This window comes from Echinicola shivajiensis, from assembly GCF_018642165.1.
Classification (GTDB): domain Bacteria; phylum Bacteroidota; class Bacteroidia; order Cytophagales; family Cyclobacteriaceae; genus Echinicola; species Echinicola shivajiensis.
Genome location: NZ_JAHHZM010000003.1, coordinates 346,028 through 403,698, shown reverse-complemented (window position 1 = coordinate 403,698; position 57,671 = coordinate 346,028). Strand labels below are relative to the sequence as shown.

Here is a 57,671-nt window from a genome sequence, read left to right as displayed (position 1 = left end):
CTTAGGGCATTTAAAATAGCTTTTGTACCTAACAAGCCCACATCAAGGTGAAAATCATCTTTTTCAACTTGCTTGGCCAAGTTTTCAGCTACTTTTCCCCTCAGATCATCTGGTACGATACCCCATTGCAGGGCAACACTCATTTCAGTCTGAATACCTGAACCATAAATACCTGATGTTCTATTTAAATATTTATCATTGATGGATTTCCTTATTTTTTGTGACAAGGCAGCATATTTTTCTTCATCCTCTTTATGCCCCAATAAACCCGCTACTTTAGATAAAATCCGAGCATCCACATAATAATAAGCTGATGAGGTATATTCTACAGGTGACTTTGATTTTACAGGAACCCAATCTCCCAGTCCCCAAGTGGTAAGTCCATCATTGCTGATATCAGTAATATGGTCCACATACTTTTTCATCGCTTCAAAATTCTCCTCCAAAATCCGCTGATCTCCATAAAAGAGGTAAACGTTCCATGGAATCAGACATATGGTGCTGGTCCAATCCGGCCCATTTCCCCATTCATAGCCCCAACCTGAAGTGGGAATGATCGAAGGCAAAACACCATTGGGCTGTTGTTCATCCCGGTGATCATCCATCCACTTTTCATAAACTTTGATCCCATCATAACTGTAAAGCCCTGTCTCAATTGCTATATGTGCATCTCCTGTCCATCCATTTTTTTCCCTCTGGGGACAATCCGTAGGATAGCCAAAAAGATTGGATAAATAGGAGCTGTTAGTGGCCGATAAAAGTAAGTCCAAGGTATTATTGCTGGACTTGATTCCTCCTACCTCAGGAACATCACTGTACATGAAATAACCTGTTAGATTTTCCTTTCCTAGTTCTATGGGTCTATCTGCGGTGACCTCTACATACTGGAAGCCTTTATAATTAAATTTAGGAACAAATGTTTCTCGCCCCTTTCCACTCAAAATAAAAATATCCGTTTGGAAGGGATCTGTATCATCTGTAGGTCTATAATGGACATCAATATTTGACATATCGATTTGACCATTCTTTTTAAGCCTTTCTCCATGTTTCAATCTTAAGATAGTTCCTTCCTGACCTGCATAAGTGATTTCACTTACTCCAGAAATATTCCTTCCCAAATCGAAAACATAAGTGCTATCATTAATTTTATTGACACTTTTGGCTGGCAAAGTCACATTATGCCTAATAGGTGGCATCACTTGGGCAACAATTTTTTTACTAGGAGCAGAACGATAATAGACATTTTTCCATTCTCCATCATCATATCCTGCTTGATTCCAGCCAGGCAATTCCAATCTTGCATCATAATGCTCCGCAGTATAGATACTGTTAAAAATAACAGGGCTCAAATGGGTCTTCCAATCCTTTCCAGTCCCAATGGTCTCTATTGTTCCATCTTCATAGGTAATCCTCAGATCCATGCAAAATGAGGGTCTATTTCTCCATGGGGCATTATGAAAATCCCAGACAGCCGTGGACTGGTGATTATACCATCCATTACCCAACAAAACACCTATCGCATTTTCTCCACTTCGAAGAGCTTCGGTGACATCGTGCGTAACATATAATAGTCTGCGATCAAATCGCGTATAGGCAGGATCCAATTGGTGATTGCCGATCCGCTTTCCGTTTATGCTCAATTCATACAAGCCCCCAACGGCAATATACGCCCTGGCACTTTTTACTTTTTTCTCGGCATTAAACTCCTTTCTAAAATAAGGTGCTGGTTTTAATTCCCTTGTCTGCCCATCTCCGATCCAAGCTCCCTGCCAATTTTCCACTGAAATCATTCCCGTCTCAAAGCTAGCTGGAGCAGACTTTCCTGAACTAACTCCATCTTTATCCCATACCTCAACTGTCCAAAAATATGCTGTAAATGGCTTTAGCGGCTCCCCTGAATACGTGATTAATTGCTGATCTCCAGATTGTTTCCCTGTGTCCCAAACTACCCCACTTTGATTTGACAAACCGTCTTTTGAATGGGCCACAATAATTCTGAAAGCGGTTTGCTCGGCACCAGATCTATCGTCTTTCATTTGCCAGGTTAACCGGGGCTGTGTAGCGTCAATACCCAAAGGGTTTTTGAGGTATTCACATTTCAGGCTGACTTGGGACCATGAAGGCCGAAAGAGAATGAAAAAAGCAAAGACCAAAAAAGTCAGTCTAATTTTTAAATTCATTGATTGCTATGGTTTATTATTAAAATTTGATTCTGAAATTTTCAGCCTAGGCCTATTAATTAAACTGATTTCCGCTTGCAAACTAATAAAGCGCTGCCTTATACCAAGCACTACCTGCTCCAATCAACGCTGATTGTTCTCCCAACACACTTTTCACTAGGGCTACATCATTGTATTTTTCCTTTAAGTTGTTTTTTATTGCAGGAAAAAACAGATCAGAAGACCGTGAAATACTTCCCCCAATTATAACTACCTCAGGGTTTTCTTCATCTATAAACCTGTTTAAATACTGGCCCAATAGGCTGCCAAACTCTTCAAAAACTTCCTTAACCCATACCTTGTCTTCTAAACTTAGCATTTCTTTTACCCCTGGCAATTGGTTTCCAGTTTTCTCCAGATACTTTTTCGCAAACCAGCGGGTTGAAAAATATTCTTCCACTATACTATCCCCAAATTTATCTCCCCAACGTGCCGAATCATGCGCCTCTGTACCATAATAATAGGCTGTGCCAGCACCGGTACCCAAGGTCATCCCAATGGCTCTTTTATAACCTTTGCCTACTCCTGCAAAGATTTCCCCTTGAAGAAAGCAAGCAGCATCGTTTTTAAACTTAATCTGTGCAGATCCAATACCCAAGTAATCAGCTAGAAGCTGCTTTACATTCTTCCCATACAAGACTTCATACTTGTCTTGAGTACTACCTATCCAAGAAACTCCTTCCTCATAATCAAAAGGCCCAGGCATTGCTATTCCAATCTTTACGGAAGAAGGTTCTTCCTCCATAAGTGGTGTAATGGCCTTAGACCAAGAGGTAAGAATTTCTTCCGCACTCCCTTTAGAATTGACATGCTGTCTTACCAATCTATCTTCAACAACCCTACGGGCCTCTAAATCTACCTGTCCAACGGTAATGTGAGAACCACCGACATCAACACCTATTACCTTATTTGAATACATTGTCCTTTAGATTTACTATTCTGTAACCAACTCTATTTCTCCACCAGTTTCGAAAAGCTCATGAGGTATAAAATATCCTTCCAATGCTTGTCCATTCACCTTAATTCCTTTTAGTTTTCGGCCCTTGCTGGGGTGCTGAATAGTGATTGATTTTCCCTCTCCTACCTTCCAGCTTACTTCATCAAATACAGGAACTGTCACCAAATACTCCGTATCTGCCGGGCTTAAAGGATAAAGTCCCATAGCTGTCCAGGTATACCATGATGACATTTCACCCGCATCATCCATTCCGGACAAAGCCAGTCCATATTCACCAATGCCAAAGTAATCAGCTAAAAGCTTATCCAATACCGCTTGGGATTTTTCTGGCTTATTGACAAAATAATAAGAAAAAGGAGCTTCATGGTCAGGCTGGTTGCCCTGGCAATATTGCCCCATAAAACCAGAAACATTTCTGGCTATATATTCAGGATTCCAAGGTTTTGTAAATAAAGTATCCAATTTTTCTTCAAATGCCTCTTTGCCTCCATACAATTTTACCAGACCAGGCATATCATGCGGGACATAAAAGGAAAGTTGCCAAGCATTGGCTTCCCTGTACATGTATTCATAATAAGGATATTCTGGATTAAAAGGACTGATCCAGTCACCATTTTCCAATCTTCCCCGCATAAAATTCACTGAAGGATCAAATACATTTCGGTAATTCTGTCCTCTTTTCATCAAGTCCTGATAATGCTCATCGTCGCCCATTTCCTTGGCAAACTGTGCCAATGCATAGTCATCATAGGCAAACTCCAATGTCTTGGACACACCTGCTTTGGCCTTGGTCTCCACATGGGGATGCTCCACGTGCGGGTCAGAGATATAGCCCTTTTCAATATACTCTTTGATATACGGTCTTGTACCTCCTTCTTTATAGGCATTGTTCAATAGGTACTCATAGGCTTTTTTTACATCAAAATCTTTGATCCCCCTTCGATATGATCCTGTAATAAAGGATGCTGCATGATCACCATGGAAGAATGTTGGTATAAAGCCTGTTCGATGCCCCTTATCCACCAATGACTGAATCACATCGGCAGTTACCTCTGGCTGAACAATACTTAGCAGTACCACCTTGTTACGGTAAGTATCCCAAAGTGATGGCAAGGTATAATACCTAAAATCCTCTTTGCGTGTTTTACCAGTCTCATCACTGAATTCACCATTTACATCACTTCTCAATGCTGGCCATAGGAAAGACCTGTAAAAAGAGGAATAAAACATCTCCTTCTCTTTCGGTGTGCCTCCTTTAACAGTGATATGGGAGAGCAATTGGTTCCAAGTATTCACACCTTCCTCATGTACTTGTTCAAATGACTTGCTCGCTACTTCCTTTTCCAAATTCTCCTTGGCATTGGCCTCACTTACGTAAGACAATCCAATTTGCAATACAACAGGACTGTCTCCACCGTCTTTTAAATCCACCGTGGCATAACCATCCCGCTTTCCTTCCTCAATGATATTGACGGTTTCTATTTCATGGCTCAACTTCACATAAAAATGCACCTTATCTCCTCCCACTCGTTGGAAACCCTTCAACACTTTACTGGAAGGGTTAGAAATTTGCCAATCGGATACGCCATTATTAGCTTTTCCTAGATCAAAAAGAATAGCCCTATCATTAGGTGATTCAAAATCATATTCATGTATCCCCGCTCTCAAGGTACTTGTCAGCCTAACTTTTACACCATAATCCTTTAAGAATACCTCATAATAACCCGGAGAAGCTTTTTCCTGCTCATGGGTAAATGTTGATTTAAAAGGCTTCATAGAAGATTTTTGAATGGGAAGGATGGGAATATTGCAAAGATTCCAGTGGCCTTTGTTAGTGTGGGTAAAACCAATAATCTCTGTATCCTCATATTCATAGCCAGCTCCAGATCCAAATTGTGTAATCGGGCTAAGCTGAACCATAGCATTGGGCAAAGAACTTCCCGGATAAGTCAAGCCTGCCCAAACTCTCCAACCCTCAGGAGGTGTATATCCGATCTGCGAAGGATCGGTAAGGGGAGCAGTACCTATAAAGGGATTGACAAATTGAGTGAGATCAGCATTGTTTTCTTGGGCATTGGCACAGCCTAAAAGGTGAAGTAAAACAATAAAGGTCATTATAAGGGTCAGTGAACGCATAGGATTATTTCTATAGGTTATAGGTTTGATAGTATTTTTTAGTATCTAGTATAAGGTATTAAGTAAATAGATATCTAAACTGGCTATAATTCTGGAATCATAAGGAAGTTCCTCACAAAGGTGTTAGGAATATTAAAAACCTTTGAACCTCTATGGAAACTTCCTTCTATGAACATCAAGTTAGCAAATGGGGCTTTTCTTTGTATAGCGTATAAATCAGCTCTCCGAAAAGGGTGTTTGACCAAGCAAACCAGCTACGGGTAAAGTTGTTAGGATCATCCTTGTGGAATCCTTCATGCATAAACCCTGTACCGGCATGGGTAGTTTTCAACCATTCCAAGCACTGTTTGATTTCATCATCCTTGGTTGCTGTCATGGCTTGTAAGGTGATGCTCATATGCCAGATATAATCCATCCCCACATGTGGCCCACCTATTCCCTTGGCCGCTTTACCGGAAAAGAAATAAGGATTGTCTTCGCTCAAAACAAAGTTCCTTGTGTTTTGATAGATAGGATCATCAATATCCAAGCAACCCAAATAGCCCATACTTAACAATGAAGGCACATTGGAATCATCCATGAATAGTTTGTTGCCATATCCATCCACCTCAAAAGCATAGATTTTTCCATGATCCAGGTGCTCAGCTACAGCATATTTTTGAATGGCCGCTTCCACCTCATTGGCCATGTCCTCACATTCGTTCGCTGAATCGGAATCACTTTTCACCTCTTTATAGATATTGGCCAGTTGCCTCAATGATTGTACAGCAAAAAGGTTGGAAGGAATCAGAAAAGGATAAATAGTCGCATCATCGGAAGGTCTAAAGGCGGAACAAATCAAGCCTACAGGTTTTACTGGATTACCATAACCTCCTCCTGAAAGCGTGTCTGTAGCACGGGAAGTGGTTCGCTGAAAATGATACGGACCATTGCCATCTTTACGCTGCTGTTCCTTGAAAGTTTTCAATACCAGCTTCATGGCTTTTTCCCAGCGATCATCAAAAATGCTGGCATCCCCTGTTTCTTTCCAATAGCCATTGGCCAATCGAACGGCATAGCATAAAGAATCAATTTCCCATTTGCGTTCGTGCAACTCCGGCTTCATATCCGTATGGTCACTTTGCCACTCCCCTCCTTCTGCTCCTTTATTAAATGCATTGGCATAAGGATCTATGATGATGCATTCGTTCTGCCTATTAATCACTCCTTGGATTAGCTTTTTAAGTTGCTTATCCTTATTTACCAAAGCAACATAAGGCCAAACTTGGGCAGAAGAATCACGCAACCACATGGCATGAATATCCCCAGTAATGACAAAAGTATCTGGCTTACCATTTTTCTCAGTATACTCCACTGTAGTATCCAATGTATTTGGAAAGCAGTTCTCAAATAACCAAGCCAATTCCTGATCTTTGATATTCTTTTTGATTTCCTTAATCGTCTTTTCTACTGCCTTACTTGTAAAATTCCTCTCCGCCATCCTTGGACGGTTTGTTTCTTTTATGGCCATGCTTCCTGCAAAGGAAACGGCCGGTCCCATAGCCATGCCTAAAGTGGCCGCTGCGCTGGTTTTAATAAAATCCCTTCTGATCATATGAAATTACTTGTTAATTCTGTTATTCTCCCTTAAGAAAGAGCTGGCAAACACCGTTTCTTTTTTATTACTAGTGTTGTGTTAACTCCGAAATGACCTTTTGACTTCGTAACTCCCGTTACTCAGGTGCTCAAGGTGACGCGGGATTGTCAGGTCGAGTGAAGCCGAGACCCTGCTCAAATGACAAATTACACTTAACATAACACTAGTTGTAATCAATGAGCAAGTTAATCGATTTAGCGATACTATACAAAAGAATTTACAAAAGCGGTATTTCAAGAAAAGCCGTTAAGCCGGCTAAGATGTTCTTTTAGCAGCTCAACGGCTATAACCTTTTAACAAACTTTTCTTGAATTAATATTTTTGGTTCTAATTATTCCAAAATACCGTCTTTTTGTAATAATGCCGCAGCCTCCATCAGCATCATCCCAGAAAGTTGCGTGGAAAGATCTACTTGATCACCAGGAAGCTCCCTCCAATAAGGACCACAAAGCATATCTGGACGTCGAAGTCCTTTTGTATAGAAAGTTTCTATATTGAATTTAAAGAAATTCACCAAGTCTCCCCTATCACCATCAGAAACCGATGGCTCCTGGATCAACTCAGTAAAATAACGAACAAAAACACCTTTGAACAGACCTCCATCACCTTGACCTTCATTTTTCAAAATACCATCTGTAGAAAGCTCAGATCTGTTCATGGCTGATTTGGCTGTTTGCAGTGCATCTGTCAGATAGCCACTTTCCCCTGTTATTTGGAACAAGCGGAGTCCTGAACCGATCCACGTTCCCGCATTATAGGTAAATATCCAATCCTTTTTGACAGTAGGCGTTCCCTGCAGTAGTTCGATATGGTCCCAAACCAAACCAGTCTGTGGATCCACTAAATTAGCTTTTTGCCATTCGTACAGGTCCTTCGCCCAAGTCAGGTATTTTTCGTCCTGGGTCACATTATATAATCTTGTGGCCAAGACGATTGTAGGACCATTGGATACGGCATTCTTAAGATTTGGCGTGTCCTTTTTCCAGGTAATACCGCCACCAAAAACCTCACTGTAGCTCTCCAATATATCATCCCAAAGAAATTCAGCCACCTCCAAATATTCAGCATCGTCGGTCGCATTGTACGCTCGGACACAGGCATTTCCTAGCCAAAGCATATCATCATTAAATACGTTTGAGTAGGTACCCCCATTTCTAGCTTTGATGCCGAGAAGCAATTTCTTCATTTTGTCCAAATATGCTCCATTTCCTGTTCGGGTATAGGCATCTACATACACATGCAGTGCATGGGCATTGGGCCAATAATTTCCATAGGCACCTCCTGGGTTAAAATTAAAGGTGCCATCCTGAGCAATATAGAGCGAATAGGTGCTATTTTGCATAGAATCAGCTGTTGCGGCATAATCATAATGTACTTCCACATTCTTATCAAAATCCTTCCTTAAAGGCCCAAGGTCACTGTCCACGCAGGATGAAAGTGCTCCGCTCATTGCCAGTATCGATAATGCAATTTTATATATTTTCATCTTTTGCTTTTATCTAATCAATAATAATCTTTTGTGCCTTCTCTACATCCAATCAACACTGTTCATCATTATGAACAGAACAACAGTAAGTTGAAGCAATCCCTCGTGCTAAAAGGGGATTACCTCGTCATACTTCCTCGTAAAGAAGGCTTATTGAGCTCATCTAAACTTATTCCACTGAAACTGAATGGGTATAATTGGATACTTCAGCATTGAAAATGATTTGAATATCTGCGGAAGCATTGTCTACTTCAGTGGCAAACTTAAAGCAGTTATTCCAACGATCATTTGTGACAGGTACCATATACCAATAAGCCTGTCCAGTAGATTCATTCGGACGTTGGTTGTCGCCATTGGTGCTGCCAAACCACTCTTCTGAGCTATTGCCTTCTGAATCAGTTACCATGAAACGGAACTTATACCTTTCATCTCGTCCCCAGCTTTCTTGCCTAAACTCAACAGGAAAATCATCTACGGCCCAAATGCCATTGGAAGTATAAGGTAAGCCAGTTATAAATTCTCCATTAGGCGCAAACCAAAGTTCAACATTCCCTATTTCATGGATTTCAGTTGTCCCATTCGAGAAATCAACCCTAATACGGTATACTTTTTCCTCTCCTGAATATTCAGTTTCTCCATCTGCTCTCAATTTTTCCCCTTCGATAAAGTAAGTACCTGGCTCTCCAGAATTTCTTTCAGCAAAGAAGTATGATCCAGACTTCAATGATGTATAAGCTTCAAATGTATTGGCGCTGGTCTTCTTCATCAAAATGGCATTGGAAAGGTCTTCTCCGGCCTCGGTAGCAGAACCAGTTAGGTATAATTCATCAGGAGCAGGAAAACCAGCTGGTCTTTCCACTTCAACGGTTCTGATATCCATAATTCCCTGTACATTGATCCCCTTGGAGGACTGAACGGACCATTGCAGCCTACCCACTCCCTCAGGCTGAATCCCTGCCATTTCGGCGATTCTGTTCAGCTCAGAAAATGGTAATGTCAGGGTTCTTTGCATCCCCCTGCCATCAGATGGCATCACAAAAAGTGGTTCAGAAAAATCTCCCCCTTCTTCATCAAAAACCACATCGTAAAGTACCACACCATTATCAGCAGCTTTTGCTGCTTCCCACTCAAAAATGGCTGAGCTCTGGGCTCCTAAGTTCATGTAAGCATTGTTCTCAGGTGAATACAAATTCTGGACAGGTGTCACCTCAGAGTGCATTTCTGCATCTTCCTGACAGCCCCATGTGGCCATCAATGCTATTATTAAGGAAAGAAGTTTATAACTTATATTTTTCATTGTTCTTATTATTTTCAGATTATTGTTAAGGTTTATTCCCATCCAGGGTTTTGGGTCAAATTAGGATTGAGGTTACGCTCATCACGAGGAATTGGCCATAAGTAATGCTTTGACGGATCAAAAGATCTCAAGTTGACACGCAGATAGCCATTGTCTTCTGATGGTGGCCCAAATTTCGCTCCATGGGCCCAACCATTGAGAACATCCTCGGCTATGCCCCATCTTCGAATATCAAATACTCGCAATCCTTCCATTGCCAGTTCCACTCTCCTTTCATTTCTTATCACTTCCCTCAAGCCATTTTGTCCAAGGTCAGTATCAAAGTCAAGAGCAGTGGCTGCCTCAAAACCAGCTCTTTCTCGAATAGCTCGAATCGTCTGATCCCAAACAGTTTGATCCATTTGATTGAGTTCATTTTTAGCCTCTGCATACATCAGCAATACATCAGCATATCGAAACAGCATCAGATTTAGCCCAGAAGCAAATTGGGTTTGACGTGAAGGGTCAAAATACTTGCGGGTATAATAGCCTGTTGTTGTGGATGATGATCCAGGGACATATTCGTTTGGTGCAGATGCACCAGGGTCTGTACCCGGTTTGATATATATCGTTTGGCTCGCTCCATTATCTTCCCAATTGTATAAGTGATAGACAATCGTGGCTTTGAGTCTAGGATCACGACGAACATAAGGATTGTCTTCATTATAGCCTGAATTTGGGTCTTCTATAGAACTTCCATCTTCCATCAAATAACTATCCACCAGTTCCTGCGTGGGAGCCAAGGCATTAAGCCGTGCCCCTGCAGACAGAGGAGCCATATCAAAGAACTCTCCCCAAGTCCGAAACTGAGGCACATATTGAAGGCTAAGGATATCTTCTTGACTGTATTCATTTTCAGGCATAAACAAGCCTTCATAAGAAGGGAACAGTTCATAACTGCCGTATTCATCCCCAAAGATCAATGGTTCTGTCGCTTCCACGACCTGCTGCCATTCTCCATCATATAGGTGTACTCTTGCCATGAGCGCCATAGCTGCTCCACTGGTAATTCTACCTCTTTCCGCCTCTGACAACTCCTGTTGACCTGGAAGGATCTCACTTACTTCAGACAGCTCATTAATGATAAAATCCAACACTTGACTTTTGGGAGTTCTGCTGACAGACTGGGCTTCCTCTATGGTAATATCACTTACCAATAAGGGCACATCTCCAAACCAGGTCATCAATTGAAAATGTTGAAAAGCTCGAATAAAGCGTGCTTCCGCCTTCATTCGCTCCCGTACATCCTCATCCATTTCCTCGACCTTGTCTATGTTTTCCAACAAAATATTACAGGTTTTGATCGCGCTGTAATTATTATCCCATTGGCTTTGCAAACGGCCAAGTGAAGGATCATAGGTTCCTGCAGCCAGTGAAGCCGCCCCAGCATTGTCCCCGCGTCCGTTATAGGCATTGTCTGATGCACCTTCATTGTAAAAAAAACGGTTGCTGTCAAACATCTGCGAATATGCGGTATTGAGCATGCTTTGCGCTTTGGCTTCTGAAGTCCAATAAGTCAGGTCTGTAAAGGTATTTTCTGGAGCCAAGTCCAGCTCCTTACACCCTGTCCAGAGCATGGCACAACATGTCGATATAATGATTGTATAGTTACTTAGTTTTTTCATTTTTTGAGGTCATTAAAAGGTGATATCCAATCCAAACCCATAGTACACCATTGTAGGATAAGCCCGTGCACTATTGGCTCCTCCACTTCTCATACTATTGTCAAATTCCGACAATTCCGGATCCACAAAATCCACCTTGGAAAGGGTAAATAAGTTTTGGCCAGATAGGTAGGCCCTGCAGTTTTGCATACCTAGCTTTTCTGCCAATCCTTTTGGCAAAGTGTAGCCCAACTGCACATTTTTCAAGCGGAGATAGGCCCCGTCAAAAAGATACATATCAGACCCTCTTCGGAAATTGTTGGTATTGGACTGACTGCCATTGTCGGCCAATCTTGGATAGCGTGCCTCAGGATTTAATGGTGTCCAATAATCCAACTGGTGCTCATACATGGTCATGCCATAATTGTAATGAAACGGTTCAACCATTTCGCCACGGATCATCATGGTTCTTCTTCCGACACCTTGGGCAAAAACATTCAGGTCAAAGCCTTTTACTCGAACATTATAAGTAAGGCCAAAAGTCATCCTAGGGAAAGGATTGCCAAAGACATATTTATCATCATCATTGATGACACCGTTGCCATCCACATCGACATAGCGGTTATCACCGGGCTGTACATTTAATCCTTCAGGCTTAGGACCATTTTCCACTTCATCTATGTTTTGGAAATAACCATCCCTTTTGAGACCAACATAGGAATTAAAGGGATATCCTTCCTTTAGCAGTACTTGTAGTTCTTCGATTCCTGTCAGTCTTTCTTCTCCCTGGAAGTCCAAAACCTTGTTCTTGGAATCGGCCAGATTGAATGAGAAAGTATGCTCAAACAAATCTCCCCGGTGTCTATAGGTGGTGGTAACTTCCCAACCTTTGTTGCCTACTTTTCCACTGTTAAAATCCGGTAAGGAAGTCCCAAATACTCCTGGTACGGCTGGTGGCACCAAAATATCAGATGTTACTTTATCAAAATAATCCAAACTCAAGGTCAATGCCCCATCTAAGAAGTCTAGGTCAGCACCAATATTGAAAGTGGCTGCTCTCTCCCACTGGATATTTGGGTTGGCATAATTAAAACCTGTACCACCTACAGCATTATTATTAAAACCATAGGCATTTTGGAAAGTAAAGAAGGTGGTCTGATATTGATAATTGCCGACATTCTGATTTCCTAAGACACCATAAGAAGTTCTGATCTTTAAATCTCCGAAACGATCACGGTAGTTGCTCATAAAAGCTTCTTCAGAAAGTCGGTACCCTAAAGAGGCAGATGGGAAAAAGCCCCATCTCTTTCCTTCCCGGAATTTCGAAGAACCGTCATAACGGAAACTGAACTCCGCAAAGTATTTCTTGTCATAATCATAAGAAAACCTTCCGAAAAGTGAATTCAGACTGTTTTCGGAAGAACTTTGATTCGAATTATAAGAATCCGGATTGATGATAGTCTCTGTAACCGGGGTTCCCAATTCTGGGTCTGTAAACCTCTTGTATATGGCTATACCACGATCACTGTGATTTTCGTTTGATACTCCCACCAAAGCGCTTACCTCGTGAAGGTCAGAAAGCACCTTATTATATTCCATCATTAGCTGGGTGTTGAGATCAAGGCCTTTCCGGTTAATATCATTCGTATTTCTATCCCCTCCATATACGCCTCGTGGATAAAAATCCACTTGCATTGTTCTGGCGTACTGGTTATTGGAATACATATTAAAACCAAACACCCCGCGCATTTTCAGGTCATTGGTCAGTTTAAGTTCACCACTGATATTACCAAAAACATTGTCATCAATATGTTCTCTGAAACCGCCTTTTTCCAAAATTCCCAAAGGGTTGAATTCCTGAAGTATGTCATTGGTCAAATACCTTCCCAGAGAATCCTTTTGTGTGTAGTAAAGAGGAACCCTGTTTGCATCAGCCATCAATGTCCCACTGGAATAAGAGTGATCTTTGATTAACCTTCTAGTATATGCAAGTCTGGAACTCATTTTAAACCTTCCAAATTCATTGGTAAGATTCATGCGAAAATTATATCGAGTATAGCCTTTTTCTGGTCCAACAAAATTGCTTTGCTGGTCAGTGTATCCAGCGGACACAAGGTAGGTTGTGCTTTCGCTACCTCCTGATACTGATAAGTTATGGTTTTGCTGAATTGCATTTTTGAATATCTCTTTAGCAAACCATTCCGTGTCGCCATTTTCCCTGATTTGGCGAATTTCTTCAGGACTAAACACTGCCTCACTCCTCCCTGCATTAAAGGCAGATTCATTTCGAAGCATGGCATTCTGATAACCATGAACAGGACTGGTAAAAAATTGAGGAGTATTGACCCCCACCAAACCATTATAAGTCACCTTAGGTTTGGAATTCTTCTTTCCTTGCTTGGTAGTGATCAACACCACACCATTATTGGCTCTAGATCCATATATGGCAGCACTTCCGGCATCTTTCAGTACTGATACACTTTCAATATCTGATGGATTCAACAGGTTAATATCCCCTCCCATCACACCATCTATAACGATCAAAGGACTATTATCTCCCAAAGTGCTTATTCCACGGATGTTAAGGTTAATCCCCGCTCCGGGCTCTGAATTACGTTGTTGTACAATCAGGTTCGCCGACACACCTTGTAATGCTTGGCTCATGGTAGCTACTGGCCTACCTTCCAGTTTCTCCTGCCCTACTTGGTCTACGGCTCCTACTACGCTGAGCTTTTTCTGCGTACCATAGCCGACTACCACTACTTCTTCTAGGGATGAAGTGCTCACATTCAAGGTAATATTGATGACATTCATATTACCTACCACCACTTTTTTGGACTCAAATCCAATAAAAGAAAATACCAAAGTGGCACCTTCAGCAACTTCAATGGTATAATTTCCATCAAGGTCTGTTACAGTACCTGAAGCTGATTCTCCCTCCACTATCACTGTAGCACCAGGTAAAGGCTCGCCACTTTCATCAACTACCTTACCAATAACTTCTACCAGGTCAAGCTTAGAAGGACTGTTGTTTTTCTTTACAACACCTTTGTCTTTCAAAATATGAATCGTGTTGTTGATCTGCTTAAAAGTCAATTGTGTTTTCAAAGAAATTTCTTCCAATACAGAAAGTAATGATTGCTGTTTGGCATTTAGACTGATCATCGGCGTATTCCTAACCTGATCTAAATCGTATGCAAATTTGAAATCTGTCTGTTGTTGAAGGTTTCTTAATAATTTTTCGACCGGAACATCCTCCATGCTTATGGAAACAATAACACTCTCCAGGTCTTTTTGCTGGTTGGCGAAAGCTTGCATGACGCCAGTTCCTCCTCCAGCAAAATATGCCAGACAAAGAAAACAGCGTAACAGCAACTTCCTCTTGAACACGAGTAGTTTTTCTTTCATTATTTTGGGATTATTTAATTTAAATATGTCGGCCGCTAAGCCATTTTATTTTTGATTGATTTTTACTTTTCCATCCTTGATTTCATAATCAAAACCCAAAGAATACTGCATACCTTTCAGTACATTCTCAAGGCTCTCATTTCTAAACTCACCGCTGTATTTTCCAGGAAAAATGGCTTCATCCGAAAAATCAAAGCTTACATTATACCATCTGGATAGCCGATCAAAAACACGCGAATAGGGTTCTTCCTGAAATTTGAGGATGCGTTCTTTCCAGCCGATCAAATGATTATAATCGTAGGAACCTTTGGTAAGAGATTGCTTCTGGGTATCGTAATAAGTAGCTTCCTCTGGAGTTATCATGGTAGAAACACCATTTTCCGTATCGACTTTTACCTTACCTGTCACCACTGCCACATGAAATTCCTGGTCTTCGGGATAGGCGCTAACATCAAAAGAAGTTCCTAAGACGGTGGTCTTTAAATCACCACTATGGACACTAAAAGGCAGATCTGGGTTTTTGACTACCTCAAAAAATGCCTGTCCCTTCAATTCCACCGTACGCTCCTTTTCAAAACTAGAGGGGTATCTTATCTCACTATCAGAATTTAGGGTTATTGCAGAACCATCAGGTAAATGGACGATTTTCTTGATTCCTTTTGCAGCTGTTTTTGTAATCCAAATGGATTCTTGTTGATGGTTTTTCGAACCTTCTCCAAATTCAAAATAACTCAAAGTCAAAAAGCCCAGTAACAATATAGAGGCAGCAGTAGCCAACCACCATTTTAGCTGACTTGAATCCTTTGTACTATTTAATTGCTTTATTTTTTGCTCATGCTCCCATTTGGAATTAAACAGTATAAGATTATCAAGCATCTTCTCGTGACGCTCCTGCTTCATGGAATATTTATTCTTCCACATCAAGGATTTTGAAAGTTCCTTTGCCCTCAGCATCATTGACTGTTTTTCAGGATGCTTCTTGCTCCAAGCATTCCAAAACCTATCCAACTCTGCATTGGGGGCTTTTATCCACTTTAGAAAAAGTGGGTGTTTCAAAAAGTCTGATTCATTATTAGGGTCAAATTTCATTGACAGATCAGGTTATTTTAAGTCTATTTTTTCTCTTTCATTCTTTAAGAGACATGCACTAAAAAAGTAACCCCAGTCAAATACAATTTTTTTTTAAACTTTTTTCACATTCGTAATATTGCTTTACGCTCATCGATGATAACGCATGATGTAAGCCGGCTATTTTTCTTATAAAACTAAAAGCTTAACGAAATGATCATTTTGATGAAGACATCGATTACCCAAGTCTTCTTTTCACATAAACAATTGATTTGGGACCGCATCCTTGGGTATAAATGGAAAAATTATTCATTAGCTTACAAACACAAACAGTATCCTTAAAATATCTTTGTGCTTATGTAATCTAACATTAAGATTTTCAAGGGCCCTATATAACAGCTTTCTTGCTGATTTTACTTGGGAAAAATCCATTACACTTGCAATTTCCTTATAGGATAGACCTTCAAAAAAATACAGGGATAGCACCTCTCTTTGTCGTAATGGAAGTTGGTTACAGGCTTCCTCAAGGATTTTTTTCTGATCCACGGTAAACATGGTTTGGATAGAATGATAGTCAGGATCTATACTTATCAAAAACTGCCCTTCTTTTTCAAGGTTATCCTCACAAATCATTTTTCTTTTCTGCTTTAAAAGGCGCATAAGCCTTCTCCTAAAACTACTATACAAATAGTATTTGATTGAATTTGCAGCAGAAATCTTATGCTTGCTCTTGATCAATTGATAAAACACATCTTGTATTGCGTCATTTACCAAATCTTCATGACCAGTTAGTTGTCTACCATAATTATACAAATTATGGGCATACGCATTAAAAATCTTGGCCAGAGCCAACTCGCTTCCTTGCTGGAATTCCCTCCAAACATCAGATTCCCTTTCATTCATGGAACTGGAATTTCCCTCATCCACATAATTGTCATTGGAAATTGAAAAGTCCTCTAATGCTTTGCTAGGTATCATTTGGTTTATAAGGTTATTGTTAAGAGTCGTATTATTCAAAAAGACAACACTTAATGACTTTTTGTTTATTTCAATCTCATAAAGACATTATTGGAATAAACTGCCTTAAACATAATAAGTTAACATTTCATTACCAAATGCTAAACCATTTTAGTTAACCGATTATAGTGACAAATATCATAGTCCAATTAGCTTAGAAAAAAGAGCTATTACCATATACAAGCCTCACTTTATATCTAAATTAAAAATTTTGATATCCACCTCATTTTCATTAGTTTAATAATAGAACTTTATTTTTCATATACGACCATAACAAACCACACATGGATTTAAGCAATTACGACTGTGCCGGTCTTTTTGATGAGATGTTCGATGAAAATGGTTCCTGTAGGGAACATTATAAAACCTTCGAAAAACTGCTAAAAAAGACAGGACCTAAAAAACTGAAACAACTCCAATTCTCTGCCAATAAAACCCAATTGGCCATGGGGATGACTTTCAATGTCTACCATAATGAACAGGGATTGGAAAAAATACTCCATTTGGATATTATCCCAAGGATAATTGCCAATAAGGAGTGGTTACAATTAGAGGCAGGCCTGAAACAACGAATCAAGGCGCTCAATCTTTTCATCCAAGACATTTATAATCAACAGGAAATCTTAAATGATGGGATAGTGCCTAGGGACCTAATTGAAAACAGTAAGGATTTTTTAAAACCTTGTATGGGCATTACTCCTCCAAAAGGTATTTGGTGTCATATTACAGGCACAGACCTTATCCGAGATAACAGCGGGGAATATTTTGTTCTTGAGGACAATCTCCGCTGTCCATCAGGGGTCTCCTACATGCTTGAAAGCCGCGAAATCATCAAACGGGCTTTCCCCGATTTAATCAACAAAGCCGGTGTAATGCCTGTTTCCAACTATCCTACCCGTCTTTTACAAATGCTCCAGCATCTTTCTAACAAGGAAAAACCAGTGGTAGGGGTACTCACCCCCGGCATTTTTAATTCAGCCTATTTTGAACATTCTTATTTAGCCCTTCAAATGGGGGCTGAATTGGTTACAGGCGAGGATCTTATTGTTAAGGACAAAAAAGTCTATATGCAAACCACAAATGGCTTTGAACCTATAGATGTTCTTTACAGACGGATTGATGACACCTTTTTAGATCCGCTTGTTTTTAATCCGGATTCCATGCTTGGCATTCCGGGAATTTTCGAAGCCTACAAAGCAGGGAATATTGCACTGGCCAATGCCCCTGGAACGGGAGTGGCTGATGATAAGGCTGTTTATGCTTATGTACCAGACATCATTAAATTCTACCTTAATGAAACGCCTATCTTAAATAATGTCCCCACATATCTATGCCGTAAACCTGATGAGAGGCAATATGTATTGGACCATATTGAGGAATTGGTAGTGAAGGAAACCAATGCCGCTGGAGGTTATGGCATGTTGATCGGTCCTAAATCAGGCCCTGAAGAACATGAAAAATTCAGGCAGCTCATAAAGAATAATCCTAATAATTATATCGCCCAACCCACCCTATCATTATCTACCGTTCCTACACTTACAGAAGATGGACTGGAATGTAGACATGTGGACTTGAGGCCTTACGTACTTTATGGTGAGGAAATAGAAGCCGTTCCGGGCGCATTAAGTCGTGTCGCATTGAAAAAGGGATCCCTTGTGGTCAATAGTTCACAAGGCGGTGGAAGTAAGGATACATGGGTATTATATTAAACTAAATTCAATTTATGCTAAGTCGCGTTGCAAACTCAATATATTGGCTAGGAAGATACCTAGAAAGGGCGGAAAACTATGCCCGGTTTATAGATGTAAACTTCAACCTTATGTTGGATCTACCACCAGGACTGAAGGCCCAATGGGAACCGCTCGTCTTTGCCACAGGTGACCAGGATAATTATATGGTAAAGAATGAAGGTTTTGACAAAAAGCAAGTAATCTATTTCCTAACCTTGGACAAGGAAAACCCCAACTCCATTTTATCCTCCATTACTTATGCTAGGGAAAATTCAAGAATAGTCAGAGAAAACCTCAGCAAAGAAACTTGGGAAAAGATCAATGAGCTTTATCATTATGTCAACAATGCCTCAGAGAGAAAAATATGGGACAAAAAGGATCCACGAAGCTTTTTTGACAATATCAAAAATCAAATACAATTGTTATATGGACTTACAGATAGCACTGTCGCAAGAACCGAAGGTTGGTATTTCAGGCAATTGGGCATGTACTTGGAAAGGGCTGATAAAACCAGCAGGATACTGGACGTCAAATACCATATGCTACTCCCCTCCCCTCAGGAGGTGGGCAGCCCTTTGGACTTCCTTCACTGGATGGCGCTGCTAAAATCCGTTACAGCATTCAACACCTACCGAAGGATGTATGGGACCATCAGCTCCACCAAAGTTCTGGAATTTCTCATCTTTAACCGAAGATTTCCACGATCAATATATTTCTGCCTTAAAGAAGCGGAGGATTGCCTTCATATGATTACTGAGTCCAACACCAATGAATTCAAAAATTCTGCAGAGAAGGAAATTGGTGCCCTCAGGTCCAAACTGGGCTTTAGCGATATCAGTGACATAATCCAACAAGGGCTACATGAATCCATTGATGATTTACAGCAAAAAATAAATATTATTTCTAGGGAAATTGAGTTAAATTTCTTTCAACTAAAACCTAGTACAAGCCCTCAAAACCAAGAACAAGAATGACCTTTTGTTTAGGCATCAAAACCAAACACGGTATCGTAGGCCTCTCTGATACCCGTATCACTTCTGGAAATGAAACCACGACAGCGAAGAAAGTCTATGTGGTAAACAAGCGGAAGCATTCCTACTTTGTCATGACTTCAGGTCTCAGATCTGTTCGTGATAAGGCCATAACTTATTTTACAGAGGTCATCAAGCATCAGGATGACCAGTTTAACAAACTCTATCAGGCTGTCAATGAACTTGGTAATCAAATCAAAAGAGTGGCCAAAGAGGACAAGGAAGACCTGGAAGCTTCTGGACTGAACTTCAACCTTCACGCTATCATCGGCGGACAATTGCAGGATGATACAGAACCCAAACTCTACCTGCTCTATCCACAGGGAAACTGGATAGAGATTATAAAGGGAACCCCCTTTGTTATTATTGGAAACACAGGATTTGGAAATCCCGTACTTAGAAGATCGCTCACCTATGATGAAACCCTGGATTTCGCCTTAAAAAGTGCCTTTTTGGCCTTTGACGCTACTAGAATATCTGCTAATGATGTTGCCTTCCCTATAGACACAGTCATTCTGGAAAATGACAAGTTTGAAATCAAAGAACAGCGATTTGAACAAAATGAGCTGGTGCATATTTCCGATTTTTGGAACAGCCGCCTAAAAAGCGCCATCAATGAACTTCCGGCAGAGGTGTTAAAAAAAGCTTTTCACGAAAAAGAAAAACCGCTGAATGAACTCTGAGTACCTTCTTAATATACACCACCTTACCCAATACCGGTATGATCAGGAAATAATACTCAATCCCCAAAAGATTTTGCTGACTCCTGCCATGCGCAGCTATTACAAAGTCCTGAGTTATGAATCCCATATCAATCCATCACCCCTGGGCATCAATCATCGTATGGATATGGAAGGGAATCTATGCCAGCATATTTGGTTCGACAAACCAACCCAACTTTTTGAAATTGATATTAAAACCGAACTGAAGATTCTTCCGGTAAACCCATTTGATTTTATCCTTGATAATGGCTTTGAGGGCATTAATGAAAATGGGGAGCTAAACTTTAATTACAGCATTAAAGAAATGGATTTTCTTGCCCCCTACCTAAAGCATCCTCAATCAGATTTATTATTTAACAAAACAAAAAACATTAAGGCCCAAGCCACTGGTATTGTATCATTTTTGGTCGAAATCACTGCTGAAATCCACCGCAGTTGTCAACATATTATCAGACATGAATCAGGTGTCTGGAGTCCAGAGAAAACGCTGGCCGAAAAAAAAGGATCTTGTAGGGATTTGTCTTGGCTGTTGATCAATATGCTGAGAAGCATTGGGCTGGCCAGCAGGTTTGTCAGTGGCTATGCTTATAACCCAGAACTGGAAGAAAACCATGAATTACATGCCTGGGTAGAAGTCTTTTGCCCAGGGGCTGGATGGATAGGATTGGACCCAAGCCTAGGTCTATTGACCGATGCTTATCATATCCCCTTGGCCATAAGTTATATTCCTGAATTGACCCTACCAATTTCTGGAAGCTATGGTGGCCAAACAAAATCCCATCTGAAGAGCTATGTTGCTATCAAAAAGAAATAATAAATCCCGTGTCTATATTTTTATTAACCTTTTCTTAACTCCTCTCCTGCCACAAGTTCATATACTTCACTTTAAATTTGACTCAAACTTAGTCTCATGAGCAGAACAGTAAGTGATACCGAACTTTTTACCTCAATGGCCCTAAAGGAAGACCATTCGGCATTCCAAGAAATCTTTAATCGCTATTGGGATACCCTTTTTGATATTGCGATCAATAAAACCAAAAGTCCCGATTTAGCCCAGGACCTTACTCAAGAGGTTTTTATCAGCTTGTGGAAATACAGACAAAGCATTAAAATAAAAACAGAACTTAAAGCCTATTTGGTTACCATGATCAAATATGGATTTTTTAAGATGGTCGCCCAAAAAGACCAACAATTTGAAGAATTAAATTCTGATGGAAACCAAGAGCCTTTCCATGAAATAAATGGGTTCTCTTTAATGGAATTTGATGAATTGTATGACAAAATAGCCAACATCACGGAAACCCTACCACCGAGGTGTCGCGAAATTTTCCTGATGAATAGGACCCAAAATATGTCGGTTGAAGAAATTGCGAACAATTTTAATATTGCCCCTTCTACAGTAAGGACCCATCTTGCCAAAGCAACCGGCACGTTTAAGAAACAACTAGCTGAAGATATCGCCCTATCCGGCTTACTATTGTTGCTTTTCAGTTAATCCATATTACCGATAGGTTACATAACAGAGCTGATACTTAAAAATTCCATAACACATTCTGAATAGACACAATTCCAATATTCCATCTCTATTGATTGAAAGCCGATCAATAAAATATGGAAATCAATAAATATTGGAAAAAGCAGGTGTCAAAGCTTTTTAATAAAACCATTTCAGATAACGAATTAAGGGAGCTTAACAGGTGGTATGATGATATTAACCTGGAAGAGTTGCAGCATTTTAAAATTGACCGTGAAAAAAGAAAATTAGCCGCTTGGACATCCATCAAGCAAAACACGGTTGAGAATCCCCAAAAAAGGAAAGCAAAAGCCCAACTTATTTCCTTATCCTCCATTGTAAAAATTGCAGCTTCATTTTTGATCGCAGCATTGATTGGCTTACAATTTTGGCAAAAGGAAGCCCCAGCCACAGTTCCAGTTGAGCAGATTACTATCAGCAATAAACTGGGCCAAGTCAGTAGCTTTACTTTACCAGACAGCTCTAAAATTTGGCTCAGTACTGGATCTTCCTTTACCTATCCAGAAAAGTTTGGAGCAACAAGAGAAGTAACTTTGGAGGGGGAAGCATTTTTTGAAGTCCATCGTAATCCCAACAAACCATTCCTAATCAAGTCAGGTAATCTGAGCACTCAGGTCTTAGGCACCTCCTTTAATATCAGCGCCTATCCAGAAGAAAATATGGAAGTGGCTGTTTTTACTGGAAAAGTGGCTGTCAAAGAATCATTTGAAGAAGGAAAAACCATCTATTTGACCAAAAACCAAATGGCCACTTGGAAGCCAGATTCAGGCTTTGGCCAGACACAAACTTTTGACCCAGCGGAAATGGCCAAATGGAGACAAGGGATCCTGACATTCAAAAATGCAAAAATGGATGAGGTTATTCAACAGTTGAGCAGATGGTACGACATTCAGTTCAAGCTCAATAAAAATACTGACGCCTGCCTTTATACAGGGGAATTTAAAAACACCTCCTTGGAAAATGCCTTAAACATTATTCAATATGCACTAAAAATCAATTATACCATCAATGAAAAAGAAGTACTTATAGAAGTCCCCAATTGTCATAGGCAATAAAAAAATCCGGTGATATGGATCATCTCCGGATTTTAAAAGATTAAATGATTTTCCAAACTGCTTCCATCTTCGACCATGTAGCAGTAAGGACGTAAACCTTTATTAATCAAAGTTATGAAAAAAAAACTACTTCGCATTGTTTTGAAATCAACAGCGAATCTCTTAATCATCGGAACACTCATGTATTGCTTCAGCAGTTTTGCTTTAGCACATGAAAGTGAGGCCCAGCAAATGGGTGAGACACAAATTGAGCTTAGTAAGGGAGAAGTCCTCCTATATAAAGTTTTGGAAAAAGTAGAAATGCAAAGTGACTTCCGCTTCCATTTCAATCCTAAACTATCCGAGCTAAACCAAAGTATTTCTGTAAAAGGCTCTAGTGACTTGGAAAGTCTACTTTACCAAATTGCTGAGCAAACAGGGCTTAACTTTAGACAGGTCAATGAATCTATTGCTATTAGAAAAAACCAAAAAGCAAACTCATCCAAAGCCATAGAGGTTGACATTGCCATTTCCGGTACTGTAACCGACCGTGACACGGGCGAACCCATCGTAGGCGCATCAGTATTTATAGCAGGTTCCGGTATTGGAGTTGCTTCCGATTTAGATGGAAAATGGTCTCTAAATATTCCTGAAGAACTATTGGGAGAAGAAATTATGGCTAGTTACTTAGGTTACCAAGGGGCCAGCATGACCATCAGCAAAGAACCAATTCACTTCAAACTCATTTCAAATGAATTAGAAGAAATCGTGGTAGTAGGTTATGGAACCCAGAAGAAAGTCAATCTAACAGGAGCTGTAGACCAAGTGACTGGAGAGGTTTTCGAAAACAGACCTGTACCCAACATTGCGCAGGGACTGCAAGGGGCCATCCCTAACTTGAACATCAATATCCAAGATGGTAAACCCACCCAATCTCCATCTTTCAATATCAGGGGGACAACGTCTATCGGGCAAGGGGGAAATGCCTTGGTATTAATTGATGGCGTAGAAGGAGATCCTTCCATGATCAATCCAGCAGATATAGAAAGTATTTCGGTATTGAAAGATGCTTCAGCAGCATCCATATATGGTGCCAGAGGAGCTTTCGGTGTAATTCTCATCACCACAAAATCTCCTACAAAGGACAAAATGACCTTGACGTATAGTTCCAATTATTCCATCAAATCCCCAACAACCATTCCTGAATTGGTAACTGATGGCTATACTTGGGCCTCTATGTTCAATGAAGCTTGGACAGCATGGAATGACTATTCCCAAACTCCTCAAAATGCCAATAAAACCCTTCCGTTTTCTCAGGATTACCTGGCAGAATTAAAAAGAAGGTCGGAAGACCCTAGCTTGCCTAAAATAGAAATAGGACCAAATGGGGAGTACATCTACTATGGCAATACAGACTACTATGGGGAACTATACAAAAAAAGTCTCTTTGCCATGGAGCAAAACATTTCCTTATCAGGTAGCAATGGAAAAACTGGCTATTATATCACAGGAAGGTATTATGACCAGGAAGGGCTTTTCAAGTATAATTCTGATGACTTCAAATCCTATAACTTCCGAGCCAAAGGTTCTATGGAAATGACCGATTGGTTGACCGTAGAAAACAATACCGATTATTCCTTTAGAAAATACCATAATCCATTAAACGTTGGTGAAGGTGGAAGTATCTGGAGAAATATAGCTGATGAAGGTCACCCTTTAGCACCACTATTAAACCCTGACGGCACCCTGTCTTATTCAGCTGCCTATACCGTAGGCGATTTCTATTACGGCAAAAATGGCATTGATACGGAAAGAAGCATCATTAAAAACATCACCAGTTTCAACACCAAGTTTTTTGACAATACCTTCAGGGTAAGAGGAAACTTCACTTTCCAGGACATCCAAAACAGTGAGCAAAGAATCCGTGTACCAGTTCCTTATAGTCGTAGCCAAGGAGTGATCGAATATGTTGGCATGAATACCAATGACATTAGAAATAGCCGGTCAGCGACCCGCTATTTAGCTACCAATATCTATGCTGAATATGAACCTAAACTCTCTGGAGAACACCACTTGAAAGGACTAGCTGGTTACAACTTTGAATCATCTACTTACAGCAATCTAACTGCACAAAGAAATGGATTGATCTTTGAAGATGCCCAAGACATCAACCTAGCACTTGGCCAGTCTATTACCACAAATGGTGGCTGGGAAAGATGGGATATCCAAGGCGGTTTCTTTAGGGCTAACTATGATTATGCCGGCAAGTATTTATTGGAGGTAAATGGTCGATATGACGGTTCATCCAAATTTCCTCAAGATCAGCGTTACGCGTTCTTTCCTTCGTTCTCCGCAGGCTGGAGAATTTCAGATGAATCTTTCTTCAATATTGCTGATAAAGCTGTTTCTGACCTAAAAATAAGAGCTTCTTATGGTTCATTGGGAAATGGAAATATTAGATCCTACGCCTTCCAAGAACTTTTTTCTATTGCTCAATCTGACAGGATACTCAATGGTGTGAGACCTCAATATACCAGCCAACCGGGGGTATTACCTGATGGATTAACCTGGGAAACCTCCACCACTGCAAACATTGGTATTGACCTGGGCCTTTTGGAAAACAGACTGAACTTCACAGGTGATGCCTATATAAGAAATACCACTGATATGTTTACCGTAGGCAATTCCTTGCCAGCGGTTTTTGGAACAGCTGTCCCTAAGGGTAACTTTGCGGACCTGCGTACAAAAGGATGGGAATTTGTAGTATCCTGGAAGGACCAAGTCAGCCTTGCTTCCAAGCCACTTAACTACAACGTAAAATTCTTTATGGCGGATTATTCCTCTACCATCACCAAATACAACAATCCTGATAAAAGATTGAGCGATTATTATGAAGGGATGAAAGTAGGCGAAATTTGGGGTTATGTTACAGAAGGACTGTTTGAATCCATGGAGGACATCAATACCCATGCTGATCAATCTTATATCCAATCTTCCACTAGCAGAACGACCTTGCCTGGAGATATCAAATTCAAAGACCTTAATGGGGACGGAGTAATCAATAAGGGATTAAATACGGTTGATAATCCAGGAGACCAAACCATCATTGGTAATTCCACTCCGCGATATACTTACGGGTTTAATATCGACCTTAACTGGAACAACTTCTTCTTCAGCACCTTCTTCCAGGGAGTTGGCAAGAGAGACTGGTGGCCAGGTGGTGAAGCAGGGCTTTTCTGGGGACAATATAACCGCCCTTATAATGATATTCCCAAATCCATGATCGGCAATATTTGGTCTGAGGAGAATCCAGATGCCTATTTCCCTAGATACAGGGGCTATTCTGCTATTGGAAGCAACCGCTCACTCTCATCCACTCAAACCAGGTATTTGCAAAGTATCGCCTATTTGAGAATGAAAAATATCCAAATTGGTTATAATCTACCCGAACATGTGGCCTCCAAATTTAAGATGGGCGGAGCTAGAGTATACCTATCCGGAGAAAACCTGTTGTCTTGGTCTCCACTGTATGATGTTACCAAAAACCTAGATGTAGAAAGCACTGGGCCATCTGATTTGACCCTTACATCCGGTACTTCAGGAAATGGTAATAATTATCCTATCCTGAAGAGTGTAACCCTTGGACTTTCTATCACCTTCTAAATTGAATTATTCAAAAATGAAAAATATAAAAAACATAATCGGATCGATAGCCATTCTTGGGACTTTTGCCTCAAGCTGTGCCGAACTTGATCAGTTTCCTGAGTCTACCACTTCAGGTAGTGCCGTTTTCAATAGTGAAAATGGTTTGGAACTCTATTCCACTTCATTCTATAATGCCCTTCCTACAGCCAGAGAAATCCATGCTGGAGACGCCATGGCTGATTATTCAGCAAGAACCCAGGTACCCGATTTCCTTAGACCTGGTAATTTCACCCCTACACAAAGTAGTGGATGGTCCTGGAGTGAATTGAGAAACATCAATTTCTTCTTGGAAAACAATGTCAGTGAAGAAATTAATCCAGCAACCAAAAATCACTATAATGCACTTGCAAAATTCTTCAGGGCCTACTTTTACTTTGAAAAAGTAAAACGTTTTGGGGATGTTCCATGGATCAATAAAACCATGGATGTCAATGATCCAGATCTGTTTAATGGCCGTGATCCCCGTACTTTAGTGATGGATTCTGTATTGAGAGACCTTGATTATGCCATAGAAAATATTCAAACTGCAGATGATGAGAGCAGAAGTTTAATCACCAAAAATGTGGTCCTAGGCTTTAAATCAAGAATTTGTCTTTTTGAGGGAACTTTCAGAAAATACCATACCAACTATGGCCTTACCGCTTCTGCAGACCAATGGCTGTCAGAAGCTGCTGATGCTGCTGGACAGGTAATCAATAGTGGTGACTTTTCTCTATATCAGGGAGCTGGAGAAGACCTTTCCTATCGATCTCTTTTTATCAGTGAAAAACCTGTATCCCAAGAGGTAATGCTATCTGTGGTCATAGATCCAGCATTGAGTGTTTTTCATGATGCCAACTGGTGGTGGACAAGCTCAACCTATGGATCAAGGGTAAGTTTGACTAGAGATTTCGTGAGAACGTATTTGAACACTGACGGCTATCCTTTCACCAACTTAAGTGGTCATGAAACCATGACCTTTATGGAAGAAACCAAAGGTAGAGACAAAAGGCTACAGCAAACCATTAGAATGGCTGATTACACACGAACCAATGCAGGTTCAGTCATTCCAGCACCTCCTATTTTCTCTTATACCTATACGGGTTATCAGCCTATCAAATGGACACTGGACGATATGTATTATGATGGCGGAAGCCGAAATATCAACAGTGTCAGTATCATGAGATATGCAGAAATCCTTTTGAACTATGCGGAGGCTAAAGCAGAACTTGGTTCCTTAGAAGCAGATGACTGGGCAATGACCATTGGTGCATTGAGAGAAAGAGCTGGGATTAAAGGAAATCTAAGTGTACCAACAGCTATCGACCCTTATCTACAACAGACATATTTCCCTGAGATCAATGATCCAATTCTATTGGAGGTAAGAAGGGAAAGGGGCATTGAATTGGTTTTTGAAGGGTTCAGGTTTTATGATCTGGTCAGATGGAAAAAAGGAGAACTATTGGAAATGCCATGGAATGGTTTCTATGTACCAAAACTGAATACTCCAATTGACCTTAATGAGGATGGTATCCTTGATGTTGCTTTCTATACTACAATGCCCGCTAATCCAGTTGAAGGTGTCACTTATATAAATGTAGCTGAAAACATAGATTCAGGAGTCAATCCACAACAGTTATCCGAAGAAAACAAAGGTGAAATACATTGGTTGGACCATCAGTCTAGAGAATGGGAAGAAAAAAACTATCTTTATCCAATTCCTGAAAATGATCTTTTGATGAATCCTGATCTGGGACAAAACCCAGGTTGGTAAGTTTCCAAAGAATTTTATAACCGCAGATTCGGGAATTTAAGCCGTTGGATAAACAAGTCCTGGCCTATCTCATCTGCGGTTATTAATTTTCCAATTGGATACTTTATTTAAGTATATAATTAAAACCCTTAAAGCTGTATTAGTACAATGAAAACACTACAAACCAAGTTATTCCTAGCGATTTTTTCCTTAGGGATCTTTTTAACTGCCTTTTCTGCAGTAGCTCAAAATGAACACCTTACCATAGCTACCTTTAATATCCGCTATGACAACCCGAAGGATGCCCCCAATAATTGGGATAACCGAAAAGAAGTTGTAGTGGATCTAATCAAATTCCATGGCTTCGATGTATTTGGAATTCAAGAGGCCTTGAAGCATCAATTAGAATATATGGATGAAAAATTGAAGGATTTTGACTATATAGGAGTAGCTAGAGAGGATGGTAAAGAAAAAGGAGAATATTCTCCCTTGTTTTATAACAAGAAAAAATTCAAAGTACTGGAAAGCAACACCTTTTGGTTATCTACAGATACAACCAAGCCTAATATAGGTTGGGATGCTGCTTTGTCGAGAATTTGCACTTGGGCAAAACTAAAAGACAAAAAGTCAGGCAAACAGTTTTATGTCTTCAATACTCATTTTGACCATGTTGGTGTAGAAGCCCGACAGGAAAGTGCCAAATTAATCTTAAGCAAAATACAAGAGGCCGATAAAGCAGGCATCCCAGTAATGCTGACCGGTGATTTCAATGTGGACCAAGAAAACCCTGCCTATATCCTACTAAGAGATTCAAAAGAGCTGAAAGATTGCTATGAGGCGGCAGATGTACGTTATGCCAATAACGGCACCTTTAACAGCTTTGACAATACCAAAACCACTGACAGAAGGATTGATCATATCTTTGTCAGCGAAGACCTCAATGTGAAAAAATACGGTATCCTAACGGACACTTACCATAATCTCTATCCTTCTGACCATTTTCCTGTAATGTCAGTAATTGAATGGAAGTAGTAATAGTACTTAGTAACTAGTATTGAGTATCAAGTATAAAATATACTTCATGATACTTGATACTAGCTACTCTTATAATGTCAGTAATTGAGTGAAAACAATTTAGAGAAAAGAGAATAGAATAAAGAAAAAAGACTTCTAACCCGCGCTTGCAGCGCGGTTTTTTAGTTTATAGCCCTTCAAACTGGACAAAGTCTCTCTCAATACTTTGTACTTCATACTTGATAGTTGCTACTTCAACATCAGCCCCACTTCACCGAAGTCATCGTCAGTGATCCTCCAACAGCTTTATCATTAAAGAATTTTGGTTCTTCTTGAGGACTGCTCAATCCCATAGTATACAAAAGGGGAATATAATGGTCTGGTGTAGGTATGGCCAATTGAGCTGCTTTGCCCATTTTTTGATAGTCAATTAAGGCTTTATAATCACCTTCCTTAATTAGATTTTTGAATTTTTCATTCATTTCAATCGCCCAGTCATATCCGTATTCCGGTTCCTTCAGCTTATCCCAGGCTACCATCCGCAGATTATGCACCATATTACCACTGCCAATGATCAATACTCCTTTTTTTCTTAACTGAAAAAGCTCTTGTGCCAATTCATAGTGATATCGTGGACTTTGGTAATAATCAATACTTAACTGCAATACCGGAATATTTGCCTTGGGGTACATATGTCGAACTACTGTCCAAGTACCATGGTCAAGTCCCCATTCATGATCAAGCTCAACTTGGGTAGATTGGATATTTATTGCTGTATAGGCAGCCAACTGAGGATCGCCAGGTGCAGGATATTGCACTTCAAAAAGTGCTTTAGGGAATCCTCCAAAATCATGGATGGTATTGGGAAAGTCCATTGCTGTAATCCTTGTCCCCCTACTCAACCAATGTGCCGAAACCACTAACACTGCTTTAGGTGTAGGAATTTCTTTACCCAGTTTTTTCCAGTAATCACTGAATTCATTATCCTCTATCCCGTTCATTGGTGATCCATGACCGATGAATAACACCGGCATGATAATTCCATTATCAGCTAAGCCACCTGTAAATCGATTAAAATCAGCTAAGTTTTTCATATACATTTTGAGATCTCTAAAGCCAGCTCTATATAACAAAAAGCAACTTCCTATATCTTAACTAAAGTTAGGTAAATATAATTCATGTATATACATCAAATATTGCTCATTCTTATCATTCGTTACTATTTTTCACAAAATTGATTGCAAAACTCTACTTCTAATACTAACATAGCACCATGAATCTAGATGCACATTATTCCAACATAGCCCAACCCTCTCTAGAAAAAATAAAAAACAACCAGTATGAAATAGATGAGCTCATTGAAAACCTAGATGATTCCAGAAGGGGCTTAACAGTGCTTGCCCGTCCAAATGAAGAGGTAAAATCAAAATTCCAGTATTTTATCTCTAAGCTTAGGCTAATTGAGCCTGAACAATATTATTATCCCAACTCTGATATTCATACCACCATTCTCTCCATCATATCTTGTTATCCAGATTTTTCAATTAACGATATTTCCACCACAGAATATATTGAGGTCATCAATAAAAGTATCAATGAAATACCTTCATTTACCATCCAATACAGAGGTGCAATTTTAAGTCCAGCGGGGATAATAATAAAGGGCTATCCAGAAAACAATATTTTACAGGAACTAAGAACTCGACTTAGACAAGACTTTAAAAAGAGCCATTTAGAACAAAGTTTGGACAAAAGGTACACCTTGCAAACAGCCCATTCCACCATTATGCGATTTTCAAATCCCATAAAGCAAAAAGATAAACTCATCCAATTGGTTAATGAATTTAATGAACATGATTTTGGTAGCTTCAAAGTAAAAAATATTGAGTTTGTTTTTAATGACTGGTACCAAAAAAGTAAAAACACCCAAAAGCTTGCTGATTTCCAACTAATAGGGGGTTAACAAAGGTATCATGAAATCTCTTTGTCCCCCTTTTACAAGCAGGCAATCATTAAACCATGCATGACCATTGATTCATAATTTGTTAAAAATTTGCTTTGAATACTTCATTACATACCTAATTATCTCATCCACAACTTAAACAAAAAATAGCCCTACACTAAAACAACATTTTCCTAAAATCATTTTATTATCGAAAACAAACGATTGGTGTATATTAATTGGTTATAAATACTCAATTTTGAGTATTTTTTATAATCGATTAATACAGTACTTTTGGTTCAAAATATTAGTAACTGGTACTAAAAAATCAACTTTTATTCATTTAATAGGTATTCAAATGAAAAAATTTTTAACTGTTCTTGCTCTCATTATTTGCAGTTTAGGATGTAGCAAAGATGAAGATATCAAACCGGACCTAAAAAATATCACGGTTGAAGAAGGTCAAGAAAAGTATTCGGGCTCAGTGGAATTGCCCCCTTCCATGGATCCCAAAAAGCTATCTGTAACCTCCACATCCGGAAGTTATGAGCTATATGGTGATAATGAATTCACCGTTGCTAAAAACAAGATTGACAAGCAGTTTCTCTTTGTTGAGAATCAAAATGGAGAAGTAATGTTGGCCAAATACAATAGTGATGATGGTGAGCTTATCAATTCTTGGACTACTGCAAGGGCCATTGTTGCACTTGCTCCTTGGACAGCTTATGTTGAAGAGGGTAAACTCAAGGAAATCCTGGATGAAATCAGTCAAATGGAAGAATTTAACAAGCTGGATGAAGCAGTTCAGGTTGCTTTGGAGAATGGCGTCTCGCCTCTAACCAATGAAGGTGTCCAGAGTGCTTTTCAAGTTCTCAACAAGGCCATTATCTCTTCAGAAACAAGCTCCCCTAATGACCGGACCACCCTCCTTCCAGAAGTGGATTATTTAGTGGAACCTTCATTGAGTTTTGCCAATAATACCTTGACCATCCGAAATGACGGGACAACAACAGCGGCCTGGGGAGTAGAAGTCTTTCATGATGGTTCGTCCATTACTGACAACTTGATCTTGCCTGGAAATTCAGTATCATTCCCTTCTCTCTCGAGTATTTGGGCAGCCATCACAGGTAGCGCTACTGATGCGGTTTTTAACGCAGGCCCCAACTTGGAAATCCCATTACCTTTGGAGAGTAAATACCCCATAAAATTCGGCAGTCCGACAAGTCCCAATTTATTGAATACGAGTCTTTCGATGGAAGCGGCCTACTATAATATCGCCGTTTCTCATGCGGTAATCCTTAAAAGCTTTGGTATCGAAATCCCTACTTTGGAAATTTCCAATATTTTTGATCAAGGGTGCCTGAACGAAATTTTTGACGCAACATCCAACGTTATTGTCGACGCCATAAATGCAGATAAATTAACTACCGAGTTTTACCTTGATCAGCTGACAAGCCTATTTAAATCTTCCTCAAAATCTATGGCGGCTTGTACAGATATGTTCAGCAACTTTCCAGGAAGCAGTACCACCGCTAAAGAAGTATACCTTAAAAAACTGGTTTCATTTTTAAATTTATATGCCAAATCAGAGGCAGTGTTTATCACAAGTAAGTTATTTGGGGATATGTTTGTTCTAAACGATATCAGTATTTGTAGGCAGGTAATCAATGGCAAAATATACCCTTGCTTTAGCCTTACAAAAAATGAGAAAATAGAAACAGAAAAGATATACCAAGATGATGAAATAGACTTAGATGTGAAAGGACAGTTGGACTTCCCTTCTGCTGACAATACTACTTTCCCAAATGGTGTGGAAGTCCATTGGGAAGTAACCGAAGGTGATGGCAAGTTATCATCAAGCAAATCAAGTATAAATACTACAGGATTGGCAAAAATAAGGTTTACTGCTGGGAAAGAGTCCAGACAAACCATTAAATCCTCTATTAAAAACAGTAAAGGAGAAGATATAGATTTCGTCAACTATACACTAAATGTCCAAGAAATTGATTCAACAGCCATCTATGAAAAAGCAGTTGTAGGGAACTGGTCAGTTTATGGAATCAATGAAGGAATAACGGACCCCAATCCCAGAAACCTAGAGTTGTATGAGGGAGGTATAGGGCGTTATATCGTTGAAGGTCCAAATTCCCCTAATAGAGATGGAACAGATGAAAATGGAAACTCTTATTATAATGTTTCTTGGAAAATATATAAGCGGGATGGAAGATACTTTCTATCCGAAGATGGTTTCTGGCATTATGGCTTTGAGAGCTATCGTACTTACGATGTGAACCTTAAAAATAATGCCCTTACTTATCCCCTCAATTTCCATATCACTTATAATGAATTTGATGACGGCCCATACCCATCTCGGAAATATGTGAAAAATTAAAAACGAAAAAGCCCTTTCAGCAACAAGACTGAAAGGGCTTTTTCAAATCAGTTAATCCTTAGTCTTCATTAGAAGGCTTACCAATAGTAGCCAAAATTCCTCCATCAACATAAACAATCTGTCCATTGACAAAATCACTGGCTTTACTTGCTAGGAAAATAGTCGTTCCCTGAAGATCTTCAGGATCTCCCCATCTTCCTGCCGGAGTTCTGCTTACTATAAAATCATTGAAAGGATGTCCATCCACGCGGATTGGCGCAGTTTGCTCTGTAGCAAAATAACCTGGACCGATTCCGTTTACCTGAATATTATACTTGGCCCATTCCGTGGCCAGGTTCCTGGTCAACATCTTCAAGCCCCCTTTAGCAGCAGCATATGCGGAAACAGTGTTTCTACCCAATTCACTCATCATGGAGCAGATATTGATGATTTTACCGCCTCCTTTTTCTTTCATACCTTTGGAAACCCTTTTAGCCATAATGAAAGGAGAAACAAGGTCCATATTCACCACTTTAGCAAAATCAGCCACTTCCATCTCCATGGCCGGGGTCCTTTGGATCATTCCTGCATTATTCACTAAAATGTCTACTGTACCGAATTTGGCTTCTATATCAGAGATGTTTTTATCCACATCTTCCTCACTGGTCACATCAAATAGATATCCATGGGCTTCTATTCCCTCTTCTTTATAGGTCTTGATGGCAGCTTCCATTTTGGCCGGTGTATGTCCATTTACTATCAGAATGGCACCGCTTTTCCCCAATGCCTTGGCCATGGCCATTCCAAGACCATGTGTAGCCCCTGTTACCAAAGCTACTTTTCCTGTCAGGTCAAATAAATCTTTCATTGATTGGTTATTAGTTATTTGGTTATGCTGTTTTGAAATGCTGTAAGTCTATATCTTCGATTGATTTGCAACCGCCCTAAGACATTTACCTCATGTCTACCGGAGCCACTTTATCCATATCTCCATAGTCCAGGTTTTCACCGGCCATTCCCCAAATAAAGGTATAATTAGAAGTACCGGAACCTGCATGGATGGACCAGGCCGGAGATATCACTGCTTGGTGATTGGTCATCCAGATATGTCTGGTCTCTTGTGGCTGCCCCATATAATGGCATACAGTAGCATCGTCAGCCAAATCAAAATAGAAGTATGCTTCCATCCTTCTGTCATGGGTATGCGCAGGCATGGTATTCCATACACTTCCTGGTTTCAATTCTGTCATGCCCATTTGAAGCTGGCAGGATTCTACCACACTATTAACAATCAGCTTATTGATGATTCTATGATTGGAGTTTTCCAATGAACCCAACTCCACTTTTTCAGCGTCTTCCAAACCTACTTTTTTTGTAGGATAAGCTTTATGTGCTGGAGCAGAATTGAAATATAACAAGGTCTTACCTTCTGCTGAAGGATTGAAAATCACCTCTTTCACTCCCTTTCCAATATATAATGCTTCCTTGGTGTTCAATTTGTGATCTGTACCGTCTACGGTAACCAAAGTTGGAGCACCTACATTAATGATCCCCAATTCCCTTCTTTCCAAAAAGTACTCCGCCTTAAGTTGATCTACAGTCTCAAGCTCTAAAGCTTTATTAACAGGAGCTATCCCTCCTACAATCAGACGATCAAAAGTTGTGTAAACACCTGTAATCTGATCTTCCTGGAATATATTCTCTAAAAGAAAATGGTCTCTTAGCTTTTGGGTATCATACCCTTTTACATCATCAGGATGCGAGGCATGTCTCGTTACGATGTTCGTATGCATATTTTCTAATGTTTATTTATATGATTTATTTCAAAATTCAAAATCTGTGCAATCGATTACCCAACTCCTCAAAATAAAACTGAAATCACTATTTTGAATTCAGTTTATCTTCTACGAATTATGATTGGAAGAAATATTCAAACTACTTGGATCAGTTTGGGAATTGCAATTTCTAAGATCCTTAGAAAACAAAGCTAATAATAATCAGGGGAAAATGAATACCAAAAGCCTGGTCATTTTATCCTAACCATTTTTACTCAGCTAAATCCCTGATATGGCAAGGCCTAAGAGCTGATCCACTCGCAATTATTTGATGGTTACCTTTAAAGGGGATTTTAACTTCTTGGCAAACTGCTGAAGATAGTGATCCCAATCTGCTGAATTCGCAAATTGTCCACTTTTATCCCATCCAAATCCTGCAAAATAAGTCACTGATTGATCTTTAGGCTCTGCTACCATAAGCAATTGACTTCCATCTTTATATTCTACCCTATGATCCAAAATCTCTTTCACATTTTTGGGATCCATGACCACCCCAAGTCCAAGCATACTATCATCAATAGGCTCATAATAACGCATAATTCCTTCTTCCTCCATTATCAAAACTTCACCTTTCTTATTATGTAAGGTGATCCCAACAGTTACATTATCCAGGTCACCCTCACTGACAAAAAAAGACTCAAAACGACAAAGATTACTACCCAGATCCAAACAAATTCTTTTGGTTTCAGAAACCATTTGCCCATTTGCTTCCCAAGGAGCATATTTTAATTCAAACATTGTTCTTATAGGCCCTACAGCAATCCTATCATAGCTAACGAAGTTTCTTGAAGTATACAAAGAATCTTCTTCCCAAATACCTACGCCTCCTATTCCCCTAGAGGATCCTACATGGTAAGGATCATATCCTTCACCTGTATCCTGATGATAGGCTCCCTTCTTCTCATCATTCTCCTTATACCACTTGTCTATAATCGGATAGTTTACTCTTTTCAACCATGCATCTATTCCACTGGAAAGTGTACCATCAGGTAATTTTTGCTCTATCCTGCGTTGGGCATCTGGTCCATAAGTTCTAAAAGCCACCTTATCATTTTCCCAAGTATAATCATCAGTTCGCTCAGGCACAAATCTCGAAAAAGTCTTTATTTCGGATTGGGGTTGCTTCTCTCCCTCTTTTAGCGGTCTCACCAAAAACCGCTTTGTTTCCGCTGATTCCAAATCTGTTTGGAACAACCACTGATCCATCTTCTCATCGCCATCAAGATCTATCCATTGATTGACCAGACTTGTGCCAGTTTGAATATCTTCAATGACCAATTTATCAGGCCCATATTGATCTATCAAAGGTTGAAACTTATCAGCCTCCAATTCAATAGTGGCAGATTTTCTGATTACCTCACTTGGATTGAAAACTTCAATTTCAGTGAAATCCTTTGATCCTGAATTACAAGATGAGAAACACAAAATGGAAACAAATCCCGTCAAAACCATCCATCCTTTTTTAGACTTTGAGGCTTTGGTCAAAATAGGGAACCTGACATTATCAATCATAAAACTGGTCTGTTTAATTCTTATTTTTAAATTATCTGCTAATAAAAGGCTACTCTTTTGAAAGTGCAAGCTTGTAGGATAGATTAAAGTCAAAATGAACCTGAGCCCTCTAAGATTGATCTATTTGACCACCTAATGCCCAAAAATTCCAATTATAATAAGCTATTTTTATTTTTGTCCCAAACCATTTATCTTCAGCTACATTAAACAATCCTCTGATATTAAATCGGAATTTTTCGTTTCACAATAACCCAAGAAATAAAATGCCCCTAGAAAACCTTAACCGCCGTCACTTTATTAAAGGCAGCACCGCAGCCCTAGCCCTGACCTCACTTGGCGTCATGGGAATGAGCATTCCCAATTTTGATAAAAGTTACAAAGTTGGGCTCATCGGATGTGGGTGGTACGGCACCAGTGACCTTTTTAAATTGATTCAGGTAACTCCCTTGGAGGTGGTGGCCCTTTGTGATGTGGACAGTCGTCATTTGGAAAATGCCCAAAAACTAGTCAGCGAAAGACAACGCTCGGGTAAAGTACCCAAAGCTTATAAAGATTACCGCAAAATGCTTAAGGAAAACCAGTTTGACATCGTACTGATAGGCTCACCAGATCACTGGCATGCCCTTCAAGCCATTGAATCCATCAAATCAGGTGCTAACGTATACTTACAAAAGCCCATCAGTGTAGATGTTTTGGAAGGAGAAGCCATCCTGGCCGCAGCAAGAAATTACAATAAGGTAGTACAGGTAGGCACGCAAAGGAAAAGTACTCCGCACCTCATTGAGGCTAAAAAACAAATTGTCGACAAGGGGCTTTTGGGAAAAATTTCCCATGTAGAAATGTGCTGCTATTATCATATGAGAGCAAATGGCAACCCAGAGATTAAACCTGTTCCGGAATTTTTGGACTATGAACTATGGACAGGCCCTGCCCCTTTAAGACCATATGATGATATTCCACACAGAAGGTGGTGGAGAACATTTATGGAGTACGGAAATGGGATCATGGGTGATATGTGCGTCCATATGTTGGACACAGTACGCTGGATGCTGGATCTGGGATGGCCTACCAAAATCAGCTCTACAGGTGGTATATATGTTCAGAAAGAAGGCAAATCAAATATTACAGACACCCAATCCGCGATATTTGAATATGATGAGCTAAACTGTGTTTGGCAGCACCGTTCTTGGGGGACCCCCGCTGATCCTGATTACCCTTGGTCCTTTAAACTATATGGAGAGAAAGGCACCCTTTCGGCCAGTGTTAGCAGATACGATTTTGTCCCTCAAGGAAAAGGAGAAACCATCCACGGGGATGTGGTATACGAAAAAGAAAAATATCCGGAAGATCTTAAAGAAAAAGACATTGAACTTCATGCAGCTCCTGCCACACGTAATCATATGCGTGATTTCCTAAGTGCCATAGAAAACAAGCATCTTCCTATTGCAGATATTGAACAGGGACATATATCTTCTGCCTCGTGTATTCTGGCAAATTTATCCATGGAACTGGGCAGACCACTTAGCTATGATCCTGTCAACAAAACAATTCCAAATGATCCAGAGGCCAACAAATTACTGAAGCGAGCGTACAGAGAAGGATATCAGCACCCTTATTCTTAAACCCAATAATATCAATGTCCTTAAGTGAAGCATGGCACAAGGTCACCTTGAGCGCCTGCCTTTGGGAGGACAGGGAGTCCAAGGGGAAGACACCGGAACTCGATTCCGATCGTTCTGACATCTCTGTAAATTCGACAACTAAATGACATTGCCAATAATATCCAATGAAAAATCTATTAAGGGCCAAAACTACTTCAAAATCAGCCTCATTAGTTCAGTTTTTAAATTGCAATTAATAAAAAAGAGGCGAGTTATGGACTCGCCTCTTTTCTGTTAGTCCCCCCTTAAGTTTCCTCCTATTGATGTAAGAACAAAACCAAGCGGGGCTTAATTAGGTTGTCAATCCTGCTTTTAATAAAGTGCTTAATACTATAACGAAGAATCAAATGGCTATTGCATAAGGTCATTCTTTTTTGTTAACAAAGGTCTTTACTCCCCTATTATACCCTCCATTATTGATGGGGCTGGGGTAAAACTGTTTATATGCTCTTCATAGGCTTTTTGTATTTCCCGGACAATCTCTGGATGCTGATCATTGACATTGTATTTTTCAGAAGGATCATGCTCTAAATTATACAATAAAGGCACCTCATGATTTACCGGCTTTTCACTGCTATAAGATGGCTTGGTGGTAAAATGGGCTTTCCAGGGACCTTTGCGGATCGCATGCAGTTTATCATGGAAATAATAATAAACAAATTCCCTTACTTCCTTTTGTTTTCCACCAAGTATAGGCATCAAATCTGTCCCGTCCATTTCACGATCATTGGGCACATCTCCTCCAGCCATATGCATGAAAGTTGGGTACAAATCCATACTCGTAACCAAAGAAGTACTGACCTGTCCGGGCGCAATAACACCCGGCCACCAGGCTATTGCAGGCACCCGCATGCCTCCTTCATAGGTGGATCCTTTACCTTCAAACAACAAACCTGCAGAGCCTCCTGCTTCTTTTTGTGTTAACCACGGACCATTATCACTGGTAAACACCACCAAGGTATTTTCCTCCAAACCCAGTTCTTTGAGTTTCTTCAGTATCTGGCCTACTGACCAATCCAACTCTGTAACCACATCCCCATAAATTCCTCGCTCACTTTTTCCTTCAAAATCCTCCGAGGCATATAAAGGTACATGTGGAAAGTTATTAGGATAATAAAGAAAAAAGGGCTGCTCCTTATTTTGTTCAATGAATTTGATTGCCTCTTGGGTATACCTTTTGGTCAAGGTATGCTGATTTACACCTCTTTCAATAACCTCTTCATTCCTATACAATGGCAAAGGAGGTCGATTATTATTCTTCGCTTTATTTGGCCTCATGTCATTTGAATAAGGTATGCCATAGTAAAAATCAAATCCATGGTTATTGGGCATAAACTCTGGAAGATGCCCCAAATGCCACTTACCTATCAGTCCTGTAACATATCCTTCTGCCTTTAAAGCTTCAGCAATGGTCAGTTCTTCCTGGGGTATTCCTGTAGATGAATCTGGAAAAAGTACTCCTCGTTTATGCCCTGCCATTCCAAAACGGATTGGCAGTCTACCGGTCATTAAGGCGGCCCTGCTAGGTGTACAAACATTGGCCCCCACATAGAACTGTGTAAGGCGCATGCCCTCTTGTGCCATTTGGTCCAAATAGGGAGTTTTGATGGTGGGATGCCCAAAACAACCCAGATCACCATAGCCCAAATCATCAGCAAAAACCACTATAATATTTGGTTGCTTGGTCACAGACTGGGCTTCCAAAGACTCAAAGACGAATAAGAAAAGGCAGGTAAATAGAAGAAAAGTAAAGGGAGGTTTCATAAGTTAACGGTTTTTTGGATCATTGTACTGCTTCACATATGAAACAGCTTTCCGGTAAGGTCTTGATAATATTTTGACAAACAGACCAATAATACTAAAACTCTCGTCTATTTCCAATTGGATAAATCCAACCCTCATCCCATAACTTTTTGTAAATAGTTTGCTTCTTCTGGATATCCTCACCCAGCAATCCAACCAACAAATCATGATAATATTTGCTGTTTTGAAAAGCAGGAAGCCTGTGTTCATCATTAATAAGAAAGAATGAACCATCTGCATAATAGGATATTAAAACTTGATCCACACGATGATCTACCAGTTTATCTTTTTCACCAGATAATACCAGTGCCTTACCTTTAAAATCCCTTAAATGATCATAATGGATCCCCTCCACAGAAAAGGGTGCTTTTTTGTAGAACTTCACTAATGAAGCACCTTTTTCACCCAACCAAATTAGAGGCGATGGCAGTTTAGCCTTGGTATCCAAAAAGGTATAAAGATGCTCAAAAATCCTAACCTGCAAAGCGATCTCATTTGATTCCTCATTTATTGTTCCTCTATCGAAGGAAGTTGGCTTCTTTTGATAGCACTCCCAAAAAACATCTTCGAAACTTTTTGAACCACTGGGCAAAATATTATAAATCATTAGTCCCATCGCCTGCTGAAGGTCCAATAATAAAGGGTCTATCAGTAAAATTTTCTCTACCTTATCTGGATATCTGGAAACATAATGCTGGGCCATGTCAGCTCCTGAGGATTCTCCCAATAAGCTTATGGATCGGTTATTTAAAACCAATTTTCTGACTGCTTCCAAATCCTTTACTTGCTGGCTAATATTAAAGATCTTATAAGCCATTTCCCAGTCAAGCTCTTCTCCTTCGAGCCAAAGAAAAGACCCAAAATTTGGCTGGGAATACCTTCCTTTAATGAGCAATACATTAAACTTTCCCATAGCCTCCGCAGAAAATCCTTGACCTTCCAAAAACTGCGTCACCGCATCTTCAACGATCATCAAGATAGGCTTATCAGGATCATAGGGTTGTTGAAATCGATAATTTATTTTTCCCCAGCCCATCTCAGGTGCTCCGTAAACCAAAGGGACGTCCAAGGTCTCCCAAACTTCCTGAGCGCTAGCGGTAGAACTCCAAAACAAAAAAAACATTAAAAACATCATAGACCAAAAAAAATATATCGAGATTAAAAACGCATTTTTATTGTCTTAAGAATAGTTAAAACCGTCGTTAAATATCGTTGGTGCTTTTATTCCCTATAACTGGGATTTACATGAAGATTAGTTAATTTTGGTTTTCACCAAAATCATGAGCAATCGTGACACTATCCGAATTCAAAAAAAGCTTAGACAATAACCAGCCCCCAACTGGCCTTAGCATCCAATTAGAATCATTATGGTTTGATGGGAAGGGGAATTGGGAACATGCCCACGACTTGGTTAATGACCTGATGGATGAAGATTCGGCTTATGTACATGCCTACCTCCACCGCAAGGAGGGTGATCAATGGAACGCCTCCTATTGGTATAGAAATGCGGGCAAACCAAAGCCTTCATTTAGCTTAGAGGAAGAATGGGAGCAATTGGTAAAATACTTTTTATAGGAACATAGACATATAGAAAAATCACCTTTATAAGTAGGCTGTTTTGCTTCAACTCTTCAATCTTTTAACAGAAAATTAAATTCATTTTTTTTCAAAATCCAATAGAAGAATAAGGCAACACTTTCAAAAACCTGACTTTTATCAGTTTTTGCCTTGAGGTATATCAAACTTTATTAAAGCTGTTCTAAATAATTTTGGCTTAAATAAAGATTGAATCCATGAGCACTTTCAATAGCCTTGTCCGCAAGTACAATGTAGCTGTCCCAAGATATACCAGTTATCCAACCGTTCCACTATGGGAAAACAATATTGACGAACTCCAGTGGAAAAAAACGGTTCAAAAAGCGTTTCAAGACTTTGGAAAACAAGAAGGCATCAGCTTATATATCCACCTTCCTTATTGTGAAAGCCTATGTACCTATTGTGGTTGTAATAAGAGAATTACAAAGAACCACGATATAGAAGAGCCTTATATAACAGCCATCATGCAGGAATGGAAGGAATATTTAAAAATCCTTCCTGGCAAGCCAAAATTGGCGGGGATACATCTGGGCGGAGGTACACCTACCTTCTTTTCTCCCAAGCACCTATACGAAATGCTGAATTATATCATTCAGAGTGCAGACCTCATGCCTGATACAGACATGAGTTTTGAAGGTCACCCAAACAATACCAGCTTTGAACATTTGGTAACCCTTAAGCTACTTGGTTTTAACAGGGTAAGTTATGGCATTCAGGATTTCGATGAGCAAGTGCAAAAAGCCATCCATAGAATCCAGCCTTTTGAAAAGGTGAAGGCAGCAGTGGACAATGCAAGGCTGGTAGGCTTTGATGCCATCAACTTTGATCTGATTTATGGCTTACCGCACCAAACAGTGGACACGATCAAAAACACTTTTGAACAAGTAGCAAGGTTAAAGCCGGATAGAATTGCCTTTTATAGTTATGCGCATGTTCCTTCAGTCTTTCCAGCCCAAAAAAGTTTTGAAGAGTTCCTTCCTTTGCAAGAGGAAAAGCGAGTCCTTTATGAAAAAGGCCACCAGCTTTTACTTGACATGGGCTATTTTGAAGTAGGCATGGATCACTTTGCCCTGAAGGAAGACCCATTATTTATAGCTAAGGAACAGGGACAACTTCACAGAAACTTTATGGGCTACACGCCAAAACCCTCCAGAATGTTATTGGGTTTAGGTAACAGTGCCATTAGTGACATCCACTATGCCTATGCCCAAAACACCAAAGACATTGAGCTGTACAAAGAGCAAGTAGGGCTGGCACACTTTCCATTAACCAAAGGCCATTTAATGTCCAAGGAGGACATTCAAACCAGGCATACCATCATGACCTTGATATGTCAGGGACAGGCCAAAATGATCGATACCTATTGGCACATGGATACAATCAATGAACTTATGGAATTTCAAAAAGATGAATTGGTGGAAATTAGAAAAGGCTCCATTAATATAATGGAGAAAGGTATGCCCTTTATCAGAAATATCTGTGCCGTGTTTGATCATAGAATGAGAAACCAAAAATCGAAAAAGTTTGTCTTCAGCAAGGCAATATAAATTATTGATAAAATTATTACACTTAATAATTTAAAACCCCAGCACTAGGGCCTGAATCATTAAATTGATTGGGCCCTATTACATTTAATATCAACGAGACAAAAAGAAAATATTTCTATTAATATTAAAACGCTTTTCTATTACATTTGCAGGCAAATGGTAAACACCTTGTTCCACATATGGCTTTCGATGGTCATCGTGCTCAACAGCATGATCTTTTCGGTAATCCAAATGGATTACGCCATTAACAAGGAATATATAGCTGAGAATTTCTGTATCAATAAGGAAAAGCCAGAAATGAATTGTGACGGAAAATGCTTTTTGGCTGAGAAGCTTAAAGCCGCCCAAGAACAAAAAGAACAGCAACCCGGAGCAATAGATTTTAGCCGTGATTTTGGGATTTACATCATTCATGACAACTTTATCGCTTTTAACAAAGCACAATTGATTAATTTTAAGGCAAAACCAACATATCAGGAAAGCAAAGTTATCTTCTTGACCAAAGACATTTTTCATCCCCCAAAAGGTATTGCCTAATATTTCTTAGGTACGGCATCAATGATTTAGACCATGTATTTAATCCTTTACTTGTTAAGGATTAAGTATCCTTTCATTGGCATAGTTTGTAACCTAATTCCTCTAAATATCCAACCACAAGCACAAAGCTAAAAAGCTGTCGTCTGCAATTTTGTGGAAGACAATGAGCCAAACTGGGTACTTTTCAGTCACTCAGTTGCTACAAAACGTGATCTTATTTAGAGAATAACAATCATTTTATTCAACAGACCTAAGCTTAATGTTTTGGTCAATTGTATCCCTATGTTTATGCGGTACACTTTCCTTAATTTCTTAGGATGGTTATCTGTGTGTGCAATATTATGGGCATGTGACGATTCCTCCAGGGAAGAACCTGCGCCACAAAACCCTGAACTAACATTACAGCATCCAGAATACTTTCCGAATAATATCCCCATGCCTGCCGACAACCCACTGACGGAAAAAGGTGTGGAGCTGGGGAGAATGCTCTTTTATGAAAAACAGCTGTCAGTAGATGGTTCTATTTCTTGCGCCTCCTGTCACCGACAGTCCAAAGCCTTTACTGATGGGCTACAGTTTAGCGAAGGGGTAAATGGAGAAATTGGAGACAAGAACTCCATGTCACTGGCCAACCTCCACTGGACCTCACGGTTCTTTTGGGATGGCAGGGCCAAGACTTTAGAAGAACAAGCCTTGGAACCCATCTCAGACATTCGTGAAATGAACTTGGAAATTGGTGAAGCTGTCGCTAGGCTTCAGGCTGACAAAGACTATCCTGAGCACTTTGAACTGGCCTTTGAAACTGATCAAATCAGCCCAGATTTAATTGGAAAAGCAATCGCTCAGTTTATTAGAACACTAGTTTCAGGCAATTCCAAATTTGATCAGTGGATAAAGGGCGAAGTGGAACTTAGCCCTACAGAACAAGTGGGAATGGAACTCTTCTTTACCCATCCTGATCCTTCCCTACAGATAAGAGGAGGCAACTGTGGCGATTGTCATCTGGGATTTCTGACCTCTGGTGATCGCAATGGGCTACTTGGATTTCACAATAACGGCCTGGATATGGATGAGCATCTAAACCAAGGATTGGCAGCAGTCACAGGAAAAGGTACCGACATTGGAAAATTCAAAGCCCCAACCCTAAGGAATATAGCGTTAACAGCTCCTTATATGCATGATGGGCGTTTTGAGACACTGGAGCAGGTACTCGACCATTATAATGAGCACATACAGATGAACAGCAATTTGGATATCCTCATCCTCGAAGCCAGCAATGAACAAATCAAGCCTGGTGAAGATATAAAGCTCCATCTTTCTGATAGTGAAAAAGAGGCTATCATTGCCTTTCTTCACACCTTAACAGACGAAAAATTTATTACTAACCCGAAATTCTCGGACCCGTTTAAATAAGACATTAAAATGAAAAAATTAGCAATATTACTATTGGCCATCATTGGATTTACCGCTTGTCAAAACGATGATAAAGACCAAATTCCAGCTGAAACAGAAGTGAATTTTTCATTTACTCACCTCTTTAATGGAGAGGAGGTTGAATTGGAAAACAAATCCTATACGCTTCCAGCAGGAGAAAGCTTTACGCCAAGGAAATTCAAATACTATATTTCCAATATCACATTTGAAAACAGCCATACTGGGGCTTCACATAAAATTGAAGACGGGTATTTTCTGATTGACCAGGCTGGCAAAAAAGAATTTAGTGTAACGCTTCCTACTGCTGAATATGATAAATTGACCTTTTTTGTAGGCATAGACAAAGCCAGAAACCTTTCCACCGATCAAGTTGGTGACCTGGATCCGAACAATGATATGGTTTGGAACTGGAATACGGGATACAAATTTTTGGTGCTGGAAGGAGAATGGGAATACCAGTCCAGTGACCGTTCAGGTTTAATCGTTCATATCGGCAACAATAACCCTGAAAATGGGCAAAACTTCAAGGCTATCAACATCGATCTTGAGGCAAAAGGCAAAAACCTGGGAAGCAATGCCAGTATAAAACTCGATTTGGAAGTCGAATTAAGCGAATTATTTATCAACCCTAATTCCATCAAAATCCATGAACTGGAAAACACCAGCATCATGGGGGGAGATGTGGCTATTCAGATTGCCAATAACTATCAAGAAGGGCTATTCCGTTTAAAATAATTCCATTTCAGCCAAAAAGTGAATATCATAAAAAACATAAAACACTTATTGTTCATAGGCTTGATCTTATTATTAAGCGGCTGCATGGATAATGCCAAGGAATTTGAACTGGCAAGGCCAGAGTTTTATACTCCGGCCTTATCATCCACCTTGCAACAGGAATCCTTCCCTCAATTGGAAAGAAACCCAATGAGCAAGGAAGGAGTCCTTTTAGGCAAAGCCTTGTTTTATGATCCTGCACTTTCCCAAAATGGAGAAGTGTCCTGCGCTAGCTGTCATGCCCCAGACCAAGCCTTTTCAGATGGATTGGCCCTTTCAGATCAGGGAGTTTCCGGGAAGAAGCTTCACAGGCATTCTCCCGCCCTCTTCAATATGGCCTGGCATAAGGGACTATTCTGGGATGGAGGGGCAACGAACTTAGAATCATTGATTTTTGGTCCGCTCACCCATCCTGATGAAATGGGAGCAGATCTAAATGAAGTCATTCATTACCTCAATGGCAGCTCCCTATATCCAGAGATGTTCGAAGCTGCTTTTGAAACAGACAGCATCACCAGTTCCCTGATCGGTAGATCCCTCGCCCAGTTTGTGCGCTCATTGGTTTCCCAGGACAGCAAATATGATCAATGGAAACGTGAAGAAACTCAATTCGACAATATAGAAATACAAGGGTATCAACTCTATCAGAAGCATTGTAGTAGCTGTCATACAGAAGGGCTTTTTACCGACTTGGAATACCATAATAACGGACTTGACATTAGTTATCCTGATCCGGCAGAACTTGAGGGCATTTACCTTGGTCGATACAGGATTTCCTTTGATGAGCAGGACAAAGGAGCCTTTAAAACCCCAAGTCTAAGGAATATCGCTTTGACCGCTCCTTATATGCATGATGGACGCTTTGCCGACCTGGAAGAAGTACTCGACCATTATGATCATGGAGTAAAAGTAAATGAAAGCCTTGCTCCAGAACTGAAAATGGGAATCCAATTAAATGCGGACGAAAGAGCTGAGCTGCTTGCCTTTTTGGAAACCCTGACTGATTACAAATTCATTAATAACAAAGCTTACCATAAGTAGGCACCTAGAAATGAAAAAACATACACCTCTATTGCTATTTATTCTAGCTTTTCCTCTTTTCTCAAAGGAGGCCAAAGCTTGTGACAGTTGTAATTTCTTTGAATATAGTTTACTGGAAAACAGAAGTTATATTGGCCTATTTTACCGGCACAGGGCTTTTGGTGGCTATGACCAATATGGTTATACCTCGCCGCCGCCCGTTACCAACAGCTACCTAGCAGATGCTTTTAAAAACGGGGCTACTGCCAAATATAGTCCAAACGCCAGGGTCATGGGGGTGGACCAAGTCAATCAGGATATGATCGTCATGCATGAACCGGAAGGTTCTGGCCTTTATGTCAACAAAACAGATCAAGACTGGGAGACATATCAAACAGTAGAGTTAAGGGGGAATTTTATGTTCAAGAACAAATGGAATTTCACCTTCTTATTGCCTTATGAATCCAATAAGGTGCACTATGAGAAAATGCTAAAGCTCCCAAACCCTGTCCAGGACACCACTATTTCAGTCCATGGCTGGGGAGACCTTACGCTTGCTGTAGACCGTATCCTTTATGTTTATAATAGCAAAGCCCGTCATACTTTCCGTCCAGGTATTGCTATTTCCGCTCCTAGCGGGCAATCAAGAAGAGTAGCCAGTAATGGCAGTTTGATAGATCCCATCATCCAGCCGGGGACCGGTTCATGGAGTTATATTGCCAGGTTCAACTACCAGTTATTTTATACCAAAACAGGTCTAAATGCTGGATTTAGCTATAAAAAATCATCAGAGGGAGCCCAAAACTATCAATTTGGTAATAGCCTAAATGCCAACCTGATTGGCTTCCACCAGATTTCTATCAAGAAAGACTTCTTATTGGTTCCAAATATCGGTGGCTATTATGAACGAGCTAACAAAGACACTTGGGAAAAAGAACAGCAAAACCTTACAGGAGGCCATGTCCTTTTTGCTCAAGGGGGGCTGGACATCAACAGAAAAGACTGGACCATGAGTTTCCTTTGGCAAAGCCCGCTTTACCAGGATTTAAATGGCAACCAGATCCATCACAGTAATAGACTTAGCATCGGAATAATCAAAGCCTTTAAGCTTTAACAAAGTATCCTGAAGGGTCTTAGGCCCTTCAGGATACTTTGTTTCATAAAACACTCGCTCCTATATCGCTACTTGAAACTGTATCACCATCATCCCCTTTCTATCACTACTAATATATTCCCCGGCAGTGTTCATTGTAAAAATTGGGCGACTTTGGTAGTTCAGTGAGAGCTTGGCCCTATTGCCATTGATCAACCAATTCACTCCTGCATCATACATTACCATAGGATCAGAAAATAGGTCAAAATCTGAATACTGACTGGAAATATATGGTTGCAAGGTACCCGCAGTTCCTAACAAACCCCTCTCAAACAAATAAGCAAACTGTCCGTACAAGGTATTGCCTGTTCCAATAGTAGGAAAAGCATTGCCAGCTCCATTATAACTGCCTTGTGAATTGGTTCCAGTCGCTGGATTCATTGCCCCAATATTCCTGATATAATTCTTCCCATAATCATTGGAGCTAAAGGAAACATAAGCGGTGACAGCATTTCCCTTTGCTGGGTTCAATGGTTTATCAAAGAACAGGTCCACGGCCAATAATGCCAGATTTGTCCTAGCCGTATCCACTCCATTTTCGGCCTCATGCCACATGGCATCTTTTTGGGTCATAAAGCCAGCCCCTATATTAAACACACTTTTTGAGCCCAAATAGGATCCCGCCTGATAGGGAGTAGTATTGGATTCCTTGTCCAAAAACATGTACTTAAAGTACCCATGAATCTGCGCGTAACCTGGCTCAGAAGAAAAAGTAGCATTTTCTCCCAATTCAATTCCTTGGACAGTAGAATTTTGAATGGCCATGGGTTTGGAAACAGCCAATCGATAATCCAATTTCCCTAATTGACCCTTTGCATAAACACTAAATTTTCTAACAAACTGGTCATTGACATCATTGGTAGCCTGCTGATATAAGGGGGCATCCAAAGTAAGTAGAGAACCAATAGAAGGTGAAGAGAACCTAGAAACTCCATTCCATCCTGTCAATCCACTTCCTATGGAAAGCTTTTCATTGACGACTTTGTACTCACCCAATGCGTCATGAAAAAACAAGCCCTGTTTCCTTGGCGACTTGTAGGACAGATTATTTTGTCCAAACTGTGTATAGAAAAACACCCTATCTGTCAATTGCCCAAAAAGCTGAAGACGAGTCCTTCTCAGACCTATATCCAGTATATGATCATCGGCTGTTCCATAGACCTCTGTACCAGGGTTGGCCTGCGTATACCTCAACCAAGTCTGTACCAAAAAAGTCCCTTTTACATAATGACTGCCATCTTGATTCAAGTTAAAACGTAGCTCCTTGTTTTCTTTTACTGCTCCCCGCTCTCTGGAAGACTGGGCATTCGCTGCAAACAAGTTCAAAAACAGGATTGACAGCAAAATGTTAAATTTTTTCATTATAAAATGTATAAAATTAACTGACTGACCATTTTTTGGTCCATCTAAACCCAAAATTAATCCTTCAATAATCCCCTACCAATAAAAATAATTTAATCTCCCCTATTCCTCAATGAATGGTATTTGAACCCTTCAAAATGCTTCCAATAGAAATCAGCTTAATTGTTGAAAAATTGGCCCATTTATTATGCTAAGGCCCATTTGGATTTCAGACATTCATTATCACGCCACTTCTCAATTCTTTTACTCAAGAACCTGAGCCACTTATCCGAATTTAAAAATAAACCATAATTTTACTTTAGACTAATCTAATATTTTTTTTCCGCTAATTTAATTTTTAATTTCGTTTATCAGAATAAATAATTTAGTAAAACTAAAACAGAATGAAACTGATCTCGGTCACCCTTAGAATTTTTATTTTAATATTCTCTCTTCCAGCTTTGGCACAGGAAAGCGGTACGCTTTCAGGTCTTATCAGTGTGGGCTCTGATGAGCCGGTTTATGCTGCGGTACAGGTTATGGGTACTCATCTTGGTGCCATGACCAGTGCCAACGGGAAATTTGAAATCAATAAAATCCCTGTAGGGGAAGCAGAGATCAAAATAAAGTTGATGGGCTATCAGACTGTTCAACAAAAAGCTACTATACAGGCCGGAAAAACAACCCTCCTGAAAATCGAATTAAAAGAAGACAAGCTTAACCTCAACGAGGTGGTAATCAGTGCTACTCGCTACGAACTGGACAGAAAGGAAGCCCCTGTGGTAGTAAATGTTTTGAATTCCAAAATTTTCAATGCTACCCAATCACTGGCCCTATCCGATGGACTTAATTACCAACCTGGGGTAAGAGTAGAAACCAATTGTCAAAACTGTGGTTTTACCCAAGTCCGTCTAAATGGACTTCAAGGCGCCTATTCCCAGATCTTGATCAATAGCCGACCTGTTTTCAGCGCCTTGAACAGCGTTTATGGCTTGGACCAAATACCCACCAATATTATCGAACGAGTGGAGGTAGTAAGAGGAGGAGGTTCTGCCCTTTATGGCTCAAATGCCATTGCTGGAACCATCAATATCATCACTAAAGAACCCATAGAAGACACTTGGCAGATCAGTACAAATAGTGCCTTGGTGGGCGGAAAAAGCCCTGACAATATGCTTAACTTCAACGGTTCCTTTACCAGTGAAGACCTCAAAACAGGGGTTACTTTTTATGGGATGTTCAGAAACAGGGATAGCTTCGATGCCAATGGTGATGGATTTACAGAAATCACAACTTTGGAAAACAATACCTTTGGCTTAAAATCATTTATAAAACCTACTGAGCTAAGCAAAATAACGCTTGACTTTAGTGCTATCAAAGAATACAGAAGAGGTGGAAATCTCTTGGACTTAGCACCTCATTTTACGGATATCACTGAACAACTTGACCATAATACCATTATAGGTGGATTAACCTATGAACTTTTTAGCAAAGACAGGAAGAACAAGTTTTCCACTTATATATCTGGGCAAACTACACAAAGAGACAGCTATTATGGTGGATTGGGAGGTGGCAGAACAGCTGCAGATAGTGTTCTGGCGGCCAATGCCTATGGCAATACCAAAGATCTCTCTTTGGTGTCAGGAGTGCAGTTCTCAAGAAGTTTTAGCGGCAACGATGCTTTGATTTTGGGCACGGAATACCAACTCAGCACCGTTGAAGATGTTATTGCGGGCTATAAAAGATTGGTCGATCAAAGTGTGCAGTCGCTTGGATTCTATGGACAATATGAATGGCGGCCCAGCACCAAACTGACTGTATTGGGAGGAGGCAGATTTGATCATACCATGGTGGATGGACTATACGGAATTGGTGATATCAACAGAAGTTCCAATATCAATACAAGTGTATTTAGTCCTCGATTCAACATCCTTTATGACATCCATGAGAACCTTCAATTCAGGACGGGGTATGCCCGTGGCTTCAGAGCTCCCCAAGCCTTCAATGAAGACCTTCATATTTCCTTGGTGGGTGGTGAGCCAAGTTTTGTAATTCTATCCGATGATGTGAAAACCGAGCTTTCTGATGCCTACACCCTATCCTTTAACTACACCAACAATATTGAAGAAACCCAGCTCAGCTTCTTGGCCGAAGGTTTCCATACCAATTTAAAAAGGCCCTTCACTACGGTAAGTACAGGCTCTAGCCTTCCAAATGGATCTATCCTCCATGAAGTAAGAAATGGTACAGGGGCTTATGTCCAAGGTAGCAATATAGAATTAAGCATCTCCCCTTCATCCGACCTGCTTTTCCAAGCTGGAGGAACCATCCAACATTCCATCTATAGGGATGGACAAGTACTATTTGAGCCCGAGCAGGACAATGAAGATGAACCCGCTGTAATCATCAAAAACTTTGTCCGTTCGCCAAATGTCTATGGCTACCTCGCCTCCAATTGGTCGATAACTGAACATTTGGCCATAGACCTGACAGGAACTTATACTGGTTCCATGATCGTCCCTCACGTCATCAGTGATTCTGGATATATGGACTTGGTGGACAGCAAACCTTTTATGGACACCAATATAAAATTCGCCTACCACTTTGACCTTATGAAGGATTTCCACCTTGAACTCAGCACTGGAGTACAAAACCTCTTCAACAGCTACCAAAAGGATTTTGACAGTGGGGCATTAAGGGACTCCAATTATATCTATGGCCCCTCAAGACCGAGAACCTATTTCTTTTCAGTTAAAGTCGGAAACTTCCATTGATCAATGTATTATACCAAAGTCCTCATATTGGCCTCCATATTCACTTTCCAGTGGTCTTTTAGCCATGCCCAGAAAGGGGCTATCCAATGGATCAGTTTTGGGCGATTAGAGGACTCTTTGGAGGTAAAACCTAAAAAAGTATTTATTGACTTTTATACCGACTGGTGCTCCTATTGTAAAAAAATGGACAGAAAGGTCTTCACAAAAGCTGAAGTAATTGAAAAGATAAACAAGGAATTCTATGCGGTGAGGATGGATGCAGAAACCCAAGACAGCATCCGCTTTGATGGACAGGTATTCATTAACCGCCAAAGCAGCAAAAGAAGGGCTGGCATTCACGATCTTGCTTTATTGCTGGGCAATAGAGAGGGGCAATTTGCTCCACCCACCATGCTAATATTGAATCCTGAATTTGAATTATTGGACAGACGGTTTGAGTACCTTTACAGTGAAAAATTACTGGATTGGCTCAAAGAGTTTTAAATCCCCCAATTATTCCCTCTTGGGCTTTATGCCCATTTAGCACCCAAATATGCCATGGGGAAATAGGCCAAACCCAAATCAAGAATAATAAACCATACCGGAGAAGGCAGCATAAAAACATTGCTTAGTCCACCTACAAAAAATATAGCACCCAGAAGTAAAGCCCATCTCATTTTGTTATCTATAACAATCTTGACCACTGTTACTGACCCTACAAGTGTCCCCATTGCATGGGCCAAAAAAGGCATGATATAATGCTTCGGTTGAAATAAATGAATGGATTCTTTCAGCCCCTCCATGGTAGTAATATTTGCTCCTTCCGGTGGCGGAATGATCATTCCACTGATCATTACAATTCCCAAATTCACCATGCTGCCTATCAGTAGGCCTGCCAAAACGGCTAGAATTATTCTAATAGTTGAATTCATTGCTCATTAATTTTCAATAGAACAATCATTTTTTCATATACAGCCAAATACCTTAATCAACCTGTTTTTTTAGGGTTCTCACATAAAAACAACTAGAAAACCATCAAAAAGAAGTTCAAAACCAACAGATTTATATTAAAATGCAATAAATGGCTGATCTAGATCTTTCATGGCTTTTTATTAATCAGGGATAAATTCGAAATTTTCATGATTTTATAATTTAATAAACCAAAAAAATACCAGTTTTAGCTATAAATTAGTGGTTTTTATTAATCAACCACCATTAAACCAAGCCCCATTCCGCTATGCTGGAAATACTGAATGAAATCGTCCAAGACGGTGTCGATAGAGGTGTGCTCCAAAAATCCACCAATGACGATAAACTATCCTCATCAAATATTACCATTCAAAATGACAACCTGATCAATTTTGGATCTTGCAGTTATTTGGGATTGGAATTTCACCCCCAACTTGTTGAAGGAGTAAAAAAAGCACTGGACAATTATGGCACCCAATTTTCTACTTCAAGAACCTATCTATCACTTGGTCTTTATGATGAATTAGAAACAAGGCTGGAACAGATATTTCAAAAACCTGTAATTGCCTCAGCAAGTACTTCACTTGGCCACCTGGCTTGCCTTCCTGTGATAGTAGAAGATGGAGATGCCGTAATTCTGGACCTCCAAGTACATTCCAGTGTACAAATGACCGCCCAAATCCTCAAATCAAGGAAAATACCATTATATATTATTCCCCACAATTCTATGGAAGGGCTGGAGAGCAAAATCAAGTCCTTAACCAATAAGCACAAAAGAATATGGTACTTGGCGGACGGGGTCTATTCCATGTATGGTGACTTCGCTCCACTTAAAGAGCTGGAAAAATTACTGAACAAGTACAAACAATTCCACCTCTATATTGATGATGCTCATGGCATGAGCTGGACGGGAAAAAATGGCTGCGGATATGTAAGAAGCGTCATTGAACACCATGATAAAATGATCCTGGCCACCTCACTCAATAAATCCTTTGCCTCTTCAGGTGGTGCGCTCATTTTCCCTAATGAGTCCTGGAAGAAGAAAGTAAAAAACTGCGGATCAACCATGATATTTTCCGGCCCTATCCAGCCTCCAATGTTAGGTGCGGCTATTTCCTCTGCTCACCTCCATCTTACTGAGGAATTTGATCAAATCCAGCAGGAACTTAAATACAAGATCGATTATACAAACAAGCGATTAAAAGAACTTGACCTACCACAATATAAACCCACACCATCTCCCCTATTTTTCATCCCGGTAGGTCTGCCTCGAGTTAGTCTCTGTATCGTTAAGCGAATGAAAAAAAGAGGTTTTTACCTAAATGGAGCAGGCTTCCCTGCGGTTCCAATGAAAAAAGGAGGGATCAGGTTCATGATCAATAACAACCTGTCGATTGCCGAGATTGAGGATATGCTAGTTGCCCTACAGGAAGAATATATACTTGGATTACATGAAGAACAAAGTTCACCAATTGCAGTTGCCAAAGAATTCAAGCTTCCTCCATTCCTCACTAACCATCCTTTCAACCTAAAAAAGGCCAATACGGGCCATCATCTCATTGAGGAGCATTTCCAAAGTACTGCTGAGCTTGACCCTGAGGAATGGGATAGCCTATTTGCAAACTTTGGCTCAAACACCCACCATAACCTTGAAACTTTCGAAAAACTATTTCGAGAGAATGAACTAAAAGAAAACGACTGGAAGATCAATTATCAGATCATTAGGGATGATGACGGTGAAATCATATTGGCCACCCCGTATACAGTTGCCCTAATGATGGATGACCTTTTAGCTGACAAATCGATTTCAGAAAAGGTCAAGGATAAAAGATTGGAAGACCCTTATTTCCTTACATCCAAAACACTTGTTTCTGGAACTCCATTTACCAAAGGAAGGAGCATTTATATTAATTTCAAACATGATTATTGGAAGGAAGCTCTGAAAATCCATATTCAGTTTTTACAGGAGGTGGCTGAAAAAGAAGAAGTTTCAAAGATAGTTCTGAGGGAATTTGACAGCGAGCATAGCACACGCCTAAAAGCCTATCTATTGGAGTTTGGCTTCATCAATATCCAGCTACCCAATAACTGTCTGGTAAATAATATGGACTGGAACACTCCCAATGAACTGGCCATGAAGCTCCATCAAAAATACAGGTACTCTCTTAGAAAAGAAATCCTGAAGTTAGAGGACAAATTTAAGGTTGAATTCAGAAAACCATGCAATAAAAAAGAAATAGAAACAGCATACCAACTTTACAGTAATGTCCATGCACAGGCCACAGATATTTCCGTATTTAAGCTACCTTATTCCCTTTTTGAACAGATGTGCATGGATGAGTCCTATGATATTATTAGGCTTTACCTAAGGGAAGAACCAGATCATCCTGTAGCTGTCATGTTCAGCCAGGTGATAAACAAAAGCTATAATGCCTTGATCGTTGGACTAGACTATTCTTTAGTAAGAGAACATAATACTTACAAACAAATCCTCTATCAAACTGTATTGAGAGCCAAAAGTCTAGGCTGCGAAAAGGTTGATCTGGCATACACAGCAGAAATGGAGAAGAAAAAAGTAGGGGCAATAACTGAACCTACCTTTGCTTTTACCATGGCCATGGAACACTATTCTCACGCCATCATGGAATCCTTAAAATAGATGATATGAAACAAAACTTTGACGAATCTATATTATTAAATAAAGAGACCATCAAACAGCTTTCTGTAAAAAGTGATTTTCCAGCAGCCATCAAATTAACGCTCCACTTATCCTTTTTTGCAGCTTGCCTATTATGTTTTGCCAATTGGAATTTGGAAGGATACATTTATTATCCATTGCTCCTCTTCTTTGGTTTTATAGTATTTTCACTTTATGCCCCATTTCACGAGTCCACCCATAAGACTGCCTTCAAGACTGCTTGGGCGAATAACCTATGCGCTTGGTTAACGGGGATAACCTATGGCTACTCTCCCGGAATGCATGAAGGCTTTCATTTTGAACACCATAGGTTTACCAATCAAGAGAAAGATCCTGAAAAAGGCTTCAGTTTACCAGATTTCCCGGGAAAAACCTTTTTCCAGATAGTCTTAGCCGGGGTATTAGGAATGCTAGTTCCACTTCATTCTCTGATCCTTTCATTTGTACCTGTAAAATACTGGGACAATTTTGAAGCACAATGGGCTCCTGACAGAAAGCGAAAAGCTTGGCAATGGGAATGTCGCTTGATGAGTCTGATCTGGCTTGTTGGCTTCTATTTCTTATCTTTTAATCCCTCCTTAATGATTATGGTAATTGTTGGATTGTTTATTGGACGTTTTATCCACGGCTTCATTACGGTTACTGAGCACGAGGGGCTGTCGGATTCAGGACATATGCTTTATAGAACCCGCTCTGTAGTATCCAGTAAATTCTATAGGTGGTTTTGGTGGAATATTAACTTCCATGCCGAGCACCATACTTGGCCCTCTGTACCTTTTCACCAGTTACCTAAGCTTCATGAGTTGGCCAAAGCACGAAATGTAAGGGCCGAAAGCAGCTATTTCAACTTCTTCCTGAAAGGTAAATACAAGGAATAAGAAAGTATAAAAAAAGTCCTCCGCTTTTGCGGAGGACTTCTTAATCAGAATATAATACTCAAAGAATATTAGTCTCTCACTTGACCATCACCAAATACATAGTATTTATTGGTCACCAATTGCTCAAGGCCCAAAGGACCTCTGTGATGCAATTTATCGGTACTAATGGCCAATTCAGCGCCTACTCCCATTTGACCACCATCGGTAAATCTTGTAGAAGCATTATGGTAAACAGCTGCGCTATCTACTTGCTCCATAAACTTGGCTGCTTTCTCTTTGTCAGTAGTGAGGATAGTCGCAGAGTGGCCTCCACTATATTGGTTGATTTTTTCAATCACCTCATCCACACCGTTAGCTTTTCCTACCAAAGCCTTCAAAGCCAAAAACTCTTCATACCAAGTATCCTCTGAAGGGATTTCCTTGGCCCCCTCAATATTTGGCAATAAAGCTTCCTCAGCAAGAACTTCGACTTTATAA

Annotated in this window: 42 protein-coding genes (2 of these 42 running past the window's edge); 23 read left to right on the top strand and 19 right to left on the bottom strand. The window is 40.1% G+C overall.

Going from position 1 to position 57,671, the window contains the following annotated elements; all coding sequences use genetic code 11:
* From KMW37_RS08260 to KMW37_RS08215, 10 genes are all read right to left on the bottom strand, one after another.
* On the bottom strand, positions 1-2,180 hold the 5' portion of the coding sequence (locus tag KMW37_RS08260; RefSeq protein ID WP_215224141.1) for an alpha-L-rhamnosidase. The gene continues 511 nt to the left of window position 1, outside the view; the window shows 2,180 of its 2,691 coding nt (coding positions 1-2,180); it begins with the start codon at positions 2,178-2,180; its stop codon lies off the left edge, out of view.
* Between the two features lie 82 nt (positions 2,181-2,262).
* Entirely contained in the window at positions 2,263-3,138 is an 876-nt protein-coding gene (locus KMW37_RS08255) for an ROK family protein (RefSeq protein ID WP_215224140.1), read from the bottom strand.
* A gap of 15 nt (positions 3,139-3,153) precedes the next feature.
* Positions 3,154-5,313, bottom strand: a complete 2,160-nt coding sequence (locus KMW37_RS08250; protein ID WP_215224139.1) for a GH92 family glycosyl hydrolase — start codon at positions 5,311-5,313, stop codon at positions 3,154-3,156.
* 175 nt (positions 5,314-5,488) lie between these two features.
* The gene (locus KMW37_RS08245) at positions 5,489-6,907 is read right to left on the bottom strand and encodes a glycoside hydrolase family 125 protein (protein ID WP_215224138.1); all 1,419 of its coding nucleotides are present in this window, start codon (positions 6,905-6,907) and stop codon (positions 5,489-5,491) included.
* Positions 6,908-7,280: 373 nt separating this feature from the next.
* Positions 7,281-8,435 (bottom strand): glycoside hydrolase family 76 protein, encoded by a 1,155-nt coding sequence (locus tag KMW37_RS08240; protein ID WP_215224137.1) that lies wholly within the window; start codon positions 8,433-8,435, stop codon positions 7,281-7,283.
* Between the two features lie 169 nt (positions 8,436-8,604).
* Complete coding sequence (locus tag KMW37_RS08235; protein ID WP_215224136.1) at positions 8,605-9,732, bottom strand: SusE domain-containing protein; 1,128 nt, start codon at positions 9,730-9,732, stop codon at positions 8,605-8,607.
* 32 nt (positions 9,733-9,764) lie between these two features.
* A complete protein-coding gene (locus KMW37_RS08230; RefSeq protein ID WP_215224135.1) occupies positions 9,765-11,396 on the bottom strand; it encodes a RagB/SusD family nutrient uptake outer membrane protein in 1,632 nt (543 codons plus the stop codon).
* Positions 11,397-11,408: 12 nt separating this feature from the next.
* Positions 11,409-14,783: a TonB-dependent receptor gene (locus KMW37_RS08225; protein ID WP_215224134.1), complete on the bottom strand. Its 3,375-nt coding sequence runs from the start codon at positions 14,781-14,783 to the stop codon at positions 11,409-11,411.
* Positions 14,784-14,828: 45 nt separating this feature from the next.
* Positions 14,829-15,872, bottom strand: a complete 1,044-nt coding sequence (locus KMW37_RS08220; protein WP_215224133.1) for a FecR family protein — start codon at positions 15,870-15,872, stop codon at positions 14,829-14,831.
* Positions 15,873-16,163: 291 nt separating this feature from the next.
* The gene (locus KMW37_RS08215; protein ID WP_215224132.1) at positions 16,164-16,829 is read right to left on the bottom strand and encodes an RNA polymerase sigma factor; all 666 of its coding nucleotides are present in this window, start codon (positions 16,827-16,829) and stop codon (positions 16,164-16,166) included.
* 323 nt (positions 16,830-17,152) lie between these two features.
* On the opposite strand from KMW37_RS08215, the gene KMW37_RS08210 reads away from it, so the two are divergent.
* From KMW37_RS08210 to KMW37_RS08170, 9 genes are all read left to right on the top strand, one after another.
* Positions 17,153-18,577, top strand: coding sequence for a circularly permuted type 2 ATP-grasp protein (locus KMW37_RS08210; protein ID WP_215224131.1), 1,425 nt, complete (start codon positions 17,153-17,155; stop codon positions 18,575-18,577).
* 14 nt (positions 18,578-18,591) lie between these two features.
* Positions 18,592-19,572, top strand: a complete 981-nt coding sequence (locus KMW37_RS08205; protein ID WP_215224130.1) for an alpha-E domain-containing protein — start codon at positions 18,592-18,594, stop codon at positions 19,570-19,572.
* The gene (locus KMW37_RS08200) at positions 19,569-20,312 is read left to right on the top strand and encodes a peptidase (RefSeq protein WP_215224129.1); all 744 of its coding nucleotides are present in this window, start codon (positions 19,569-19,571) and stop codon (positions 20,310-20,312) included. The genes KMW37_RS08205 and KMW37_RS08200 overlap by 4 nt, the downstream gene beginning before the upstream one ends.
* Complete coding sequence (locus KMW37_RS08195; RefSeq protein WP_215224128.1) at positions 20,302-21,165, top strand: transglutaminase family protein; 864 nt, start codon at positions 20,302-20,304, stop codon at positions 21,163-21,165. Before KMW37_RS08200 ends, KMW37_RS08195 begins: the two co-directional genes overlap by 11 nt.
* A gap of 96 nt (positions 21,166-21,261) precedes the next feature.
* Positions 21,262-21,846 (top strand): RNA polymerase sigma factor, encoded by a 585-nt coding sequence (locus KMW37_RS08190; RefSeq protein ID WP_215224127.1) that lies wholly within the window; start codon positions 21,262-21,264, stop codon positions 21,844-21,846.
* A gap of 116 nt (positions 21,847-21,962) precedes the next feature.
* Positions 21,963-22,940 (top strand): FecR family protein, encoded by a 978-nt coding sequence (locus KMW37_RS08185; RefSeq protein ID WP_215224126.1) that lies wholly within the window; start codon positions 21,963-21,965, stop codon positions 22,938-22,940.
* 114 nt (positions 22,941-23,054) lie between these two features.
* Complete coding sequence (locus KMW37_RS08180) at positions 23,055-26,582, top strand: SusC/RagA family TonB-linked outer membrane protein (protein WP_246581398.1); 3,528 nt, start codon at positions 23,055-23,057, stop codon at positions 26,580-26,582.
* A 16-nt stretch (positions 26,583-26,598) separates the two neighbouring features.
* Positions 26,599-28,377, top strand: coding sequence for a RagB/SusD family nutrient uptake outer membrane protein (locus KMW37_RS08175; RefSeq protein ID WP_215224125.1), 1,779 nt, complete (start codon positions 26,599-26,601; stop codon positions 28,375-28,377).
* Positions 28,378-28,524: 147 nt separating this feature from the next.
* Positions 28,525-29,388, top strand: a complete 864-nt coding sequence (locus KMW37_RS08170; protein ID WP_215224124.1) for an endonuclease/exonuclease/phosphatase family protein — start codon at positions 28,525-28,527, stop codon at positions 29,386-29,388.
* Positions 29,389-29,630: 242 nt separating this feature from the next.
* On the opposite strand, the gene ygiD is transcribed toward KMW37_RS08170, so the two are convergent.
* Positions 29,631-30,464 (bottom strand): 4,5-DOPA-extradiol-dioxygenase, encoded by an 834-nt coding sequence (gene ygiD, locus KMW37_RS08165; protein ID WP_215224123.1) that lies wholly within the window; start codon positions 30,462-30,464, stop codon positions 29,631-29,633.
* Between the two features lie 179 nt (positions 30,465-30,643).
* Here ygiD and KMW37_RS08160 point away from each other — a divergent pair, with 179 nt between their 5' ends.
* Both KMW37_RS08160 and KMW37_RS08155 read left to right on the top strand, forming a co-directional pair.
* Positions 30,644-31,333: a mutarotase gene (locus KMW37_RS08160; RefSeq protein WP_215224122.1), complete on the top strand. Its 690-nt coding sequence runs from the start codon at positions 30,644-30,646 to the stop codon at positions 31,331-31,333.
* A 337-nt stretch (positions 31,334-31,670) separates the two neighbouring features.
* Positions 31,671-33,704 carry a hypothetical protein gene (locus KMW37_RS08155; protein WP_215224121.1) on the top strand — a complete coding sequence of 678 codons (2,034 nt, stop codon included), beginning with the start codon at positions 31,671-31,673 and terminating at the stop codon, positions 33,702-33,704.
* 58 nt (positions 33,705-33,762) lie between these two features.
* Here KMW37_RS08155 and KMW37_RS08150 read toward each other — a convergent pair whose 3' ends face one another.
* The 3 genes from KMW37_RS08150 to KMW37_RS08140 form a co-directional block, all read right to left on the bottom strand.
* The gene (locus KMW37_RS08150; protein ID WP_215224120.1) at positions 33,763-34,551 is read right to left on the bottom strand and encodes a gluconate 5-dehydrogenase; all 789 of its coding nucleotides are present in this window, start codon (positions 34,549-34,551) and stop codon (positions 33,763-33,765) included.
* Between the two features lie 85 nt (positions 34,552-34,636).
* Positions 34,637-35,476 carry a 5-dehydro-4-deoxy-D-glucuronate isomerase gene (gene kduI / locus KMW37_RS08145; RefSeq protein WP_215224119.1) on the bottom strand — a complete coding sequence of 280 codons (840 nt, stop codon included), beginning with the start codon at positions 35,474-35,476 and terminating at the stop codon, positions 34,637-34,639.
* 306 nt (positions 35,477-35,782) lie between these two features.
* Positions 35,783-37,030, bottom strand: a complete 1,248-nt coding sequence (locus KMW37_RS08140; protein ID WP_246581397.1) for a DUF4861 domain-containing protein — start codon at positions 37,028-37,030, stop codon at positions 35,783-35,785.
* Positions 37,031-37,293: 263 nt separating this feature from the next.
* On the opposite strand from KMW37_RS08140, the gene KMW37_RS08135 reads away from it, so the two are divergent.
* Positions 37,294-38,652, top strand: coding sequence for a Gfo/Idh/MocA family oxidoreductase (locus tag KMW37_RS08135; RefSeq protein WP_215224118.1), 1,359 nt, complete (start codon positions 37,294-37,296; stop codon positions 38,650-38,652).
* 429 nt (positions 38,653-39,081) lie between these two features.
* Here KMW37_RS08135 and KMW37_RS08130 read toward each other — a convergent pair whose 3' ends face one another.
* Entirely contained in the window at positions 39,082-40,455 is a 1,374-nt protein-coding gene (locus tag KMW37_RS08130) for a sulfatase family protein (RefSeq protein WP_215224117.1), read from the bottom strand.
* A 94-nt stretch (positions 40,456-40,549) separates the two neighbouring features.
* Positions 40,550-41,617 (bottom strand): alpha/beta fold hydrolase, encoded by a 1,068-nt coding sequence (locus KMW37_RS08125; protein ID WP_215224116.1) that lies wholly within the window; start codon positions 41,615-41,617, stop codon positions 40,550-40,552.
* 167 nt (positions 41,618-41,784) lie between these two features.
* On the opposite strand from KMW37_RS08125, the gene KMW37_RS08120 reads away from it, so the two are divergent.
* The 7 genes from KMW37_RS08120 (at position 41,785) to KMW37_RS08090 (ending at position 48,516) form a co-directional block, all read left to right on the top strand.
* Positions 41,785-42,069 carry a hypothetical protein gene (locus KMW37_RS08120; RefSeq protein ID WP_215224115.1) on the top strand — a complete coding sequence of 95 codons (285 nt, stop codon included), beginning with the start codon at positions 41,785-41,787 and terminating at the stop codon, positions 42,067-42,069.
* A gap of 218 nt (positions 42,070-42,287) precedes the next feature.
* On the top strand, positions 42,288-43,637 hold the full coding sequence (gene hemN, locus KMW37_RS08115) for an oxygen-independent coproporphyrinogen III oxidase (RefSeq protein WP_215224114.1): 1,350 nt from the start codon (positions 42,288-42,290) through the stop codon (positions 43,635-43,637).
* Between the two features lie 156 nt (positions 43,638-43,793).
* Positions 43,794-44,174 (top strand): hypothetical protein, encoded by a 381-nt coding sequence (locus KMW37_RS08110; protein ID WP_215224113.1) that lies wholly within the window; start codon positions 43,794-43,796, stop codon positions 44,172-44,174.
* Between the two features lie 288 nt (positions 44,175-44,462).
* A complete protein-coding gene (locus tag KMW37_RS08105) occupies positions 44,463-45,587 on the top strand; it encodes a cytochrome-c peroxidase (protein WP_215224112.1) in 1,125 nt (374 codons plus the stop codon).
* A 9-nt stretch (positions 45,588-45,596) separates the two neighbouring features.
* Entirely contained in the window at positions 45,597-46,343 is a 747-nt protein-coding gene (locus KMW37_RS08100) for an MbnP family protein (protein ID WP_215224111.1), read from the top strand.
* 18 nt (positions 46,344-46,361) lie between these two features.
* Complete coding sequence (locus KMW37_RS08095) at positions 46,362-47,423, top strand: cytochrome-c peroxidase (RefSeq protein WP_317195557.1); 1,062 nt, start codon at positions 46,362-46,364, stop codon at positions 47,421-47,423.
* 10 nt (positions 47,424-47,433) lie between these two features.
* On the top strand, positions 47,434-48,516 hold the full coding sequence (locus KMW37_RS08090) for a hypothetical protein (protein WP_215224110.1): 1,083 nt from the start codon (positions 47,434-47,436) through the stop codon (positions 48,514-48,516).
* 60 nt (positions 48,517-48,576) lie between these two features.
* Here the strand turns inward: KMW37_RS08090 and KMW37_RS08085 are convergent, their stop codons facing one another.
* Positions 48,577-49,917 carry a hypothetical protein gene (locus KMW37_RS08085; RefSeq protein WP_215224109.1) on the bottom strand — a complete coding sequence of 447 codons (1,341 nt, stop codon included), beginning with the start codon at positions 49,915-49,917 and terminating at the stop codon, positions 48,577-48,579.
* A gap of 383 nt (positions 49,918-50,300) precedes the next feature.
* Between KMW37_RS08085 and KMW37_RS08080 the strand changes: the two genes are divergently transcribed.
* Complete coding sequence (locus KMW37_RS08080) at positions 50,301-52,670, top strand: TonB-dependent receptor (RefSeq protein WP_215224108.1); 2,370 nt, start codon at positions 50,301-50,303, stop codon at positions 52,668-52,670.
* Between the two features lie 3 nt (positions 52,671-52,673).
* The gene (locus KMW37_RS08075; RefSeq protein WP_215224107.1) at positions 52,674-53,153 is read left to right on the top strand and encodes a thioredoxin family protein; all 480 of its coding nucleotides are present in this window, start codon (positions 52,674-52,676) and stop codon (positions 53,151-53,153) included.
* Positions 53,154-53,179: 26 nt separating this feature from the next.
* Here the strand turns inward: KMW37_RS08075 and KMW37_RS08070 are convergent, their stop codons facing one another.
* On the bottom strand, positions 53,180-53,581 hold the full coding sequence (locus KMW37_RS08070; RefSeq protein WP_215224106.1) for a hypothetical protein: 402 nt from the start codon (positions 53,579-53,581) through the stop codon (positions 53,180-53,182).
* 305 nt (positions 53,582-53,886) lie between these two features.
* On the opposite strand from KMW37_RS08070, the gene KMW37_RS08065 reads away from it, so the two are divergent.
* On the top strand, positions 53,887-56,277 hold the full coding sequence (locus KMW37_RS08065; protein ID WP_215224105.1) for a bifunctional aminotransferase class I/II-fold pyridoxal phosphate-dependent enzyme/GNAT family N-acetyltransferase: 2,391 nt from the start codon (positions 53,887-53,889) through the stop codon (positions 56,275-56,277).
* Between the two features lie 5 nt (positions 56,278-56,282).
* Entirely contained in the window at positions 56,283-57,194 is a 912-nt protein-coding gene (locus tag KMW37_RS08060) for a fatty acid desaturase (protein ID WP_215224104.1), read from the top strand.
* A 68-nt stretch (positions 57,195-57,262) separates the two neighbouring features.
* Here KMW37_RS08060 and KMW37_RS08055 read toward each other — a convergent pair whose 3' ends face one another.
* Positions 57,263-57,671, bottom strand: the 3' end of a protein-coding gene (locus tag KMW37_RS08055) for a glutamate-5-semialdehyde dehydrogenase (RefSeq protein WP_215224103.1). Its footprint extends 791 nt past the window's final position; the window shows 409 of its 1,200 coding nt (coding positions 792-1,200); the start codon falls outside the window, past its right edge; its stop codon occupies positions 57,263-57,265.

Bases quoted from the DNA above. Each gene is read 5' to 3' on its own strand.
- KMW37_RS08205 (WP_215224130.1), top strand. From the start codon at position 18,592: ATGCTAAGTCGCGTTGCAAACTCAATATATTGGCTAGGAAGATACCTA.
- kduI (WP_215224119.1), bottom strand. From the start codon at position 35,476: ATGCATACGAACATCGTAACGAGACATGCCTCGCATCCTGATGATGTA.
- KMW37_RS08100 (WP_215224111.1), top strand. From the start codon at position 45,597: ATGAAAAAATTAGCAATATTACTATTGGCCATCATTGGATTTACCGCT.
- KMW37_RS08080 (WP_215224108.1), top strand. From the start codon at position 50,301: ATGAAACTGATCTCGGTCACCCTTAGAATTTTTATTTTAATATTCTCT.
- KMW37_RS08075 (WP_215224107.1), top strand. From the start codon at position 52,674: ATGTATTATACCAAAGTCCTCATATTGGCCTCCATATTCACTTTCCAG.
- hemN (WP_215224114.1), top strand. From the start codon at position 42,288: ATGAGCACTTTCAATAGCCTTGTCCGCAAGTACAATGTAGCTGTCCCA.
- KMW37_RS08060 (WP_215224104.1), top strand. From the start codon at position 56,283: ATGAAACAAAACTTTGACGAATCTATATTATTAAATAAAGAGACCATC.
- KMW37_RS08150 (WP_215224120.1), bottom strand. From the start codon at position 34,551: ATGAAAGATTTATTTGACCTGACAGGAAAAGTAGCTTTGGTAACAGGG.
- KMW37_RS08250 (WP_215224139.1), bottom strand. From the start codon at position 5,313: ATGCGTTCACTGACCCTTATAATGACCTTTATTGTTTTACTTCACCTT.
- ygiD (WP_215224123.1), bottom strand. From the start codon at position 30,464: ATGAAAAACTTAGCTGATTTTAATCGATTTACAGGTGGCTTAGCTGAT.
- KMW37_RS08125 (WP_215224116.1), bottom strand. From the start codon at position 41,617: ATGTTTTTTTTGTTTTGGAGTTCTACCGCTAGCGCTCAGGAAGTTTGG.
- KMW37_RS08225 (WP_215224134.1), bottom strand. From the start codon at position 14,783: ATGAAAGAAAAACTACTCGTGTTCAAGAGGAAGTTGCTGTTACGCTGT.
- KMW37_RS08245 (WP_215224138.1), bottom strand. From the start codon at position 6,907: ATGATCAGAAGGGATTTTATTAAAACCAGCGCAGCGGCCACTTTAGGC.
- KMW37_RS08135 (WP_215224118.1), top strand. From the start codon at position 37,294: ATGCCCCTAGAAAACCTTAACCGCCGTCACTTTATTAAAGGCAGCACC.
- KMW37_RS08210 (WP_215224131.1), top strand. From the start codon at position 17,153: ATGGATTTAAGCAATTACGACTGTGCCGGTCTTTTTGATGAGATGTTC.
- KMW37_RS08175 (WP_215224125.1), top strand. From the start codon at position 26,599: ATGAAAAATATAAAAAACATAATCGGATCGATAGCCATTCTTGGGACT.
- KMW37_RS08195 (WP_215224128.1), top strand. From the start codon at position 20,302: ATGAACTCTGAGTACCTTCTTAATATACACCACCTTACCCAATACCGG.
- KMW37_RS08065 (WP_215224105.1), top strand. From the start codon at position 53,887: ATGCTGGAAATACTGAATGAAATCGTCCAAGACGGTGTCGATAGAGGT.
- KMW37_RS08160 (WP_215224122.1), top strand. From the start codon at position 30,644: ATGAATCTAGATGCACATTATTCCAACATAGCCCAACCCTCTCTAGAA.
- KMW37_RS08215 (WP_215224132.1), bottom strand. From the start codon at position 16,829: ATGATACCTAGCAAAGCATTAGAGGACTTTTCAATTTCCAATGACAAT.
- KMW37_RS08190 (WP_215224127.1), top strand. From the start codon at position 21,262: ATGAGCAGAACAGTAAGTGATACCGAACTTTTTACCTCAATGGCCCTA.
- KMW37_RS08230 (WP_215224135.1), bottom strand. From the start codon at position 11,396: ATGAAAAAACTAAGTAACTATACAATCATTATATCGACATGTTGTGCC.
- KMW37_RS08170 (WP_215224124.1), top strand. From the start codon at position 28,525: ATGAAAACACTACAAACCAAGTTATTCCTAGCGATTTTTTCCTTAGGG.
- KMW37_RS08180 (WP_246581398.1), top strand. From the start codon at position 23,055: ATGAAAAAAAAACTACTTCGCATTGTTTTGAAATCAACAGCGAATCTC.
- KMW37_RS08200 (WP_215224129.1), top strand. From the start codon at position 19,569: ATGACCTTTTGTTTAGGCATCAAAACCAAACACGGTATCGTAGGCCTC.
- KMW37_RS08130 (WP_215224117.1), bottom strand. From the start codon at position 40,455: ATGAAACCTCCCTTTACTTTTCTTCTATTTACCTGCCTTTTCTTATTC.
- KMW37_RS08220 (WP_215224133.1), bottom strand. From the start codon at position 15,872: ATGAAATTTGACCCTAATAATGAATCAGACTTTTTGAAACACCCACTT.
- KMW37_RS08085 (WP_215224109.1), bottom strand. From the start codon at position 49,917: ATGAAAAAATTTAACATTTTGCTGTCAATCCTGTTTTTGAACTTGTTT.
- KMW37_RS08155 (WP_215224121.1), top strand. From the start codon at position 31,671: ATGAAAAAATTTTTAACTGTTCTTGCTCTCATTATTTGCAGTTTAGGA.
- KMW37_RS08105 (WP_215224112.1), top strand. From the start codon at position 44,463: ATGCGGTACACTTTCCTTAATTTCTTAGGATGGTTATCTGTGTGTGCA.
- KMW37_RS08235 (WP_215224136.1), bottom strand. From the start codon at position 9,732: ATGAAAAATATAAGTTATAAACTTCTTTCCTTAATAATAGCATTGATG.
- KMW37_RS08110 (WP_215224113.1), top strand. From the start codon at position 43,794: ATGGTAAACACCTTGTTCCACATATGGCTTTCGATGGTCATCGTGCTC.
- KMW37_RS08185 (WP_215224126.1), top strand. From the start codon at position 21,963: ATGGAAATCAATAAATATTGGAAAAAGCAGGTGTCAAAGCTTTTTAAT.
- KMW37_RS08090 (WP_215224110.1), top strand. From the start codon at position 47,434: ATGAAAAAACATACACCTCTATTGCTATTTATTCTAGCTTTTCCTCTT.
- KMW37_RS08070 (WP_215224106.1), bottom strand. From the start codon at position 53,581: ATGAATTCAACTATTAGAATAATTCTAGCCGTTTTGGCAGGCCTACTG.
- KMW37_RS08240 (WP_215224137.1), bottom strand. From the start codon at position 8,435: ATGAAAATATATAAAATTGCATTATCGATACTGGCAATGAGCGGAGCA.
- KMW37_RS08140 (WP_246581397.1), bottom strand. From the start codon at position 37,030: ATGATTGATAATGTCAGGTTCCCTATTTTGACCAAAGCCTCAAAGTCT.
- KMW37_RS08255 (WP_215224140.1), bottom strand. From the start codon at position 3,138: ATGTATTCAAATAAGGTAATAGGTGTTGATGTCGGTGGTTCTCACATT.